Genomic DNA, 54276 nt, shown 5'->3' with positions numbered 1-54276 from the left:
AGCCGAACCTCGGGCGGATGTTCTCCACATAGTCGGCCACCGCCTCCACGGCCCACCCCATCACCGATGGCGACGTTGCGACGGCGGGGTGGCTGGCCTCGCTTGGCCTTGCCGTAGCGCACATGCAGCATCCCGTAGCGGCCGAACTCCGGCGCGGCCGGGTTGCTGCCACAGTCCACCACGTCGAGCTGGGAGGTCTCCGTCCGGCGCAGACCCCAGGCGTAAATGACCTTGAACAAGGTGGCGTCGCGGTAGGCGGCCAACGCGCCCTTGCGCTTGGCGCGTACGGCCCGGTCGACCTGGTCATCGGCGTAATCCAGGAACAGCTGCAACTCCTGGCGGGTGAACGGCCGCGCCTCGGGGCTGCCCTCGTAGCCGTTGAGGTGGGCGATGGTGTTCCACTCGTGACAGATTGGCACCGGGTGAACCCCAGGCCCGAACGCCACCTCGCACTCGGCCGCCCAACCGTAACGAGCGTCGGTGAGGTACTCGGTGAACAGCCGTAACTCGGTCTGGTAGTTGCGAATCGTGGACGGCGCCATACGATCCTCGCTGGTCAGCGACAGCGTCCACTCATCCACCTGGCCCGCCCGCCACTGCCAGGGATACTCATTGGTGAACTCCAGGAATCGGCGGATCAGCCGTTCACGCGGCCCGATCGTGCTCTCCCGCAGCCCGCGGCCGGTCTGCTGAGCACGCCAACCGCGCAGCATCGCATCGAACATCGCGTCCTCAGGCCGCAGCTGCACGACCCCGGACACCAGCTCCAGATGCGCGGCACCCGCCAGATCACTCCGTCCCACGGGCCCCTCCAACCCCCAGATTCACAACCGTCTAAAGGCGGGATCCTGCATCAGGCGGGAACCTCCCGCAAGCGGTTCAGGTCAAGCGGCATAGATCCCACCTCGCCCCACGCTCATCAGGCGACCTGCAGTTTCTCGCTCGTCTGATGCAATTCCCGAACCTTGCCGTAGGTGTCGATCGTCGTGGTGATCGAGGCATGCCCGAGGCATTCCTTCACCGTCTCCATTCCCGCGCCCCGGCGCAGCAGCCAGGTCGCGTAGGTGTGGCGCCACTGGTGGGGCTCGAAGTCGATCCCGCCTGCCATCGGTCAGGAACTCAACCGCCACATACCGACATCGCAAAGGATCACCGGCTTGCTACCCACCTGCGGAGATCCTCCTCGACCCCCTGGTACGCAAGGACGTTGTAGCTCATGGCTATCTCCTCTTGACCTGAGCAGGTTGAGCTCCCGAATGAGCGAACATACCCTCAGGGGGTATTACCGAGTCCGAAGTGTTCAGCCCGTGGGGTGAAACGGAAGTCCGATGTTCTCCCCCTGCATCAGCCTGTCGATTGACTGCTCCATCACCTTGCTGTCGTTCAGGCGCGGGAACGGCTCCCCGGCAGGGACGCCCACGCCCAGGAAACGGCAGAGCGGCTCCCACCCTTCCCGCACGTCGAACACCAGCAGCCGCTCAGGCGGCAGGCTCTCCTTCACCGTGGCCGTGTGCCGCTCGAACGCCGCGATGGTGTCCTTCTCGTCGGGGACCTCGCCGAAGGGCCGGTCGCTGCCCAACCCCTCCCGTTTCATGCGCTCAAGCAGCGGGCGGGTGGTCTCCATGCTCTCCACCAGACCGGCCATCTCCGGTGCCAGCTTCTCGGCCCGTAACCGCGCCGGGCCGTTGGCGATGAGCGTCCGCATGCTCGCAAACCAGGCGTGCGGGTCGCGTACCGTGAGGACCACCTTGGCCTCCGGGTACCTGGCCGCCAGCTCGCGCCAGAAGAACGAGGCCGGCCAGTCCACAGCGGAACGGAACCCCTCGAACACGTGATCCCAGTCCGGCACCGCGTCACTGGATGCCAGGGGCGCCCACCGCCGGGCGCGGTCGGGGTCGGACCCGACGTCGAACATATGGTGGCAGGGCCCGAACCCCAGCCGTTCCAGTGCCGCCTTCATCGAACTCGTACCGGTGCGCGGGAATCCCGCGCCGATCACGGTCAGCATGTCGCTCCTCCATGAGGTGTCGGCTTGCCCCCGATCATGGTGGTGCGATCATGGACCTGGCAATCCCTTCTATGATCGTCAGCCCCGAAATGTGACGTCTGGCTGCACCTGCGTGACCAAGGCCTGACGTTCCCGCTGCAAGCCAACGGGCACGTCACCGGCACCGAGGACGTCAGGCCAACCAGGCCAAGATCGGCTCCAACATCCGGCCGATGGCCCACCAGCCCGGCACCGGCGCCGTCCGGGAAGGCTGCGCGGTTGTGGCACTGGCGGCCGGCGTCTCGGCACTGACGCTGGAGCGCCGGCTGCCCGACGCCTGCCGGCTGACACCTCGCCCCCACCGGTCGCCCGCAGCAGAGGGGCGGGGGCGATAAGCGCCCGCCGGCCCCAGAACCCGTAACTCGTAGACGATCGGCATCCCCTTGGGATTGGCCTTCTTGATGAGCTGCGCGACCATCCGGCCTGGGCTCGCCGGGTCTTTCGCCATGACGTGAAGGATGCAAATCCCACGGTCGATTCGTGAAAACGAAGGGCTTGTTCCGGGGGCCGGAATGGCTCACAGCGGCGGCAGAGCCGTCGTGAAGAGGTCTTTACAGCGACAGGGCCGAGGTGTGACACTCGGGGAATCCCACGATGTAAGCGCTTCCACATCGTGGTGGGAGTGAGTGGAAGCGCTTACATTCCGAAGAGGTCCCGCGTGGCGAACAGTGACGAGAGCGCGACGATCTACCAGGTCGCGCAACGGGCCGGCGTGTCCATCGCCACCGTGTCCCGGGCGTTGCGCGGCACGGGGCCGGTCGCCGCCAAGACTCGGGAGCGGGTGCTGCGCGCCGTCGAGGAGCTGCGCTTCACCCCCAGCCGCCTGGGCGTCTCGCTGGCCTCCGGCCGCCACGCCGCCAACGGCATCGTCTTCCCCGACCTGTCGGGGCCGTACTTCGCGGAGGTGCTGCTCGGCTACGAGGAGGTCGCCTCCGAGCTGGGCCGGTCGGTGATCATCCTCTCCACCCGGGGCAGGGCCGCCGTGCCCGACCTGGTCCGCGACCTGTCCCGCCGGGTGGACGGCATGGTCATCTTCGGCCAGACGGTACGGGACGACGTGGTCGCCGAGATCGTCGACTCCGGCCTGCCGCTGGTGATGATCGCCCGTGACGCGGTCGCCGGCGCCGACGTGGTGGCCAGCGAGAACACCGTGTCGGCGGCCCGGCTGGCCGGCCACCTGCTCGGCCACGGCTACCGGCGCATCGCGCTGGCCGGAGGCCACGACAACGGCGACATCACCCAGCGGTGGACGTCCGTCGGCCAGGTCCTCAGCGAGCACGGTCTCACCCCGCCCGAGCCGTCCCCCTGCGAGTTCACCGTCGAGGGCGGGCACGCCCTCGGCCGCTACCTGCTTTCCGGCCCCCGGCCCGAGGCGATCGTCTGCGCCGACGACCAGGTGGCCCTCGGCGTGATCCTGGCCGCCGAGGAGCTCGGCCTGTCCGTGCCCGGTGACGTCGCGGTCACCGGGTGGGACGACATCATGGCCGCCCGGCACGCCCGTCCCGCGCTCACCACCGTCCGGCAGCCGATGCGGGACCTCGGCGCCCGCGCCGCCCGCGCCCTGGACGAGCTGATCACCGGCGCCCGGGACGCCCCACGCTCGCAAGTCACCCCCACCGAGCTCGTCATCAGAGCGAGCTGCGGTACGCACCCCCTGGAGGAAGCGTGAAGAGGTTCGTCATCGGAGTGGCCGCGGTGGGCCTGCTCGCCGCCGCGTGCGGCAGGAGCGCCGACGCCCCCGCGGAACAGGCCAAGGACGTCGACGTCAACAAGGCCACCGGCGAGGTCACCGTGTGGGCGATGGGCGCCGAGGGGGAGGCGCTCGGCGCGTTCGCCAAGGAGTTCGAGGCGGCCAACCCCGGCATCACCGTCAAGGTGACCCCGCTCGGCTGGGACGTCGCCCACGACAAGATCACCGCCGCCATCGCCGGAAACGCCACCCCCGACGTCTCGATGCTGGGCAGCACCTGGATGGGCGAGATGGCCAAGACCGGCGCCCTGGAACCGACCCCCGGCAACCTCATCGACAAGTCCGTGTTCTTCCCCGGCGCCTGGGGCACCGGCGAGGTCGGCGGCACCGCGTACGGCGTGCCCTGGTACGTGGAGACCCGCGCCTTCTACTACCGCACCGACCTGGCCGAGAAGGCCGGGGTCAAGCCTCCCGCCACCTGGGCGGAGACCACGGCCTTCGTCAAGGCGCTGAAGGACAAGGCAGGCGCCGAGCTCGGCGTGGAGCAGAACTTCAAGCAGGGCTCCTGGCAGGAGGTGGTCCCGCTGGTCTGGCAGGCGGGCGGCGACATCTCCGCCGCCGGCAAGTGGACGCTGGACACACCCGAGATGGTCAGCGCGCTCACCCACTACTCCTCCTTCTTCTCCGGCGGCCTGTCCGCCACCGACCAGCCGACCGGCGCGTTCCCGCAGACGTTCGTGAAGGGCGAGGTCGGGGCGTTCTACTCCGGGCCGTGGATGATCGCCGGGATGGAGAAGGAGGGCGGCGCGGGCTTCGCCGACAAGTTCGCCGTCGCGCCGTACCCGAAGGGCAGCGCCGGCGGGACCAGCGTCATCGGCGGAAGCAACATGGTGGTCTTCAAGAGCGCCAAGAGCCGGGATGCGGCCTGGAAGTTCCTCCAGTGGCTGACCGATCCGAAGGTGCAGGCGAACTGGTTCGGCAAGGTGAGCGCGCTGCCCAGCGTGCAGGCCGCCTGGCAGGAGCCCGCGCTCACCGCCGACCAGCGGGTGGGGGTCTTCGGCGAGCAGCTCAAGGACGCCAAATCGGCGCCGGCCGTGCCGACCTGGGAGCAGGTCGCGAAGGTGATGGAGACCGAGATCGAGAAGCTCGCGCTGGGCAAGCAGTCGGCCGCGGAGGCGGCCAAGGCGATGCAGGCGCAGGCGGAGGCGATCGGGACCGGGGCCTGATCATGGTGGCCACCGTGGCGGCTCGAACAGTAGGGGTGGCCACGCCGCGCCCGCTTCGCCGTACCGGGATCGCCTGGTTGTTCGTGGCGCCGTTCGTGGTGGTCTTCGCGGTGTTCTGGGCGGGGCCGCTGCTGGTGGGGCTCGGGATGAGCTTCACCGACATGCGCAGCACCGACGTGCGGGATCCGCTGGGCGTGGACCTGGTCGGCCTGCGGAACTACCTGCGGCTGTTCGACGACGAGCTGATGCGCAAGGCGGCGGTCAACACGCTGGTGTTCGTGGTCACCGCGCTGCCGCTGACGCTGGGTCTCGGCCTGGCGGCGGCGGTGGCGCTGAACTCCGGGATCGCGCGGCTGCCCGCGGTGTTCTTCCGGCTGGGGTACTACCTGCCCTACATCACCAGCATCATCGGCATCGCGGTGGCCTGGCGGTTCCTGCTCGATCCCGACGCGGGGCCGGTCAACCAGCTGCTGGCGGCGGTCGGCGTGGACGGGCCCTCGTGGCTGGCCGACGAGTCGCTGGCGCTGCCGGTGATCATCGTGATGACCGCCTGGCGGAGTTTCGGGTTCGACATGGTCATCCTGCTGGCCGCCCTGCAGGGCATTCCGAAGGAGCTGTACGAGGCCGCAGAGGTGGACGGCGCGGGGCGCTGGGAGCGGTTCCGGTGGGTCACCGTGCCGATGCTGCGACCGGCGTTGCTGTTCTGCACGGTGTACAGCTCGATCGGGTTCACCCAGTTCATGGAGGAGCCGCTGGTGATGACCCGGGGCGGCCCCGCGGGGGCGACCACGTCGGCGTCGCTGGCCATCTACAACCAGTTCGGGTCCGGAAATTTCGGTTATGCGGGAGCGGCGGCCACCGTGTTGTTCACCGTGATCGCGGCGCTGGCGTTCCTCCAGTTCCGGCTGGGGAGGTCGCGATGACGCGCCGGGTGTGGACCTACGCGGGCCTGGCCGTCGGCCTGGTGCTGGTCGCCTTCCCGTTCGGGTGGACGCTGCTCGCCTCGGTCAAGCCGGAGAGCGAGATCCGCCGCGACCCGCCGACGTTCCTGCCCGACCAGTGGACGTTCGGCAACTACGCGGGGCTCTTCGAGCGTACCCAGATGGATCAGGCGTTCCTCAACAGCACCGTGGTCGCGCTGGCGGCCGTGGCGGGCAACCTGCTCTTCTGCTCGATGGTCGGGTACGCCTTCGCCAAGTTGCCGTTCCGGGGCAGGAACGTGCTGTTCGGCCTGGTGCTGGTGCAGATGATGGTTCCGGCGATCGTGGTGATGATCCCGCAGTTCGTGCTGATCGCCAGGTTCGGGCTGGTCAACACGTTCCTGGGGATCATCCTGCCGACCGTCGTGACGCCGCTCGGGATCTTCCTGATGCGGCAGTTCATCGCCGACATCCCGGACGAACTCGTGCACGCCGCCCGGGTGGACGGCGCCCGGGAGTTCCGGATCTTCTTCCAGATCGTCCTGCCCCTCTGCAAGCCCGCGCTCGCCACGCTCGGCCTGATCACCTTCTTCACCTCGTGGAACGCGTTCATCTGGCCGGCCGTGGTGGCACAGAGCGAGGACATGTACACCCTGCCGGTCGCCCTGGCGATCTTCAACAACGCCCAGGCCACCCAGTACGGCCTGGTCATCGCGGGCGCCGTAGTGGTGGTCCTCCCCATCCTCGTGATCTTCCTCTTCCTGCAGCGCTACTTCGTGCAGGGCACCACATTCACCGGTCTGAAATAACGGGAAGTATCCATGCGAACTCGCTTATCGGCCGCTCTCGCGGCCTGCCTAGTCCTGCTCCCTGCCGCGCCCGCCGCCGCCTCCTCCGAGAAGAGAACCCTCGAAGGGTACGCACGGGACACCTGGCGCTCGATGACCGCGATGGTGGATCCCGCCACCGGCATCCCCGCCGACAAGATCGAGGGCACCCTCTCCCCCGCGACCCGGGCCAAGGTCACCTCCCCCACCAACATCGCCACCTACCTGTGGAGCACGGTCGCCGCCCGCGACATCGGGCTGATCCGCAGGTCCGAGGCGCTCACCCGGGTGACCCGGGTGATCCGCGCGGTCGAACGGCTGGAGCGGCACGCGCCCACCGGCCAGTTCTACAACTGGTACGACCCAAACACCCTCGCCCTGGTCCGCACCTGGCCGGAGAGCGGCTCGGTGGTCGAGCCGTTCGCCTCCAGCGTCGACAACGGCTGGCTCGCGGCGGCGCTGATGATGCTCCGCACGGCCGTGCCCGAGGTCGCCGCGCGGGCGAACGCGCTGGTCACTGGCATGGACTTCCGCTCTTACTACGACCCGGCCGCCCAGCCGGACACCGGCCTGCTGCGCGGCGGCTTCTGGCCCGCCCAGCCGTCGGGCTGCTCGGTGGCGAGCGACTACAACGGCTCCGGCACCACGGTCTACTCCACCTGCCACCACTACGGCGCGCTCACCGAGACCCGGATCACCTCCTACGTCGGCATCGCCCTCGGCCAGCTCCCCAAGAACCACTATTTCGGCATGTGGCGGACATTCCCGGATACGTGTGACTGGTCGTGGCCGGAGCAGAAACCGGTCGGGGTCTGGGAGACCCACCAGGGCGTGAACGTCTTCGAGGGCACGTACGGCTACCGCGGCCTGCGCCTGGTCCCCACCTGGGGCGGCAGCATGTTCGAGGCGCTCATGGTCCCGCAACTCGTCCCCGAGGACACCTGGGGCGCCCGCAGCTGGGGCCGCAACCACCCGATCTACGTGGCCGCCCAGCGCGCCCACGGCCTCGACGACGCCAAATACGGCTACTGGGGCTTCTCCCCCAGCAACAACCCGGCCGGCGGCTACCGCGAGTACGGCGTGGACGCCATCGGCATGGACACCGACGGCTACACCTCCGACCAGGAACGCACCTCCGTCGACTACGGCTTCGGCGACTGCCGCCCCGGCAAACCGGAACCCGCCTCCTACGGCGACGGCGTGGTCACCCCGCACGCCTCCTTCCTGGCCCTGCGCTACGCGCCCGCGCAGGCGCTGGACAACCTCGCCAAGATCAAAGCCGACTTCGACGCGTACGGACCCGGCGGCTTCTACGACGCGGTCGCGGTGCGCAGCGGGCAGGTGGCCAAGCAGTACCTGGCGCTCGACCAGGGGATGATCATGATTGCCCTCGGCAACGCGCTGAGCCGGGACGCGCTGCGCGGGTACTTCGCCACGCCGAAGGTCAAGGCCGTCCTGGCGCCGCTGCTCGCCGAGGAATCCTGGAACGTGTCCAACTAGTCACCTAGATCGGGGAGAAATATGAGCACGGCCGAGTCCGCACGACGCGACTGGCTGAACCGCATCTACCGGCCGTCCGGGGAGGTGGCGGGGCCCGCGTTGCCGGACCTCGCCGCCCCCTCGGGGGTGCGGGCCAGGTCGGGGCGCGGGCACGTCACGGTGAGCTGGGATCCGGTGCCGGGGGCGATCGGCTACCTGGTCGAGCGGGCGTCCGAGGCGGCGGGGCCGTACCGGTCCGTCGAGCAGCCGGACGTGGATGTGCCGGCCGTGCCGGGGACCCGGTTCGTGGACACCTTCGCGGCCGCCGCCTGGTACCGGGTGGCGGCGGTCGCGACGGTGGACGCGGCCGGGCCGTTCAGCTCCCCGGTGTCCGTCTCATCGGGGGCGGGCACCGGGGAGGTGTCGGTGGAGGTGGACGCGTCGCGGGTGATCGGCCCGGTCGGGCGCCCCTGGGCGTACATGATCGGGTCGGAGCACCTGTCCCACCTGCTGTCGGACGAGACGGTCGGCGGGCGGCCGATCGGCGCGGAGCTGTTCACGGCGCTGCGCGTCATGCGGGAGGAGCTAGGCGTGCGCACGGTCCGCGCGCACGCCATCCTCTGCGACGATCTCGGCGTCTACCGGGAGGTCGACGGCGAACCCGTGCACGACTTCCGCAAGGTGGACGAGGTCTACGACCGCATCATGGCCATCGGGCTGCGGCCGATCGTCGAGCTCTCCTTCATGCCCCGCGACCTGGCCGCCGATCCGGATAAAACCGTCTTCGGCTACCAGGCGATCATCTCCCCGCCGAAGGACTACGACCGCTGGGGCGACCTGGTCCGCGCCCTCGTCCGCCACCTCGCCGACCGGTACGGCCTGCAGGAGCTCATCGACAACTGGGCGTTCGAGGTATGGAACGAACCCAACCTGGAGGTCTTCTGGAGCGGCACTCCGGAGGAGTTCTTCCGCCTGTACGACGTCTCCGCCGCCGCCGTGAAGGACGTCCACCCGGAGCTCCGCGTCGGCGGCCCGTCCTCGGCCGCCGACGGCTGGGTCCAGGAACTCCTCGACCACGTGCACCGCTCGGGCGCGGCCCTCGACTTCCTCTCCACCCACACCTACGGCAACGCGCCGCTGGACTGGCGGCCCGCGCTGGCCCGGCACGGCAGGGCGGGCACTCCCATCTGGTGGACCGAGTGGGGCCCCACCCCCACCCACTTCCACGGCATCGGCGACGGCCCCTTCGGCGCGACCTTCCTGCTGCACGGCATGCGATCGGCGGCAGGGCGGCTGGCCGCGCTGGCCCACTGGGTGGCCTCTGACCACTTCGAGGAACTCGGCCGCCCGCCCGCCCTCTTCCACGGCGGCTTCGGCCTGCTCACGGTCGGCAACCTACGCAAACCCCGCTACTTCGCGCTGTCCCTGGCCAACCGGCTGGGCGAGCACGAACTCGCGCACACCCTCACCGGCGACCTGGGCGGCGTCGAGATCTGGCCCGCGCTCGCCGCCGACGGCACCATCGGACTCCTGATCTGGAACGGCACCCTCAACCAGTCCCAGGCGGGCGGCGACCCCGCCCTCACCCGGGATGTCACGCTGACCCTGACCAACCTGCCCGAAAACTCCTACACCTTCACCCACCACCGGATCGACCTGACACACTCCAACATCCAGTCCGCCTGGCCGAACGGCACACCATGGCCGGACACCCACCAGTGGGCGGCCCTCCACGAGGCCAACACACTCGACGAGTTCACCCCGCCACAAACCGTCGAAGGGGAAACGGTGACCCTCACCTTCCCCCTCCCGATGCCCGGCGTCTCCTACCTGGAGCTACGCGCCGAGCACCGCTCGCTGACCCGCTGACGCAGGCGCCCGGCCCGCTGGGAGGACCGGAGCCGCCCGCCTGATGGTCCCGGCCGGCCAGGCGTTGCTGTTGGCATCCCAGATCTGCAGGCGGGTGCCGCTGGCGGTGCTGCCGCCGGGAACGTCCAGGACGCGGCCCGACTGCGGGTTGCGGAGCTGGCCGGTGCCGAGGCTCTGCCACTGCTGGGCGCCGGATCCGTTGCAATCCCAGATCTGGATCGGGGTGCCGTTCGCGCTGACCGGACAGCCAGTTGCGGCCGGTCAGGCTCGCGAAGTAGTTGATCACGTCAGTACGCGTCACTCCCGGAGGAGCCGGAGGCGCCGCCACGGCCGGAGAGGCACCGCCGAGCGCCGCCGTGGCGGCCAGGACGATGGCCGATAAGGCCCTCAGGAATTCGGACGGGAAAGCGTCTGGACATGGGCCGGTGTCCCTTCGGTGGAGGACGGATACCGCCGAGTAACTGTAGCGTTTTAGTTCATCCTTGCGTCGGGACGCTAGAAGGGACCCGCGCCACTGTCAAGAGTCCTAACTGAAGATGGACGGGCTCGTGAGCGTCGCGCACGGAGGGTGAGATCCGGTGTTCACGCAGGTGAAGGCGACGGGTCCGCCGCGACGTTTTCAGGCGCGAGGTGGTGCCGTCGAACGGCGCGGGACCAGGCTGGGTGGTTGCCTGGCGTGGGACTCGTGTTCGACGCCGTTCATCACGTCGAACAGGGCGTTGGTGACCTCGGCGCCGAACGCGTGGATGTCGTGGCTCATCGCCGACAGCGCCGGGCGCGTGAGCTGGCACAACTGTGAGTCGTCCCAGGCCAGCAAGGACAGGTCCGCGGGAACCGACAGGCCGAACTCGTCCACGACGTTCAGCGCGGCGACCGCCATGAGGTCGTTGTCGAAGATGATCGCGGTGGGGCGTCTGGGCTCGAGCAGCAGCCGGCGGACTGCCCTGCTGCCCTGTCCGGCGGAGAAGTCGGCGACCTCGGTCTGGCCTTCGATGCCCAGTTCGCTCACGACTTCCTCGAACGCCGCGGTCCGGATCACCGAGTGACCGAGTTCGGCCAGGCCGGAGACGCGTCCGATGCGGCGATGGCCCAGCGCGGCCAGGTAGCGCACGGCCTCCCGGATCGCGGCGTCATCGTCGGTCCAGACGCAGGTGAACGGTCCGGCCAGTGACGGGTGCCCGACGGCGACCGCCGGCAATCCGATCTCGGCGAGCGCCGGAATGCGAGGATCATCGACTTTCAGGTCGACCAGGATGCTGCCGTTGACCCGTCCACCCTGCCACCACTCGCGGTGCACTTCGATCTCCTCGTCAGCCTCGATCACCCGCAGCAGCAACGAGCACCCGCGCTTGCCGAGCACGCTCTCGATCCCGGAGATGAACTCCATGTAGAACGGCTCGAGCCCGAGCAGCCGGGCCGGCCGCGCGATGGCGAGACCGACCGTGTGCACCGCGTGCCCGGACAGCGCGGCGGCGGCCAGATTCGGACGCCAGCCCAGGTCGCGGGCCGCTTTCAGGATGCGCTCCTTGGTGGCCGCCGACACGCCGGGCCGATCGTGCAACGCGATCGTCACCGCCGATGGCGACACCCCGGCCAGCGCGGCAACATCCTTGATCGTCGCCCTGCGATCCCTGCGGGCCGCACCCATCTCCGTCACAACGACCGCCTTCTGACACCAGAGCAGGGTCGCGTTCGGCCCCGATCGAGGTCAATGTACCCGCTCGCCGACTGCAAGGTGCGAGTAGATGCCCATCCCTGGCGTACGCTCCGGCCGACTCTCAGACCCGAACAGCCCGGCCAAGAGGCCCAGCCGTTCCCGAGCAAGTGCACTGTAACGATCTATGGACAGACCGAAATATCGAACTTATGGTGAGCCGGCGCGCCTGCGACCGCACGAAGGGAAGCCCATGCCTCACGACCCCATGACGACCTTTCCCGCGCACTTCCGCTGGGGAGTGGCGACCTCGGCATGCACGCCCCCGGACGCCGTGACCGCACCGCCGCCATGCACGCCGTCCACCACCTGCTGCTCGCCCACGGCACAGCCGTCGACCGCATGCGTAGCGCCGACGGCGACCAGCGTTTCGGCATCACCCTCAACCTGACCCCGGCGATCCCGCGGACCGAGGCCGACGTCGAGACCGCCCGCCGCGCCGACGGCTTCGGCATCCGCATGTACCTGGACCCGCCGCTGCGCGGCCACTACCCGTCCGACACCCTCGCCGACCTGGCCGACCTGGCCGACGAGGGCATCACGCTGCCAGTGGAACCGGGCGACCTGACCGCCATCGCCACACCGCTGGACGTGCTCGGCGTGAACTACTACTTCACCGAGACCGTACGGGCCGACGGCGCGGCCGTCCGGACCGGGCCGACGACCGCGCTCGGCTGGCCGGTCACGCCCCCGGGGCTGACCGACCTGCTGGTCCGCCTGCACCGCGGTCGGTTCGGCGAGTTGTGACCTGGCCGCCAACGACGCGCTCGCCACGACGAAGGAGCCGTGGGCCGCCGGGCAGGAGCTCAACGTCATCGACACCCTCCTGTTCGACATCGTCAAGAACGGCCTGTCGGAGGCCGACCCGAACACGACGAACTGGGAGAACTCCAAGAACCTGATCGCCACCGGCAAGATCGCCACGATGTGGCTCGGCTCGTGGGCGGTCGTGCAGATGCGGGACGCGGCCACGAAGGCGGGCGGCAACCCCGACGACATCGGCTTCATGCCGTTCCCGGCGCAGGTCGACGGCCATTTCTGCACCGCCGTCCGCCCCGACTACCAGTACGCGATCAATGTGCACAGCGAGAACAAACCGGCGGCGCGGGCGTGGATCGAGTGGTTCATCACCAAGTCCGGTGACGCGCAGAAGGCACTGTCGATCTCGTCGGTCAAGGGGGCTCCGCTGCCTAGCAGCCTGCAGCCCTTCCAGGACGCGGGCGTCAAGTTCGTCAGCCTGAGCTGGGCGAAGAACACGACGGTCCTGGACATCGACAAGGCGTCAGAGGTGGGTCTGGGCGCGCCCGACTACCGCCAGCGCGTGGTCGACGTCGCCCGCGGCGCGGCCGAGGGCGACCTGCCCGGCATCTTCGCCGACCTCAACAAGAAGTGGTCCGAGGCCCAGGCCACCATCGGCGGCTGACCTGCTCCGGGGCGACGCGACGGCACCGAAACGCCCGAGCGCCGCCCCGGGAATCGCAAGGAAAGAAGGAGCGCATGTCGGCATCTCATGTGGCGCGCCCCCGCCCCGTACGCCCACGGACGGAGGCGGAGCAGCGGCGACGCCCTGACCAGAGGCGGTGGTGGACGCCATGGGTCTACCTGGCGGTCCCGCTGGTGCTGCTGGTGGCCTTCACGCACGTCCCGGCCGTGAGCATGTTCGTCTACAGCCTGACGGACTGGGACGGCCTGAGCCCGACGCGGAACTTCGTGGGCGCCGGCAATGTTCAGCGTCAACGCGGCACAGCCGACACTCGAAGGCGCGCTGCGGACATGGCCTTAGTCCCGTCACCCACTCCAGAGAAGGAGAACGAGTAATGCACCAGTCCCAACCCCGAATCCGCCGCGCCCTTACCGTCTGCTTAGCCGCCCTCATGGCGGCGGCCACGCTCACCGCTCCGGCGCGGGCCTTCCCGGCGGCGTCCAAGCAGGACGTACTGAACTACCTGGCCTCCATCACCGGCCGCAACATCGTCAGCGGCCAGCACAACAAGGAACCTGCCAGCACGCCCGGTCAGTACACCCAGCAGGTCTACAACGTCACCGGCCAGTGGCCCGGCCTGTGGGGCGGCGACCTGATGTTCCGCGCCGTGGACGCCGCCAACCGCCAGCGCGTGGTCGACCAGGCCAAACAGGAGTGGGCCAACGGCTCACTGGTCGCCCTGACCTGGCACATGTGCACCCCGACCGGGCCGAGCACCTGCGAGTTCGACGGCGGCGTCAAGACGAGCATCTCGGCGACCCAGTTCAGCCAGATCATCCAGGACGGCACCGCGCTCAACACCACGTGGAAGCGGCGCCTTGACGAGGTCGTCCCCTACCTGCAGCAGCTCAAGGACGCGGGGGTGCCCGTGTTGTTCCGCCCGCTGCACGAGATGAACGAGTCGTGGAACTGGTGGGGCAACCGTCCCGGTCCCTCCGGCGGCGCCCGGCTTTATCAGATCACCCGCGATTACCTCGTCGGCAAGGGCCTGAGCAATCTGATCTGGGTGTGGAACGTGCAGGACAATCCGGCCGGCGGCTGGGCGAGCTACTATCCGGGCTCGTCGTACGTCGACGTCGTCAGCCTGGACGTCTGGTACAAGGGTTACCCCTCCGCCAGCGACTACCAGCAGATTCAGAACATCGCCGCAGGCAAGCCCATCGCGATCGCGGAGATGGGCAAGGTGCCCAACGCGTCCCTGCTGGACAGCCAGCCGCGCTGGACCTACTTCATGGTCTGGTCCGAGCAGCTGACCGGCAGCAACACCAACGCCGAGATCCAGGCCGGCTACTTCCACCCGCGTACGCTCAACCAGGGCGAAGTCAACCTGACGATGGGCCCGCAGCCGGTGCGTACGGGCCCGATCACCGGTGTGGGCGGTAAATGCGTCGACGTGGCGGGGGCGGGCACCGCGAACGGCACGGCCGTTGATCTCTATGACTGTAACGGTACAGCCGCGCAGCGCTGGACGGTTGGTACGGACGGTACGATCCGGGCGCTTGGCAAGTGTCTGGACGTGACCGGCCAGGGCACCGCGAACGGTACCCCGATCCAGATCTGGGATTGCAACGGATCCGGCGCCCAGCAGTGGCAGAGCCTCGGCACCGGCCAGCTGCGCAACCCGCAGTCGGGCCGCGTCCTGGACGTTCCCGGCGGCAGCACCGCCAACGGCACCCGCCTGCAGATCTGGGACGCCAACAGCAACGCCTGGCAGAGGTGGACCCTGCCCGCCTGACCGGCCGGGACCATTGCCCAACCGAAGCCCAGGTCATCACCATGATGACCTGGGCTTTTCGTGCTGCGAACCCGGATGAGGAGACGCCGGCGGCTGCGTGTTCCGCGGCTCATGCAGGCCGGTCGCCGAAGAACGCTCGCAGCTCCGCGGCGACGCGCTCCGCAGCACCACGGCGATTGACCGGCGCCTCGTGTCCCACGCCGCGCAACGTGACGCGCCGGGCGTCCGGCAGCGTCCGCTGCAGCGCGTCCAGGGCACGGCGCACGGGGGGCGGGGTCTTCTCGCCGTCCATCAGCAACACATCCGCGTGCAGCCCGGCGAAGCCCTCGCTTGATGCCGTCTCCCGGAACAGCCGCACGTCCAGCCGCTGGAGCGGGACGAGCGACTCCACGGTGGCCTCGCCCGCGGGCCGGGAACGCCTCCGCTCCATCCGCAGGTAAGCGTCGAGCATCGGCACCAGCAGCCAGCGGGGCATGACGTCGGTCCCCCGGCTGGCCCCCACCCCCTTGGTGAAGGTCGCCAACGCGGCGGCCAGCCTGCCCTGGTCCATCTCACGCTCGAACCTCGGGATCCACGAAAGGTCGAAGGTGCCGTACATGGAGACCGCCGGCTCGAACACCGCGACCTTCTGGATCGCCGGGAGCGTCAGCGCCGCCTGCAGCGCGATCAACCCGCCGGAACTGTGCCCCCACACGGCGTGCGCCCCCGTGCCGGTCAGCAACGCGTGGATGTCCTCACACTCCCTGGCCATGCAGTACTGCTCGCCGGGGGGACCGCTCAGGCCGCGTCCCCGCCGGTCGGGCACGTACACGGTGAAGGTGTCCGCGAGCGCCTCCGCCAGCTCCGTGTAGTGCTGAGCGGCAAGGTAGCCGCCACTGAGGAGGACCACACCGCGACCACGGCCGAACTGGTGGAACCCGATCGTCGTGCCGTCCGCCGAAGTCACGGCTCCGGTGGTGGCTGCGGTACTTCCCATGACAGCCCCTCCTCCCTTAGCAATGCTAAGCCCTTAGCAACGCTAAGGTGCCTTACAACTGCTAAGGTGTCAAGTCATGAACCAGAAAGGGCTTGCGCGGGACACGGTGGCCCGCGCCGCCCTGGACCTCCTCGACGAGGTCGGGCTGGACGGGCTGACGGTGCGTCGCCTGGCCACCGAGCTGGGGGTGAAGTCACCCGCGCTGTACTGGCACTTCCGCAGCAAGCAGGAGTTGCTCGACGAGATGTGCCGGCAACTGCTGGAGCCGGACATGGGCGGCCCGCGAACCGACGAGTCCTGGCAGGAGTGGCTCACCCGCCGCGCCCACCAGTACCGCCGGATGCTGCTGTCCCACCGCGACGGCGCCCGCCTGGTCGCCGGCTCCCACCCGGGCATGACCGTCGGCCGCAAGTTCGAGGCCGAACTGAAGCTCCTGACCGGCTACGGCTTCACCCCGGCACAGGGCCTCGACGCGATCAGCACGCTGAGCTTCTACACCACCGGCTTCGTGCTGCAGGAGCAGGCATCCCTGGCCCGCCAGTCCGAGGTCACCCCCGAGCACCTCGCCACCCTGGCCGCGGAGGCCCCCACCACGATGGCCGCGGTCACGGCCATCGGCACCCCCACCAGCGACCGCGCCTTCACCCACGGCCTGCGCCTGATCATCGACGGCATCACCGCCGCACTGGACGCCTCCCGCCCGTCTCCCACCGGCCAATAGAACCCGTCCTGCCGCCGGGGTCGATAATCGAGCTGACCGATGATTGGCGGGCTGATGAGCGAACCCGTGCGTATGGCGCTTATCGGGTGTGGTCGGATTGCGCAGGTGGCGCATTTGCCGGCTTTGGAGAAGGCCGACGGAGTGGAGTTGGTGAGCGTCTGCGATCCCAGTGCCGAGGTGGCGCGGGGTGTGGCGCGGCGCTACGACCTGGCCATGGCCGGTACGGATCCGGCGGACATCTGGGGCGATGACTCGGTGGAGGCGGTGATCGTGGCGGCGCCTGACCGGTTCCACTACGCGCTCGCGGCCGACGCCCTGAAGGCCGGCAAGCACGTCCTGGTCGAGAAGCCGCTCGCCTCCTCCGTACGGGAGGCGGAGGCTCTGGTCGAACTCGTGGCGCGAACGGGGCTGAAGCTTCAGGTCGGCGCGATGAAGCGGCACGACCAGGGTCTGCAGTTCGCGCGACGATTCCTCGCGGAGCGGCTGGGTGAAGCCCGCACGTTCAACGCCTGGTATCGAATCGGCGACCTGCGCCCGGGTATCGAGGCCACCCTGTTCCCGCACGTCTACGCCGACGCCGCGGCTGGTCAGCACGAAGCCGGCTTCAAGGCCGACCGCGGTCGTTACCTGCTGGCCACGCACGGTGCCCATATCTTCGACACCGTCCGGTTCCTCCTCGGTGAGGTGGCCTCCGTGGTGGCCAGGCATCGTGCGGACGGCCGCGACCAGGCGTGGCAGATCCTCATGACGACGGCGACCGGCGCGATCGGCACCGTGTCGATCACGGTTGACGTTCCTGGTCTGCCCGCCGAGGGCGTTGAGGTGTTCGGGGCGACCGGCTGGCTTCGAGCCGACATTCCTTTCCCGTTCCACCGGCAGGCCTCGGCCGTGCACGCGTACGCCGACGGTGAGGTGATCGCTCCGGTACGCACCGACGGTGACGCGTACGAGCGTCAGATCGAAGCCTTCGCCCGAAGCATCCGTGCGGACGGCCTGCCCGTTCCCGACGCCGGTGACGGTCTGGCAGCGCTTCGCCTGATCGAGGGCACCGTCAAAGCGGTCGAGACCGGCGGTGAGGTGCGGCTGTGACCTGCTCCGCCGAGGCCAAGCTCCCCTGACCACGACGGCTGACGCGGCGGGAGGCCGTGCAGCGGTTGGTGTGATTTCGCTTACCTTCTGACCGATCGGACAGAGTCTGTCCGATCGGTCAGTTACGTTGGGCCCATGACCTCGATGCGCGCGGAGATCCTGGAGTCGGCGGCCCGCCTGTTCGCCGCCCACGGCTTCCGGGGCACGTCCCTCCAGGACATCGCGTCGGACGTGGGCTGCTCCAAGGCCTCGCTGCTCTACCACTTCACCAGCAAAGACGCGATCTTGAGCGAGCTGTTCGCGCCGGTCGGGCGGGACCTGGAGGCCATCCAGGGGAAACTCGCCCCACTCGACGGGGAGCAGGCCGCGCGGGAGGCCGTCGCCGGGCTGGTGGAACTCGCGCTGCGTTTCCGCCGCCAGGTCAAAATCCTGCTCGTGGACGTCGACGACCTGCTCTGCCACCCCGAACTGCCCGACGTCGACAGCGCCACCGAGAGCCTGGTGGACGCCCTGGTCGGCCGTGCCCCCGGGCAGGAGTGCCGGGTGGCGGGCTGGATGGCCCTGGTCGGCATCTTCCTGACCTGCGCTCGTGGCGTCGACGTCTCCGACGAGGTCTTGCGTGTGGAACTGACCCGTGGCGCGCTGCGCACCCTCGGCCGCCCAACCGACTGATCACTGGGAGAGACCCTACTCATGGCGACCCTGCTGTACCGGCTCGGCCGGTTCTCCTTCCGCAACCGGGGGCGAGTCGCCGCCGTCTGGTTGTTACTGCTCGCGCTCGTAGGCGTGGCCGCCGTCCTGTTCCTCGGCCCGTCCAGTGACAAGTTCTCCATGCCGGGCACCGAGTCCCAGCGTGCCCTCGACTCGCTCGAGCGGGAGTTCCCGCAGGCCAGCGGTGCCGTCGGCACCATCGTGATCGCCGCCCCCGAAGGCGGGAAGCTGGACCCGGCGGTTGTCGCGCCGGTGGTGCGGGAAGCCGCCGCGGTACCCGGCGTGGTGGCCGCGATCGACCCCTTCCGGGCCCGCGCCCTCTCCCCCGACGGCCGGTACGCGCTGGTCCAGGTCCAGTTCAAGGACAACGTCGACGACATCACCGACGCGCAGCGCGAGGCGTACCTGAAGGCCGGGGCCGCCGCCACCGGCATCCAGGTGGAGCACGGCGGTGAGGTGCTGCGGGCCGCGCCGGAGGTCGGCGGGTCCGAGGCGATCGGCGTGCTGATCGCCGCGATCGTGCTGATCGTCACCTTCGGGTCGCTGGTCGCGGCCGGGATGACGTTGCTCAACGCGCTGGTCGGCGTCGGGGTCGGCATGGCCGGCCTGTACGCGCTCAGCGGCGTCGTCGAGCTGACCTCGGTGACCCCGGTGCTCGCGCTGATGCTGGGCCTGGCCGTGGGCATCGACTACTCGTTGTTCATCACCTCGCGCTACCGCCAGTTCCTGGCCGACGGATTGGAGCGGGAGGAAGCCGCCGGGCGGGCCACCGGCACCGCCGGGTCCGCCGTGGTGTTCGCCGGGGCGACCGTGGTGATCGCGCTGGCCGGGTTGTTCGTCGCCGGCATCCCGTTCCTGACCGTCATGGGCCTGGCCGCCGCCGGGACCGTCGCCGTCGCGGTGCTCGTGGCGGTGACGCTGCTGCCGGCGATCCTCGCGTACGCCGGGCCGCGTGTCCTGCCACGCAAGCAGCGCGACGGGCAGGCCGTCGCCAGGGAGGGCTTCGGTTACACGTGGGGGCGGCTGGTCAGCCGTCTGCGGGTGCCGATCCTGCTGGTCGGCATCGTCGGCCTCGGGGTGCTCGCGCTGCCCGTACAGGATCTGCGGCTGGCGCTGCCCGACGCGGGCACGGCCGCGCCCGGCACTCCGGGGCGCGCCGCCTACGACCTCACCAGCGAGGGTTTCGGCGAGGGCTTCAACGCGCGGCTGATCGCCGTCGTCTCGGCCAAGGACGCCGCCGCCGTGAACGCCGCCGCCGGGCAGGCGGCCGGGCTGATCCAGCAGGTGCCGGGCGTGCTGGCGGTCGCGCCGCCGCAGCCCAACGCGACCGGCACGACCGCCCTGCTGGCGATCATCCCCAAGGAGGGGCCGACCGCCGCCTCGACCGAGGACGCGGTGCACGCCATCCGGGACAAGGTCGCCACCATCGCGGGCGCGGAGATCTCCGTCACCGGCGCGACCGCCGTCGGCATCGACGTGTCGGACAAGCTGGCCGAGGCGATGCCCGTCTACCTGCTGCTCGTCGTCGGGCTGTCGGTCTTGCTGCTGATGCTGGTCTTCCGGTCGATCCTGGTGCCGCTGAAGGCGGCGCTCGGCTTCCTGCTGACCATCGGGTCGACGTTCGGCATCACCGTGGCGATCTTCCAGCAGGGCCACCTGGCCGGGTTGTTCGGCGTCGAGGTGCCGGGGCCGCTGGTCAGCTTCCTGCCGATCCTGCTCATCGGCATCCTGTTCGGCCTGGCCATGGACTACGAGGTGTTCCTCGTCTCGCGCATGCGCGAGGACTTCGTGCACGGCGACACCGCCCGGCAGGCCACGATCAACGGCATGGGGCACAACGCCCGGGTGGTCACCGCCGCCGCGCTCATCATGACCTCGGTGTTCGGCGGTTTCGTCTTCATGGACGACCCGATCATCAAATCGATGGGCTTCGCCCTGGCGCTCGGCGTGCTGATCGACGCGTTCGTGGTGCGCATGACGCTGGTCCCGGCCGTGATGGCGATGCTCGGCAGAGCGGCCTGGTGGTTGCCGAAGGTCCTGGACCGGGTGCTGCCCGACCTCGACGTCGAGGGCGAGCGGCTCAGCCGCCACCTCGCCGCGTCGAGCCCACTCGTGCCGGAGCGCATCGGCTAACGGATCGAGGGCTGATCCAGGCCAGTGAGGCACCCCGCACCGAGGGCTGCCCCACTGGCCTGGTCTCTGTTAACGCGCACCTTTGACCGCATCTGGGGCGCGGCAGGGCGTTGACCTGTTTGATCAACCGAGCGGGTTGTCGCAGTCGCCCACCTCGAACCACGCCGCCATGTGGAAGTCCGGGAACGCCCGGAAGAGTTGCTGGTAGACCCAGCCGATCTCGTCGTGTCCCTGTGCGATGCCCGACGGCGACACGTAGACGGCGTCCGGGCTGTAGCGGCTGAACACCTCCGGCAGGGCGTGCGCGTTGACGGCGTCGGCCAGCCGGTGTTCGAGGTCCCAATACATTGACACGGCCATCTCCAAGTGAGTGGAGCGTCAGAGCCTGATCTTCTGACCTGCGCGAATGGATTGGAGCGCGTTTGACCGCTTCGCTACCCCAAGCTAGCCTGACTCTCGTCAAGTGATTTATCAGATATCACACAGTGATAATAGATTCTTTGGGAGGGGCGGCGCGATGACGCGTTGGGAAACTGCCAATGCCAAGACCGACACGCGGGCTCCTGTCCCGCAGAAAGGAAACCGAGCATCAAGCACCGACATTCACTGGTTGCCCGTATCACCCTGTTCACCGGAATCGTGGCCGCTGTGCTGTCAGCGGTGCTGGCCCTCGTGCTCATGGTCGCCGCCCATCGCTTCGCCACCCATGAGCGCCTCACGCATCTCCACTTGACGGCCCAGCGTGCGGCGATTCTGGTCGAGGCGGGCAGGGCGGACATCCTGGGTTTGCTGCGGCAGATGGAACCGGTTGAGAGTATTCAAATCACTGACCAGCGCGGGCACGTTATCGACACCACCGCAGAGCTTCAGGGCAAGCCTGCCATGGCGAGGCTCACCCTGAACGGCGCGGGCACCAAGGAAGGGGTGGTGTGCGGCGGTGTCTTCGAGGAGGGCCGCTGCCACCTGGTGGTCGCCCAGCAGGCGCACCGGCACCAAGGTGACTGGATCGTCTATACCTCCGCACCCGCGCTTGCCGCGTGGGTGGCGCCCGAGGTGGCCGCCACGATCGGCGGCTGCGCGATCATGGTGATCGCGATGGCCACGGTGCTGGGTAACCGGATCGTCACCGCGTCCCTGCGGCCGGTGTCGGCCATCCGCACAGAGCTGGATGCGATCAACGCCTCCTGCCCCGGCCGCCGGGTGCCGCTGATGCCGTGCAGCAATGAGATCCATGACCTGGCTCAGAGCATCAACCACACGTTGACCCGGCTTCAGGGGGCGATGGACGAACAGCGACGTCTCGCCTCCGACGCCGCTCACGACCTGAAAAGCCCGATCGCCGGTATCCGGGCCGAGATGGAGGACGCCCTGCTCGCACCTCAGGAGACCAGCGTGCCCGCCGTAGGCGGCGCGATCCTGCCCAGCCTGGACCGGCTGGAGGCGATCATCGCCGATCTACTGCTCATCGCCCGCATGGATCAGGGCACGCGACTCGTCCGTAAACCGGTGGATCTGGCGCACCTGGTGAGGGGCGAATGCCGGGCCCACCACCAGATGACTCACCGGCTCGTCTGCCACTTCGAATTCGGCGTGGTCGTGCTGGGCGACCCGGTACGCCTGTGCCGGATGTTCACCAACCTCCTCGACAACGCCGACCGTCACGCACACAGCACGGTCACGGTCAGCGTGCGGCGCGACGTAGCCGACGACGGCGACCGCGCCCGGTTCCCGCGCGGCATGGCGGTGCTGGAGGTGACCGACGACGGCCCCGGTATCGATCCCGACAAGCGAGAGCTGGTGTTCCAGCGGTTCGCCCGGCTCGACCCCGCAGGCAGCACAGGCACCGGTCTGGGGTTGGCGATCGCCCGTCAGATCGCCGAGGCCAAGGGCGGCACCCTGCGCATCGAAGACAGCCCTGCGGGTGCCCGTTTCGTCGTGCGTCTGCCCCTCTGCTTCATCGCCTGTCTCCCAAAGCCTGCGGATTAACAGCCGCGTAGCCGGGGTCCAGGGCGTGAGAGAGGTCCGCCGCCGCCTTACGCACGAGGTCGATGACGAGCTCCCGGCGTTCGTCGTCCATGCGAAAGGCAAGGCAGGGAACCCCCAACGTGGCGACCACCTTGCCTTCTTCGAAGACCGCGGCCGATGCGGCCCACACACCCTCGTCTATTTCCTCGTTGCTGGTCGACCAGCCGCGCTCGATGTCACGTTCCATCTCACGCAAGAACTTCGCACGCCCGTGCACGGGAGGTTGCGCGCCCGACTCGAGCGCCGCATCGACGTAGCGTTCCCGCTCCGCCGGCGTCATCGCGCCAAGCAGAAGACGGACGCTGGCACCCCGCAGCAGAGGCAGGCGTTGCCCCGGCTCGGCCGACAATCGGAACCGAGTCGGAGTTTCGACCAGGTGGACGCACACCGGGTAGCCACCGACCATGCGCCCGAGCACGACGGCTTCACCGGTGTGCTCGGCGAGCCACCGCATGTACGGTTCGGCGAGTTCGATGATCGGCGTGGCCTGCCGTGCCGCCCGGCCGAGGGCGGTCACCCGCATGGTGAGGTGGTACCGACCGCGATGACCTTCCTCGATCAGTCCCATGTCACGCAACATTGCGACGTAACGATGCACCGACGGCACCGGGATCGCGAGCCGTTCGGCCAGTTCGCGGGCAGATGCCGTCGGGGTTTGCTCAGTGAAGGAGAACAGCATCTCCAACGCCCGGCGAGCACTATCCGCTCCGGACTTCGCGCTTGTCACCCCTGCGTCCTCATCCTCAGTTCGTGGATTCGCTCGCCACGAATCCGCTTGATTTGGTCCAAACTTCTGATCTATCCCGTGCTGTGACCGGCTCGTTGACGCCGCCGGCAGCACCTCCTGCACCTTCTCTACAACAAGTATCACTATATAAATTCACAATATCGCTGAGTGATACAAGAAGTACACGCGCTTCCACACCACGGCATTGTGCTCGCCGACAAGGCAGGCGCTGTTGACCGGTCGCAATCATCACTCGGCCGGGATGGGCGCCATCACTGAGCTGGCCACCGCGTCGCCGGGCTACACCGGCATCCGTCCCAACAGCGTGGCGACCATCGCGCGCATCCTGAAGTACAACGGCTATAGCACCGCGGCGTTCGGCAAGATGCACCAGACGCCCGTCTGGGAGACCAGCCCGTCAGGGCCGTTCGACCGGTGGCCGTTCGGCGACGGGTTCGAGAAGTTCTACGGCTTCGTGGGCGGCGAGACCAACCAATGGGAACCTGGGGCACAGGCGACGCGGCCCTTCGACGAGGACGTCTGGGAGCTCTACAACACCGGCGCTGATTGGACGCAAGCCCGCGATCTTGCCCAGCAACTCCCCGACAAGGGGCGTACCAACTCCAGGCGCTGGCGACGAAACGGGCCGCCGGGCGCCAGCGCCTGCTGCCGGTCACCGCTGGCGGTACGACGAATCGTCGTACCCGTGGAGCAGGATGGGCGGCATGACGGAGGACTGGAGCACTGACTTCGCCGAGTTCGTGCGAGCGGAGTTACCCACCGAAACCGCGGAGCGGCTGATTGGGCTGTTACGACCCGCCATCGGGCTGTCGGCCGCTGAGGACGGGGAGATCGTGGTCGGGCGGCTCGGGGGCGCCGCAAAGCTGCCGACCGGTATGGCGTGGCCGCTTCGCGCAGGCGGTTGGCCGATGTCGTTCGTGGCCGAACTCGACTGCGGGAAGCTGTCAGGCTACGAGGTGGACATCGCGCTGCCGGACACCGGCACGCTGCTGTTCTTCGTCTCGGCCGAGGTTTCCCAATCCCAGGTGATCCACGTGCCGCCGGGGACCACGGTCGCCGAGCTACCCGCACCCGACCGCGCCGAGGTGTACGCCGAATTGCCGCTCGCCGCGTCCACCGAGCCGAGCTGGCCGGCTCGGAACCATCCCGCTCTGGTAGACCTCTTCGGAAGCCTCGACGAAGCGGAGGAGGCGGTGTGGGACCGTGTGCTGGACGAAGACGCCGGCGAGACCTTCGCCGAGGAGCTCCTGATGTACGAAGGTGCATGGGATAGCGGGCCGCCTCACCAGGTGGGCGGGTACTCCGACGCCCTCCATACCCCGGTAGAGGCCGCGGCGGCGCATGACGCCGGCACCGGCTGGTACGGCGATCCGGCCTTCCAGGAAGAGGCGCGCCAGTGGGTAACACTGCTACAAGTGGCTGAGGAGACCAGGGCCCGGATGATCTGGGGTGACGGCGCGTACTTGATCTGGGGCATCCGCAAGGACCACCTGGCCGCACGCGACTTCTCCAAGGTTTATGTCCACATCCAGGGCCACTGACCGAGTCGCGCTGATGAATTCCCAGCCGCCTCCTACGCCTGGAGGGGACCTGGGTCTTCTCGACGTCGCCCAAGACCCATCAGAACGCGGCCTCTACGGGGGGACGGTGCTGGTTCACTGGCACTGGTGACCTCGCGTTATCAACCATCGCGTATTCGATCTGGCGAGGGCTGCCAGCTTCACCGAACGTAGCCGTCGATGGGGGCAGTGTGGCTGCGGCTTGGCCGTGGTCATTTCGCATCCAACGCGAAGTCACCGGATGTAGAGCTCCTGCTCGGCGGCGGAGCGCCCGGTGCCCACGACCGTCCACTGCTGGATCGCGCGCAGCACCCAGTCCGCGTCACCGGCCATCGAGGCGATGATCGTCGTGTAGTAGGCCCAGGCCGTGACCGCGTACGGGTCGTCGGGGCCGTTCCACCCGTCGATCACGCCCTGCGCCGTCCGGAGGTCGCCGTGGAGTGCCGTCGCCACGGCCAGCCAGCCAGGCCACTCCCCTGAGACGGCACGCCTGATCGGGGTCTCGCTGTGCGGGGAGACGACCCCTTCGAGAAGGGAGAGGTCGCTCTCCTTGAAGCACCGGTACGCCTCGCCGATGTTGCCGATGTCCCAGTGATGCAGGCCCCAGCCTGGCGGCCGTACACGCGGACGACCGGATCGGAGGACGCCTCCCCCTGCTCGTATAGGCGGCGGACCAGGCGGGAGCGGTCCCACTCCAGGAAGGCGTAGGCGCCGAACAGGCGGGCGAAGAGCAGACCGGCGGCGTCCGCACGAGATTCAGGGCGCGGTCGGCTCGCCAACTGGTGCCATGCGACATGTGTCTGGGGTTGACTCGTCAGCTAATGCTGGTAGCTTTTAGCTAACGTCGTTAGCGAGGCGCTGACGAGACCCCCTGGAGGTAGTCATGACCGAGTTCCTGAACGTCGACGGTGGGACCATCGCTTATGAGGTGACCGGCCTCACCGGCCCGCTGGTTGTACTCGCCCACGGCATGGGTGACAGCCGCGAGGCCTACCGGTTCCTCGCCCCCGCCCTGGTCGAGGCCGGATATCGGGTCGCCGCAGTTGACCTGCGCGGCCACGGTGAGTCCAGTGTCGGGTGGGCCTCCTACACCCGGACCGCTATCGCCGGTGACCTGATCGCTCTGGTGCGACACCTCGGTGGGCCGGCGGTGCTCGTCGGGCACTCCATCTCCGGCGGTGCGGTCACGATCGCGGCGGCCAAGGCGTCGGAACTGGTCACCGCGCTGGTCGAGCTCGCGCCCTTCACGCGGAAGCAGCAGATTCGGCTCGGTGACATGCGGGTGGCCGCCTATCGCCGCGGGGCGACCTATCTCATGGGCACCACCATCTTGGGCAGCACCCGGCAGTGGGCCAAGTACCTGGATGTCGCCTATCCCGGCGCCAAGCCGGCCGACTGGGATGTGCGCCTGAAGCAGATCACCGCGATGCTGCAGGAGCCGGGCCGGATGAAGGTCCTGCAGGCGATGGGCAAGATCTCGCCCGTCGACGCCGGTGAACAGCTGGGCAACGTCACCTGCCCCACTCTCATCGTGCAGGGCAGTCTCGATCCCGACTGGGCCTCACCGCGAGCCGAGGGCGAGGCGATCGTCGCCGACCTGCCGGCCGGCTTGGGGCGGCTGGAGATGATCGACGGCGCTGGTCACTACCCGCATGTCCAATACCCTCAGCAGACCCTCGCCGCGATCCTCCGCTTCCTGGGCGGCGTCCGTGCCTAGGGCTGGATTGAACGCGGCCATGATCGTCGCAGCCGGCGCCGCGCTCGCCGACGAGATCGGCTTCGCCGACCTGACCATGGGCCAGGTGGCCGAGCGGGTCGGGGTGCGCACCCCGTCGCTGTACAAGCACATCGCCAGCCAGGCCGAGCTCAACCGGCAGATCGTGGCGCTCACCCTCGCCGAGGCCGCCGACGCGATCGGCGCAGCCACCCAGGGCCGCGCCGGACGTGACGCCCTGACCGCCGCGGCCGGTGCGCTACGTCAGTTCGTCCTCGCCCACCCCGGCCGTTACGCGGCCACCATCGGCATCATCCCGACCGGTCCAGACGACCCGATCACGGTCGCCGAGAGGCGGGGACTCGGCCCCTTCGAGGCGGTACTGCGCGGATACGACATCCCCCCGCAAGAGATCCCCCACGCGCTGCGCGCGCTGCGCAGCATCTTCCACGGCTTCGCCACCTTGCAGGCCGCCGGCGGATTCCAGTGGTCGGCCGACATCGACGAAAGCTTCGAGTGGCTCATCGACTTCGTCGACCACGGCCTGCGCTCCACATCAGACCCCGGCCCCGCCGATCACCCGTAGGCCACCCGGGCCGAACCCTCCGTAGTCAGAAGGGGAAACACCACCATGAAGCCCATCCTCACCTCCGTCATCGACATCGAAGCCACCCCGCAAGAGGTGTGGGATGTCCTCACCGACTTCGCCGCCTACGGTGAGTGGAGCAACTTCTCCTCAGCCGAGGGAAGCGCCCAGGTGGGAAGCAGGCTCACCGTGCGCATGCCGGGCATGAGCTTCAGGCCCACCGTTACCGTCGCGGACCCTGGCCGGGAATTGCAATGGGTCGGCACACTCGGCGTCAAGCAGCTGTTCCATGGCCAGCACTCCTTCATCCTTTCTCCCAACCCCGACGGCACCACGCGCTTGACCAACCGTGAGGAATTCTCCGGCCTCTTGGTCACCGTGATCGCTCCCTTACTCAGGACGCCCAAGAACGACGGGTACGCCGCGTTCAACAAAGGCCTCGAACAGCGGGTGGAAGGTCGCACCGAGCCCCCGAACACGTGACGACACCCGAGGCCGCCCGGCTCCGGCTGGGCCTCGACAAGGGCGGCCCTTGGCTCCGGGCCCACTTGGCCCCTGACAGCACCGACTACCTGGTGCCCGACCCGGCCGACTACTACTGGCCGGACCCGAGCGGAAATATCCGCTGGTGGCAGTGCACGGCGCTGCTGCAGATGTTTGACGGTGAGCAGGTCACCGGCATGGTCGCCGTACTGCCTGCAACCTTCACCGCACTCCCCTCCACCCTCCCAAGATGGCAGCAACGGCGGCTGGTCCACCTCGCCCGGGCCACCGAACGCGACACCTATCTGTGGAGGCGCGACCACAAGACCGAATGCAGCCCACAACGCTGCGGTTACACACCCGAGTCCAACAGCCCGTCCAGCGCCCCAGCTCGCGACCGGTGACATGGGGCCACAGACCGGCGCCAACAGCGAACTTGAAGACCATCGCAGACAGTGGCGGATGATCTTCGATTAACGCCGGGCCGGTCGGACGCGGAGTGATTCGAGCAGGGCCAGGAGCCTGCGCCGTACCGAATCGCCCGAGTACGAGTTGGCCCTGCTCGACCACACCCATCCGACGCTGCCCGAGGCGTACCGGCGACCGGTCCAGGGCTGCTGCTGAACGTCGAGGTTGAGGACGTGGACGCGGAATGGGGCCGACGGTGGTCCGCGGGGGCCTGCCGGCCGAACTCGACCTGTGCAGCGAGGACTTCGGGCAGCGGCACTTCATCGTGGCCGACCCGAACGGCGTCCTGATCGACGTGATCACCCCGATCGCCCCGACCGTCGCCTACGCCGAGCAGTACGCCGGTTCATGACGGTCGTCTCCTGAGTTGGCGGTCTCCGGGCAGAACTTGACCTCGGGGTAGCGCGATGACGGCGTGTCCAGGAGGGGCTCCCGCTGCGATTTCAGGTGCTGGTCGAGGAAGGCCACCACGTACGTGCGGGTGAGCTCGACCGAGCGCGCCGCGGGCAGGAGGCCGGGAACAGGCTTGATGCCGAGGGCGCCCGCCAGCAGCGGGCCGTCGGTGAAGGACTGGTGGTCCGCGCCCGACAGCACGAGCCAGCGCTTCCACCCGGTCAGCAGCTTCCAGTCGCGGTCCCACGAATTGTCGCGGCCCCCGGGGGTGTGCTGCGGCGAGCCGATGAACATGAACGGCCGGGAGAACCCGCTCTTGGGAATCCGGGCGTAGGTGGTGCCGTCCATGTCGATTCCGGCGCGCACCCGGGAGTCTGTCAGCATGGCCGCCATGGCGCTGGCCCCGCCGATCGACTGGCCCGCCATCGCGATCCTGGACCGGTCGATCAGGTCAGAGCCATCCCACTTCGACGTCAGCTGGTCGAGCACGAAGGAGACGTCGGCTGCCCGGCCCTGGACCACCCCCGTGCCGAAGCCCGGATCGGTGTCGCTGTCACACGCCAGGCACTCCGCGACCCGCCCGTCGGCGAAGGTCGTGGCGTAGCTCTCGTAGGGATGATCGATCCCGGCCACGACGTATCCCCGGCTGGCCAGATCCTCGGCCAGGGACGTAAGCGTGCTCACCGGCTTGGTGAAGCCAGGCGAGAGCACCACCAGCGGAAGCCTCCGCCCCGCCGGTTCGGCGTCTTGCACGGCGTTCGTTCGTGTCTTGCTCAGCGTGTCGTACGGCACGCCCGCGACCCTCAAGCCTTTCAGGGTGAGCTCCGATTCCTTCGGCGTCATGTACGGCGCGCGCCGCCCGTCCCGCTGCTCGGTCGGATACCACAGGGTGACCTTGAGCTCCCTGGCTTCGACGTCGAGGTTCCAGGGGTCAGGGCGGGAGGTGTCCTTCAGATACAGCGCGGTGGAGCCGACCGGATGGGGGCCGGTGGGCGCGGGCAGGATGGCGGGCCCGGCCGGCGTGGCTGACGCGTTGGGAGCGGACCGGGTGGCGTGGGGGCGGAGCAGGCGGACGCGGCGAGGACGGCCAGTCCCGCGGCGACGGCCAGGAGCTGTCTCATCGAGAGGTCCATTCACTTCTGCAGCAAGGTCAGGGCCTTGGCCAGCGCGGGATCGCGCCCGGCGGCCGCGTCCTGCGGAGTCAGGGGCACGTAGTGGTCGGGCGGCACACCGACCTGGTCGATCACCTCGCGATTGGGCCCCAGGTGGTGCCTGGCGGGGAAGCCCAGGAGGGTGTTGTTGCCGAGCAGGTACGACTGCGCCGGGCCGGAGATGACCCCGGCGGTCCTGGTGCCGACCAGCTGGCCGATGCGCAGGTCCTTGACCGCCGCGCTGACGTGCTCGCACGCCGAGGCGCAACCCTGGTCGACGAGCACGACCAGCGGTAGATGGAGCAGTTCGACGGTGTCGTCGGTCCGGGAGGTCGAGCATCTTCCGTCCGCGGCGCATTGGTAGGCGGTGACCTTGCCGTGGACGAACGCGCTCAGCAGCCGGGTGGCCTCCACGGGGCTGCCGCCGCCGTTGCCGCGCAGGTCCAGCACGACGCCGGCCAGGGCGCGGCCGGTGCGCAGCCTGGAGATCGCCCTGAGGACCCTGTTCGCGGAGTCGGGAGTGAATCCGGCCAGCCGTACATAGGCGATGTCGTCGTCCAGTAACTTCGACCGCACCACCTGCAGAGCGGCCAGATCCCGCTGGTAGAGGCCGGGCTTGAGCGTCACGGTCCAGCGGCGGCCGCTGGCCTGCCGCAGGAGCCGCAGCTGGACAGGACGCGCTTCCGGGTATCGCGGATAGAGGGCGGCGATCGCGGGAGTGGGCGTCCCGTCGATGAAGGGCGCCGATCCGTTGATCGACTCGATGACGTCGCCGGGGCGGAGCCCGGCCGCCTGTGCCGCGTCGCCCTCCACGGTGGTGACGAACAGCGGGGCGAGCGCGACGCCGGGGTTGCCGTCCACCTGCGGGCCGTCCACGTTCGCCTGGAACCCCAGGCCGTAGCCGTCACCGTCGTAGTAGTCGGGCGGACGCTGGACATCGTGCATCCAGCGGGCGTGGTTGTCGCCGAGGGCGGCCACGATGGCTTCGAGGGTGACGACGGCCAGCTTGTCACGGAGGTCGGGGACCTGATCGGTGATCTTCCGGTAGGCGGTCTCGAAGGCGGCCCAGTCGGCTTTCCGGTCACCGGTCAGCGCCGGCATGCTCGCGTCGGGCACGTCGCGTCCGTTGCGGTTGAGCTCCTGTGTCAAGGCGATGAATCCGGCGGTCAGCAGTGATCGGGCGTCCAGCGTCGGGCCGCTGTAGTAGTTGCCGAGGATGCAGAAGTACGCCTGCTCGATGACGTCGATTGTGGTGGCCGTCTCCGCTTCGGGGGGCGCCTGGGGTGGTGCGCAGGCCGTTGCGCCCGCCGTGCTCGCCTGGCTGCGCGGCGGTGTGGGTGCCGTGCAGGCCGCCGCCAGGAGGAGGGCGAGCCCGGCGGCCGCGGTCCTGGTGACGGTCATGACAGGCGTCTCCGGATCCACCAGAAGGAGAACCACGTGAGGCCGAGGGTGAGCAGGGCGTAGATCCCGGTCTCGATCCACTGGAAGGGCCAGAAGCGCTCCAGGGGGTGGTAGGTCGCCTGCTGCCGGTAGCCGAGCCGGTTGATCTCGACCCAGCACGCGTCCACGTTCGGTGGTCCCCCCTGCGGTGCGCAGGGTCCCGATGTCGAGGAGACGGGGATGGGCGCCACTTCGCCGCCGGCGGCGATCGTACGTCCGGACGGATCGACCAGGTCGCTGGACAGGACCCAGGCGCCCGCCTGGCCCGGAACGGCCGGCTGCATGGAAACATGCACAGTTCCGCCTCCGTTCCTGTCTATGCCGATGCCGTCCACGTTCGCCTGGCCGAGCTCGAAGGTCGAGGTGACCGGGGGCATCAGGTGGGGACGGACCAGCAGCGGCATGGCGAGCTGGATCGCGACGAAGGCGGCCAGGGTGAGGGCCATGGCGGGCAGCGTGCGGCGCACCAGCATGCCTACGGTCACGCCGAGGACGAAGGCGAAGGCCGCGTACCCTATCGGGGCGATGCCGCGCGCACCGAACACCAGCGGAGCCATCTGGGCGAGCTCCGGGAGGGCCGACTTGTCCAGGGGGTCGGACCACCAGGTCACCGCCAGGCCGCACAGGCAGGCGGCGGCCATGGCCGCCAGGCCGACGAGCCCGAGCTTGGCCGCCAGCCAGCGGCCGCGGGTGATGCTCTGGTTCCACACCAGCAGGTGCGTGCCCGCCTCCAGCTCGCGGGTGATCAACGGTGCCCCCCAGAAAAGCCCGACGAGAGCGGGCAGGGCCAGTACGAGGAAGCTGACGGCGATGAAGGGGAGCTGGTACTCGCCGAAGAAGCGGTCGAAGAATTGGGTGCAGGTGTCGTCCAGGGTGCAGTTGGCGATCCCGGCCGCGTAGCGGGAGGCCAGGCCCGGGCCGGTCAGGGCCAGCACGGCAGTGAGAGCGGCGAGCGTGGCGGCCATCAGCGCGGCGGCGGCGCGGAACTGGCGCCAGGTCAGCCAGATCATCGCTGCACGTCCAGGGCGGCCCGCCGGTTCTCGGCGGCGTGCTTGTCCATGTAGGCCAGGACGAGGTCTTCCAGGCTGAGCTGGGTGACCGTCCAGGCAGGGTCGTGGATCGGGGCGTCGGTGCGGATCACGTACGTGCTCTGCCGGTCGGTGTGGCGCTGGAAGACCACGTGCTGGTCGGCGGGAAGCCGGTCGGGATCGCGGCGTGGGCCGGTGAGCCGGTGATGGGTGGCCAGCAGCTTGTCGGTCTCCCCGGCGACCTGCACGCGGGAGTCGACGAGCACGATCAGGAAGTCGCAGACCCGTTCCAGGTCCGAGACCAGGTGGGAGGAGAGCACCACGCTGAACTCGTGCTCGACGGTGGCCTCCATCAGCCCCCGCAGGAACTCGCGGCGGGCCAGCGGGTCGAGCGAGGCCACCGGCTCGTCCAGGATCAGCAGCTCGGGACGCTTGGCCAGGCCCAGGGTCAGGGCGAGCTGGGCGCGCTCGCCGCCCGACAGCTTGCCCGCCCGGTGCGAGGGGACGAGGTCGAGCTGGGCGATACGCTCCCGCGCCATGCCGTCGTCCCAGCGGGGGTTGAGCCGCGCGCCCAACCGGAGGTGATCGGCGACGGTCAGTCCCGCGTAGACGGGGGTGTCCTGGGCGACGAACCCGACCCTGGCCAGTTGGTCGGGCGTGCTCCCGGGCCGGCCGCCGAGCACGGTGATGTCACCCGCCGTCGGTTCGAGCTGACCGCAGGCCAGCTTCAGCAGGGTCGTCTTGCCGGCTCCGTTGGGTCCCACCAACCCCACGACGTGGCCCGCCGGGATGTCGATGGTGCAGTCGCGCAGCGCCCAGCGCTTGCCGTACCTCTTGCCCAGTGCCTGGGCCTCTAGGACAGAAGTCACGCTATGTCCTCCTGAGCGATGGTCCGAAAGGTGGTCTTGAAGAGGGCCTCGATGCTTTCGTCGTCGAGGCCGGCCCGGCGGGCCTTGGCCAGCCAGCGCTCCAGTTCCAGCCGCAGCGGGCCGTGCGCGGCCAGCGAGGTGTTGGTGAGCGTCGCCGTCACGAACGTCCCCACCCCGGGCCGGGCGGCGACCAGGCCCTCGTGCTCGAGTTCCCGGTAGGCCCTCAGGACGGTGTTGGCGTTGATCGCCAATTGCGCCACGGCCTCCTTGACGGTCGGCAGCTGGTCGCCCTCGCGCAGCAGGCCGAGCCGGAGCGCGTGCCGTACCTGCTGGACCAGCTGCTGGTACGGCGAGAGGCCGGACTTGGCATCCAGGTAGAACTCGATCACCGTTTCTCCATTTATCTAGCGTCCTAGTACTTTAGACCATCGCATGTAAGGAGAAGGTTAGAGAACACCCGGCGGGAAGGGCGATCAGGATCGCCGCGAAATCACGTCACGAAAGGGTGATCGGCCTGCGTCGGGGGTCGACGACAACAGCCCCTATGGCGGCGGCTTCTGGACCATCGACCCCACGGCCTGGATCGCGGTGAAGCCCAAGTACGTGCTCAGCTTGCGGAGCATCCAGGACATGCTCGGCACCTGATCAAACGCAAAGCCAGCCCGCGGCTTCTTGTCAGTACTGATTCATCTTGGCGTCCAGGGCGAGACCCGCGTCGATCATTCTCGCGGGGACGCCCTTGATGCCCATCTGGTCCTTGGCGATGCGTCCGAGCGTGGGCAGGCTCTTGCGGTCCGGCCAGGTCTCGGGCTTCCACAGCGATGAGCGGAGGAACGCCTTCGCGCAGTGCATGTACAGTTCCCCGACCTCGATGAGGATCGCCAGCCGCGGCCGCTTGCCCCGGACCGCCAGGTCGTCGAAGAACGGCGCGTCCGACACGAGCGTCGCGCGCCCGTTCACGCGCAGCGTCTCGTTCATCCCCGGCACGATGAACAGCAGCCCGGCGTGGGGGTTGCGCAGGATGTTGCGGAGGCTGTCGAGTCGCTGGTTGCCGGGCCGGTCGGCGAGCACCAGCCGGTGGTCGTCGAGGACCAGCACCGATCCGGCGGGATCCCCCCGGGGCGAGACGTCGCAGGTTCCGTCCGTGTTCGAGGTCGCCAGCAGCACGAACGGCGAGTGCGCGATGATCGTGCGCGCGTGTTCGTCGATCCGGGCGATGTCCTTGTCCCAGATGGCCTGCGGCGGCTCTTTCACGATCTCCCGGAGCTCGGCCTCGCTGCCCACCGTACGCATCTCAGAGGGATCCATCGTCCAAATATAAGGTAAGCCTAACCTGACTGTCTGCCCCCGGTTCCAAGGAAGTGCCCTCGTGCCCCACGACCGCGCCGGCTGTGGTCGGGGCCCGTCGCGCGATTGAGTTGGCGACAGGGACCACCGCCGCCGGAAAACCGTTTGAGCCTTCCTTCCGCGTTCCCGTAGGTTGCCTGCGGCCCCGTCGCCGTGAGGACAGAGGACAAACCGCGTGACCCCGCCTGCTCTTTAGACCTGACACCTTCTTCCGCTCACCTTCAAGCCGGCCCTCAGGTCGGCTCTGCCGGGCTGCCCGTGTGCGCCCGGTCATGCAGCGTTTGAGGCCGCGCGCAATCGGCCTCGTGTCAGGTCTAGCGAGATCATGTCTTCACAACCTCATACTGTGCTGCCCTGGGTCGTTCGTCGGACCAGGCTGCCTCTGCTGTCGTCGCGGTGCGTGGACTGCCGGTCGGAGTCGGCCACCACCGGCGAGGGCAGGTTCCGCGTCAACGCCAACGGCAAGCTGCTGGACGTGTGGCTGCTGGTCCGCTGCGCGTCCTGCGATCGGACGAGCAAGCTCACCGTGCACGAGCGAGCGCCGGTCAGATCCTTCGATCCGGCCGAGCTCGACGGCTACCACACCAGCGATCCGGAGCTGGTGGCGTCCACGCTGCTGGATCCGCTACTCGCCCGGCGCAACCGCTTCACCCTGGACTGGGAGGGGGCCTGGCGGCTGGACATCCCGTCGGCATGGCTCGACGAGGCGTGGCCGGTCCAGGTGGAGGTCGTCTTCGAGGACCCGGTGCCGGTACGCCCGGAGCGGCTCATCGCGCAGGGGCTCGGCCTCAGCAGGAACGAGGTGTTGCGCCGGATCAAGTGCGACATTCCGCTGCGCCGTACGACGAGCGCCGGGTTCACCTTTACCGTGATGGCCGGAGACGTCCACTTGAACTGAGCCGTCAGGCGTCGAAGCGCTGGCGGGCGGTCTCGATGTGGCCGAAGTACTGGTGGGTCCAGCCGCAGATGAGATCAACCGTCGCGCGCAGGGCCTGGCCCGGCTCGGTGAGGGTGTACTCGACCCGCGGCGGCACAGTGGGATGCACCTTCCGCTCGGCCAGGCCGTTGCGCTCCAGCATGCGCAGGTTCTGGGTGAGCATCTTGTGGCTGATGCCCTCGACCTCGTCGCGCAGTTCGCTGAAGCGGAGAGTGCGCTCACCGAGAGCCTCGATGATAAGCAGCGCCCACTTGTTGGCGACATCCGAGAAGATCTCCCGCGCCAGGGAGTCCGCGCGCCTCAGGTCCGCTTCGTCAGCCGTGCCTGCGAACTGCTTGGTCACCATGAGGTTCCCCAGTCTCTAAAAAGTGCGTTCTTCCACGTCAGCGAACACTCTCCTATGGTTTCTGAGTAACCACAAGAGAGCATAGGCGCCCTCCGGCGCCTCGATCACATGACCGATCAGGAGATCTCGTGGCTGTTTTGCTCATCAACCCTGACAGGCAGGTCCAAGTCCCGCTCTACCACCACGTCGCGGTGGCGAGGGGGAGCAGACAGGTCCACATCGCGGGACAGGTCGCCTGGGACGAGAGCGGCGAGCTCGTGGCACCGGGCGACCTCGCCGGGCAGGTCACCCAGGTCTACCGCAACGTCGCCAAAGCGCTGGACGCGGCCGGAGCGACGTTCCACGACGTCGTCCGCGTCACGTGGTACGCCGCAGGCTGGAAGAGAGAGATGTACGACGCCTTCAACGCAGGCATCGAACAGGCGGCCCGCGAGTTCGACATCGCCACGCCACCGGCCGCGCTGATCGGGGTGGAGGTGCTTTTCGAGCCCGGCATCCTCATCGAGGCCGAAGTCACCGCGATCATCGATTGAAGCGGTCACACCAGTAGCGGGGGTATCCGATGCCCGTCTTGGTGCAGGCCGCCTACCACGCCGGGATACGCCCAGCTTGTTGGCCCCGTCCGTACGACCGGCCCCAAAGTAACTCGCTGTAATCATGCTCACGGATTGTCCTTCCAGGGGCCGTTCGGGCTTCTTTCATAAGCGACCGCCTATGAAACTTCTGGCATGCGCCTGAGGCACGGCCACTCCGCTTGACCTGTACGAAACCGTATCGTACCGTTACGGGATGCAGCAGGACTCCCCACCCCGTTCCCGCATGTCGCCCGAGCGTCTCGCCGAGTTGTTCGAGGCCGTACGTGCGTTGCTGTTGGAAGCCGGCTACGAACGGTTCACCTTTGATGCGGTGGCGGCCCGTGCTCGAACGAGCAAGGCGACGCTGTACAGGCATTGGGGGGGCAGCAAGGCCGACCTGGTCATGGCCGCCCTCACATATCAAGGTCCGGCCCTGCCTGACTACGCTGCGGCGACCTCGCTCGACGAGGTATTCGCGCAGATGGCTCGCGACGGCGCGTCGGCCAGCGACCTGCGCCTGGGATTCATGCTGCTGCACGCGGCAGCGACCGACCCTGACCTAGGCACCGCGCTGCGCAGGGAGATCATCGCGCCGATCGTGGACGCGCTGGCCGCCGGTTTCGAGGCTGCCGCCGACCGTGGCGAGGTCGTGCGCGACTCGCCACTGTTCCGGCGGCTGGCCCACCTGATCCTCGCCGACCTCGCCTTCTCCCCCCTGATCAGCGGCCGGGAGGAGAACACGGCGTCTCGGCAAGAGCTGTTCCGGACGATCGTCCGGCCGGCGCTCACCTTCACCGATCACAGCAACGACTAGGGTTGTCATGAAACTTCTTGTGTACGGCGCCGGGGTTGTCGGCAGCCTGTTCGCCGCCCGCCTGCATGAGGCCGGGCACGACGTCTCGCTCCTCGCACGGGGCGAGCGCCTGGCCTCCCTGCGGCGGCATGGCGTGCAGCTCGCCGAGGCGGACGGCCCGGCTGTCAAGCGGGTACCGATGCCGGTGGTCGAGCACCCGCCCGGCGGGTATGACCTGATCGCCGTCTTCGTCCGCACCCATCAAGTCGACGCGGTGCTGGAGTCACTCGCCGGTGTCGAAGGCGACGTGCTGTTCATGCTCAACTGGGCGGCCGGTGCGCAGCCGCTGGCCGCGGTGATAGGCCACGAGCGGGTGCTGCTCGGCTTCCCCACGGCCGCCGGCACGATGGACGGCGACGTGGTGCGCTACCGCGCGACCAACTTCATGACCCGCCGGGTCGCGCTGCCGATCGGCGAACCCGACGGCCGTACCACCCCGCGACTGGAAGGGATCGTGGAGGCGTTCCGCGCCGCCGGGATCAACGCCAAGGCCGAGCCGCGGATGGATGCCTGGCTCAAGACGCACGCCGCGTTCGCGGTGCCACTCGGGCAGGCGGTGCTGGCGGCGGGCGGCCCGGCGGCGCTGGCCGACGATTCGGACGCGGTCCGCGGCATGCTCCACCTCATGCGGCAGAACCTGGCCGCCATGCCGACGCCGCCGGTTCCTCGCGGGTTCGCCGCGTTGCGGACTCTGCCGGAAGGGCTGCTCGTGGCCGTGCTGCGGCGCTTCCTGCGGAGCCCGACGGCCGCACACAGCGGACTCAGCAACGCCTCGCCCGCGGAGGCGGCCGAACTCGAGCGGCTGGCCGAACAGATGCGTGCCTATGCGAGGGTCCGGTAGGCGACAGGCGGCTGCGCCTGCTCGGCCGGACTCGACGGGTGCTCACGAGTTCTGGAAGATCGTCTCCCGGTGCGGCACGGTAGTGTACTACAGCGGCCACGCAGGAGGTATGTACGGAACGGCCGCGGAGCGCACGGTGTCGCCGGCCGGTGACGGAGCCGGGCAGAAGCGGTCCCGCGCCGGCAGTGACCCGGTGGCAAGGAAGGTGTTCGTCGCCTCGTCGGCGCAGCTGCCCAGTCCGAACACGCCGTGGCCGCCCTGGTCGACGGTGATCATGGCGGCCCGCCGTCCGAGCGCGGCGCGCAGGCCGCGTGCGCTGCGCAGGGACGTGGCCGGATCGCGGGTGTTCTGCAGGATCAGCACATTGCGCGGCCCGTTGCCGGTGACCGTCACCGGCGGCTCCACCGGCCGGGTCGGCCACGCCGCGCACGGCCAGAGGTTCGACGGCATGCCCGCCGTCACGGGCCACGCCTGCCGATCGGCCGCGACCTGCCGGGCGTGCAACGCCACGTCGCGCGGCCAATCGACGTCATCGCAGACCACGGCGTAGAGAGCGGCGATGCGGTTGTCCGCCGGTACGTCCGCCGTCCCGGCTCGGTCGCCGGCCGTGACGCCCCCGGCGGAGCCCAGCCGGGCCAGGCGCGCCACGGCGGCGGCGTCCACGGCTGATCCCGTGGAGACGGCCTCCGCCACTTCCTGCCAGAATTCGGCCAGGCTCGGCAGGGCGAAGTCGAAGTAGAGCAACCATCGGGTGATCTCGCGCAGCGCGTTGCCGTCGAGTTCCGGGTCGCCCGGGTTCGGCAGGGGCCGCTCGTCGAGGGCCGCGGTCAGCCGGTCGTAGGTACGCCGCACCTCATCCGGTGTCGCGCCGAGGTGGTAGACGGCGTCCCGCTCGGCTGCGAAGGCGAGGAAGTCGGGCAGGCGCAGCGCGACCGCCTCGTTCCAGGTCCGAAACATGTCCCGCCACACCAGGCCCGGATCGACGGCGCTGTCCAGCACGACCCGGTCGCTGCGGCCGGGGAACAGCGAGAGGTAGACGGCTCCCAGGTAGGTGCCGTAGGAGGTGCCGTAGTAGGAGAGTTTCGGCTCCCCGAGCGCGGCTCGGATGCGGTCCATGTCCCGGGCGGTGTTGGCCGTGGTGATGAACCGAAGCACATCGCCGGAGTGCTCGGCGCATGCGGCGGCGGTGGTTCGCGCGAAGGTGACATTGCGCTGGATGCCGCCGTCCGGCGCCGGGTAGGGCAGCACATGCGACCGGGGGGTCGCGGGGTCGATCCCGCAGGTGACCGGGGTGCTGTGGCCGATTCCTCGCGGATCGAACCCGATCAGGTCGTACTGGTCCAGGACCTCCGGCGGCAGCACGGTCGCCAGCGCGCTGGGCAGGTCGAGTCCTTGATCGCCCGGACCGCCGGGGTTGGACAGCAGGATCCCGCGGCGCGTCCCGGGCTGCGCGGTCGCGATGCGGGAGATCGTGATCTCGATGGTCCGCCCGCGTGGGGCACGGTAGTTCAGCGGCACCTTCAAGGTCGCGCACTGCTGGCGTGGGTCGCGCTCGATGCCAGGTTGCGGCGGCATCGTGCACTCGCCCCAGACCGGGGCCGCCGTCCCGGCTTCGGCGACCGCCGGCTCGGGCGTGCCGGCCAGGGTACGCGGGCCGGCCGGCGCCGGCGCGCCCGCCGCCACGGTGGCCATCGTGACCGCACCGACGATGAGCACTGTCCGACCTAATCGCACGGATACCTCCGGGTAGAAGTACGGATGTTTTTCGATTTACTGGGAAGAGGGAATTTGTGACACGGACGGCTTTCCTTTACCTCGCGCAGGGAAACGAGGTCTTAAGCCCTCGCCCACGACCGGTGATGCCACGGCGGGTGGGTTGCGCGCCCTCTGTGTAAGAGATGAGCCTTGGGTTCCCTGAGGTCTCTGTGGCCTCACTACCCACTGAACCTGCACCTGCTGCTTGGGTGGCCGACATCGGTGTCCTCGATCCCGGAACCGTCAAGCGTGGCACGATTCGCGACTATGTCTCTGGTCGGCTCGTGCTGGCTACGCCCGAGGCGCTTCATTGATCGTCGAGAAATAGCTCTTCGATCTTCAGGTTGAACAGCTTGGCGAGACGGAAGGCGAATGGAAGGCTCGGGTCGAACTTCCCTGTTTCGATCGCGTTGATCGTCTGCCTTGACACGCCGACACGCTGCGCCAGGTCAGCCTGCGTCCAGGCGCGTTCGGCCCGAAGTTCCTTGATGCGGTTCTTCATCGGTATCTGATCTTGCCGACGACGAAGGCGATCGAGTAGACGACTCCCAGGAGCACGGGGAAGAGTGCGATATTGACGTCGTAGGCGATGAGGCCGGCGGCGTCCGCGACGACGTAGGCGAATCCGCCGACCCACCCCACTCCGAGGGTGACCTCCAGCGCATCCTGTAAGAATTTCCGTTGCAACTCATCGAGTCCTCGGAGAAAGCGCGCGAAGGCGACGATCCATCCGATGCCGACGACAACATTGGCGGCAACTGCGGTCCAGCTCGCCACCGGTTGCTGCGAATCCCAAAGGAGTCCGGGACCGAACCTGGCCAAGGCAAGGGTCGCCACCCAGGCGAGTGTCCAGAGTACAAGTCGAACGGTTGTCTTGATCGAGTCCCCATAGGCCCCGGTCGCGTTGTGTGCTTGCACGAGTAGCCCTTCCTGCGGCGAGAAGTCAAGTACACTTGACACGATAGAAGCCGCCCGCCGTGATGTCAAGCACACTTGACATGGGCCGAGCCGACCCCGTTTTGGACTGGGCGGACGGTCGTGGTGTGCGTTCTCGCCCCCGCCGCGCTCTGCCCCGGCGGCCTACGAGGCATTGGCGTCTGCGAGAGTTTGTGACGACGCCGATGGAGACGTTGACCCCGGCGGCGATGGTGCGGATGGAGTCTCCGCGTTCGCGGCGGCGAGGATCACGGCGCGTTCGTCGTCGTCGACCACGGGGCGCCGGCCGCCCTACGTCTGCGGGCTGCTTCCAGACCATTCCTGGTCTTGCGGGTGATGTCGCGGCGGCGGTCTAAGAAACAACCCCTGAGTCCCCAGCCGTCTCTACCGCCCCGGTTGCCGCTGTTGTGGCCTGGGACCTGGGACTTACTGGCTTCTCCGGTTCGATCACGTTGAATCGCCCGGCTCACCCTCGACGACATCGTCCACGACGCCGACGACCAGGTCCTCATCCGCCTGGGCGAACCGCCGACCCCGGTCCCCGCCCCCCTTCTCCGACCTGCTGCTGCGAGCCAAAGCCGATCGCACCAACATGAACACGGCCACCAACGCCGACGCCCGCTGGCTCTTCCCCGGACGCCGGGCCGGGCAGCCGCTCCACCACCGCAGCCTCGCCGACCTGGTCCGAAAACTCGGCGTTCCCGGCACAGCCGCCCGCACCGCCGCCCTCCGGCAACTGGTGCTCCAAGCCTCGGCCCCCGTCATCGCCCGCGCACTCGGCTTCCACGACAAGACCACCACCCGGATCTCCTCCGAAGCAGGCGGAACATGGAGCCGCTACGCCCCAAACGATCACGCCGAGTGAACAGAAACAGAGACCGAGGCAGGAATTCAGATCACTCGATCATCGACTTCTACCAGCCTCGAAGGCCCTTCTGCAACTGATCGGTACGGCCGGTGAACGGCACCACCTGGTAGCCGGCCCGCAGCGGCAGCGAGGGCTGACTCGCCACCTCGGCCGCCTCCAACTCCCGGGCATGCAGCGGGAAGTCCTCGATCCGGTAAGCCGGCTTCCAGTGGTAGACGTTCAGCACCCCACCGGTGACCGCGTTGACCGTCCCGCCCGGGAAGGCGATGTTGACCTGGCCGTCGCCGTCGCTGCCCAGCGACGCGGCGCGTCGCCTCACGGCGTCCCAGAATCGGCCGCGCGGGCCCTCACGATCACTGGTTCAGGCCGCCGTCGACGGTAGCATGTTCCGCATCGATCGCTGCAGAAGGGTTAGACTGCGGGGGTGGAGACCAGGCAGCGCCGCCCAATCGGCCGACCGCGGGGATTCGACGCCGACGAGGCACTCGAGCGCGCCCTGCTGGTGTTCTGGGAGCAGGGCTACGAGGGGGCCAGTCTGGCCAACCTGACCGACGCGATGGGCATCTCCACCACCAGCATGTACGCTACCTTCGGCAACAAGGAGGAGCTCTTCCGCAAGGCCCTGGAGCGCTACACCGAGGGCCCGAGCGCCTACCTGGCTCGAGCCCTGGACGAGCCGACCGCCCTCGGCGTCGTCACCGCGATCTTCGCCGGCACCGTCCGAACCACCACCCGCCCGACCGGCCCCAACGGGTGCCTGTGCGTCCAGGGCGCCCTGGCCACCGGCGACTCCAGCCGTGGAGCCCGCGACCTCCTCGTCGCGTGGCGCGACAGCGGCTACTCCTGCATCCGAGAACGGTTCGAACGAGCCGTCGATGACGGCGACCTGCCGCCGGAGACCAACCCGGCACTGCTCGCCCGCTACGTCACCGCCTTGGCCTACGGCATCGCCGTGCAAGCCGCCAGCGGCGTCGGCCGCGACGAACTCCAGGACATGGCCGACGCCGCCCTGCGCAACTGGCCACCCTGCTGAGAACCGCAGTCACCCGTCTCCATCCCCACGGGTCCACACCCTTCCGAAGTGATCGATGCGGAACGTGCTACGGTTGACTTCCGCATCGATCGATGCGGAAGTCGGCGTAGGTCGACCAGGGCCACGAGCAGCAGCCCTTGGGTGTCGACGGCGATGTGGCGTGGCGGAGGCCAACGCCTCTTACCGCCACCCGGTGTCGGGCTGTCGTCGAGGCTCCGCGTCAGGGCAGGGCGAGGACGCAGAACTCGTGGCCCTCCGGGTCGGCCAGGCACGTCCACGGAACGTCGCCCTGGCCGAGGTCGAGGTCGGTGGCGCCGAGGGCCCGCAGCCGGGCCACCTCCGCTGCTTTGTCGTCACCGGGGTACGGCAGCAGGTCAAGATGGACGCGGTCTGGCACGGTCTTCACGCCGGGCGTGCGGAGGAACTCCAGATACGGGCCGACACCCTTGGCGGAGCGCAACACCGCATGATCGTCAGTCACCTCGTGCAGGGTCCAGTCCATCGCCTCACCCCAGAACCGGGCCATGGCCCGCGGATCCGCACAGTCGACCACCACCGCGGCGATCGGCCCGGTGTCCCGGTAGACCTCCCGAGGCTCCAGCACGCAGAACTCGTTGCCCTCGGGGTCGGCGAGGACCGTCCACGGCACTTTGCCCTGGCCCACGTCGGCGGGCGTCGCACCGAGAACCTTCAGGCACGCGACCAACTCCGCCTGGTGGGCCGCGGAGGTGGTGGCGAGATCGAGGTGCACCCGGTTCTTCGTTGTCGTCTTGGGCTCCGGGACGGGAACAACGTCGACGCAGACGGCGACCGGGTCCGGCCAAACAAGGCCGCCGACGGGTCCGACGTAGGTGGTCACGCCGGGGCTGTAAGCACTCCAGCCGAGCGCCTCCGCCCAGAACCGGCCGACCGCCGAGGCATCAAGAGCCTTGATGTTCACCTGAACAGGTCGCAATGCCATGCCGGCGATCCTATGCGCCCGCTCTGCACCGACATCCGCAGGTACCGTCGGGCGGTAGGGCCTTGATCAGGCCCGGCTGGGGCGGGATGCCGGTCATCATCCAGTCCATCTCGTGGTTCGGCCCGGCCACGAACCCGTCCAGGGACATGGTGAAGTGCCAGAGCACCTTGCCGTTCGCGGTCTGCGGTTCGATGTCGTTCACTGCTGTCTCCTCTACCGGCTGATTGCCTCGTGCGGTATTGAGACGGCATCAACCGCGGAACCTCATCGGTCCAGGGTGGGTGGGAGGTTGAACGACGGGAACAGGGCCGGCTCGATGTCCCCGGTGCCGATCCCGCACACCAGGCGCAGGGTCAGCGCCACCCGGGGGCCTCCCGGGCCAGCGCGGGATGGCAACAGGTGAAGATGAGCCGCAGCCGGTCATCCGGGATCACCGCGTCGTCCGACTCATCCATGTCGACCTCGTCCGGTTCTGCGAGCAGCGGCATCTTCGCCCGGAACACCTGGTCCCGGCGTAGCACGTCCAGCGCTTTGCGTTTGGCGGTGGTGGTGAGCCAGGCACCGGGCTTGCGGGGCACGCCGTCGCGCGCCGTCGCGGCGAGCACGAAGACCCACTCGCGACGGTGCGCGTCCGCTATGGCGCGTTCGACCGCGGGCACACCGCTTCGTGACCGACTGCGCCGCTTTGACAGGTACGGGTCGGCCGGGTCACCGTGTCGGTATGACATCCCCGCACGCCGCGCGGATCCTGACACCGGCGATCACCACTCCGGACACCCAGCAAACCGTGTCGTTCCTCGGCGAGCTTTACCACCTGCGCGTCACCGGCCACGACACTGGCGGTGAGTTCGCGGTCATCGAGACCCGGGGCAGTCGCGGGCATGGCAGCCCGATGCACGTCCACCGGGTTGCCAGCGAGACCTTCGTGGTGCTCGACGGGGAGTTGCGGGTGGTGGTGGACGGCCAGGAGCACCGGGCCGGCGCCGGCTGCGCCGCCGTGCTACCCGCCGGGCGGCCACATGGGTTCGTGGTGACCAGCGACTCCGCCCGGTACCTGACGCTGCACCACGGCCCGGGCTTCGCCGACTTCGTGATCGACGCTGGCGACGCGGTCGGTGCGACACCAGACCCGGCCCTGCTGAGCGAGATCGCGGCGCGGCACGGGATCGATATCGTCGGGCCACCCCCGGTGCCGTGAGGGCGTTGCGCGTCGGGCCTTTCAGGTGGGGAGGAATGCGCTACGGGGTGAGTACGATCTTTCCGGCGACGGTGCCGGATTCGGCCAGTCGCACGGCGTCGGAGACGCGGGTAAGCGGCAGTTGGGCGGCGATCTGGGCGGTGACGTCCCCGCGCTGGAGGGCTGTGAAGACCTGGGTGAGGTCGGCGCGTAGCCGGGCCCGGAACCGGTTCTTGGCCAGAGAGCGCCCGGCCCAGATGTTGAAGAAGTAGGCGCGGCGGCGGTTGGGCAGCGCGTTCCACAGCCAGACCCGGCCGAGCAGCTTGAGTACGGGCCACTGCTTGGACCCCTCGTCATCCCTGGTGGAGGCGCTGCCGTAGGAGACGAGCGTGCCCCCGGGCGCGAGCAGGCGCCAGGAGTCGACGACGCTGCGGCCGCCGACGTGGTCGAAGACGGCGGCCACCCCGCCGGGGGCAAGTTCGCGGACGCGTGCGGGGATGTCCTCGGTGCGGTAGTCGACCGGGATGACGCCGCGCTCGCGCAAGGCGTCGTGGTGGCGCGCGGACGCTGTGCCGATCACCTGCACGCCCGCGGCCTGCGCCAGCTGGACCAGGACCGAGCCCACGCCGCCGTTGGCGCCGTGCACCAGGATGGTCTGCCCGGCGCGGACCCGTGCCTTGCGGTGCAGCATCTGCCAGGCGGTGATGCCATTGAGCACCATGGTCTCCGCCTCCGCCGGGCCGATCCCGTGGGGAACCTCCACCACGTCGGCCGCGTCGACGAGTACGTGGCTGGCCCAGCCGCCGACCTTGACCAGCGCGGCCACCCGGGTGCCGGCCAGGCCGGGCTCGACACCCGCACCGGTCGCCAGCACCGTGCCGACCAGGTCGTAGCCGGGCACGAACGGGAACGCCGGCTGGTCGTAGTAACGGCCGCGGCGCATCTGCTGTTCGGCGAAGGAGACCCCGGTCGCCTCCATCCGGATCAGGACCTGGCCAGGGCCGGGGGCGGGGACGGCTCCGTGCCGGATCTCCAGGCCTTCCGGCTCCACCTTGCCCGGCAGGACGACCTCGACGAGTCCCTCGGCGTTCATGACGACCTCCACTGCGCTGTGCGTTGAGTTATGTACTTTCGCGTTCGTTAGAAGTTGTAACCCGTAGAGGTGGAGAGTGTCAATAAGTTTCGTGATAGCCTCTAACTAAATCTTGAAGATGTAGCCGCGCAGGTGCGGGAAGGTGGCAGGCCATGGCGGAAACAGACACCACGTCCCCGCGCGAGCGCTACCGCACTCAGGTGCGTACGGAGATCAAGGAACGCGCATGGGAGCAGATCGCCACGGCGGGGGCGTCCGCGCTCTCCCTCAACGCGATCGCCAAGCAGATGGGCATGAGCGGACCCGCGCTCTACCGGTACTTCGCCAGCCGTGACGAACTGATCACCGAGCTCATCAGGGACGCGTACCGAAGTCTGGCCGACACCTTCCGCGCAGCCTCGGGGCCCGGCCCGGACCACACCGCGCTGGCTCACGCACTGCGTGAATGGGCGCTTGACGACCCCCAGCGGTACTTCCTCATCTATGGCACACCCGTTCCCGGCTACCACGCGCCCGACGACGTCACCGCGATCGCGTCCGAGATCATGACGACCTTGCTCGACGCCTGCGCCGCGCTGCCCGCCGACGGCCCCGCGACGCCGTTCGACGCGCACCTCGAAGGCCACCGGCAGTGGGCGGGCGGCCACCCCGCCCCGCCCGCCGCCCTCCGCCGGGCCCTCACCTTCTGGACCCGGCTGCACGGTGTCCTGTCCCTGGAGCTCGCCGGCCACTTCACCGGGATGAGATTCGACCCCGCGCTGCTCTTCACCGCCGAATTGGACGACCTGCCGGCGCGCTGACCGGTCGGACAGCAAGGCACGACGTCACCGGGCGCGAAGATCTCGTCTCCTCACGGTCGTCAGGGTTGCGGCTCAGCGCAGTTCCTGGATGCGGATCAGGTTGCCCGCGGGATCGCGGACGGCGCAGTCGCGAACCCCGTACGGCTGCTCGGTCGGCTCCTGGACGACCTCGGCGTCGCCGGCCCGCAGTCGCGCGAAGGTGCCGTCGAGGTCGGCGGTGGACAGGACGATGCCGGCGTAGGTGCCCTTGGCCATCATCTCGATGATGGTGCGGCGCTCGTCGTCGGTGACGCCGGGGTCGGTGACCGGCGGCTGCAGGACGATGGACGTGCCCGGCTGGTCGGCGGGGCCGACCATGATCCAGCGCATCCCGTCGTATCCGACATCGCTGCGGACCTCGAAGCCGAGGGTGTCGCGGTAGAAGGCCAGGGACGCGTCCGGGTCGTCGTGCGGGAGGAAGCTCGCGTGAATGGTGATGTCCATGGCGGTCACGCTAGGTGCGGCTCGGCAGGCGGCGCTTCTCGATTCCTGACCGGTCTGGTCACCTGTCTCGCGACGACGGTGATCCTTTCTGAACGTTGCAGGAGAGAACACGACCTGAAATTGTCAGCAAACTAAGCGCCTGACGGGCATTTCAGCTTGATTTCCGGCGTGCCGGACTCTGGACGTCCGCAATCGTCGTTTTAGGCGAAAGTCCCCGGTCACGGTTTCGGACTGACTGAAATGTCCTGATATTGACCGTCGTCCAGGAAGGTGGCTGGATTCGCGGTGGATGAATGTCGGACGCGTAGAAAGGGACCTCGATGTTCGCTGGGAAATTAGTGCGACGGGCGCTGGCGCTCGGTTCGGCGCTGGTCACAACCGGCGCGGCGATCGTCGCCTTCCAACAGCCGGCCGCCGCCGTCAACGTCACGCTGCAGGCCACGGTTGACTGCACCTCATCCAACTATTCGGGGAACACCAGCGACTGGTACCCCAACACCCTGGCGGTCGTCACCTCACCGCCCTCCACGTCCACGCCGGTGCCCAACGGCAGCCTGGTCTCGAATCCGGCCAACCACTCGTTCCAGTTCTCTCAGGCGTTGCCGAGCGGAGCCACGTCGGTGACGATCAACGCCAAGTGCAGCAGCGGCCACCAGTACGACCTCTACGGCGTGTCGAACGGCAGCGCCGGCATCCCCGCCGGGTACACGACCGTCACCGCCAGCTGGGCCTGCGCCGCCTGGCAGGTCTACCCCGGGCCGTATGTCACCAACTGCTCCCTGCAGTCGGTCTCGTACAGCTGACCACCCGGTACGGAGCCGCGCGGAGCTCTCCATCGTGATGTTGGTCGGGTCGCCTTGCGAGCCGACCAACTGATGCTTACCGAGGCCGGATGTTGTGGTTGCGGGCGAACAGATTGCCAGGGTCGTACTGGCGCTTGACCGCCGCGAGCCGCTTGTAGGTCTGCGTTGGATAGATCGCGGCGACGTCATCCTCGGTGGCGGAAGCGAGAAAGTTGGCGTAGACGCCGTTGACGTGAGGTGCGAGTCTCGCCCAGATCGTTTCCAGAGCGGGCCCAGCGGCCTCGACGACCGGCTGCGGACCCGCGATGGTGGTCACGAACATCAACTCCGCTTGGCGATGTGCGTAGGCGGTGGCATCGTGCGGGACGCGGGATACCGCGCCGCCGACGCTGCGAACGGCGATGAACGGCGACCCCTCCGATGCCCCGACCTCGGCAAGGATCTGAAGGACCTCGGGCACCGATTCCTTGTCGGCGAACGCGCTTCGGGTGACCAGGTGGATGCCCGGCGGCGGGGTGGCGCCGTCCACGAGCGTGTCGGCGTAGGGTTTCCGCGCGATATCGTAGTCGATCACTGTGCCGAGCCGGCGGATCGGGTCGATGGCCTGGGCCGCGAGGTCCGGGTCATCGCCGTCGAAGGCGACGTGGATCTCGACCGGCGCTTCGGGCCCTCCGGCGAAGGGATTGGCGAAGCTCGCGACGGAGGTGAGCTCTTCGGGGGCGGTGCGGAGGTAGTCCGCCCAACCCTGGAGCACCGTGGCCGCCGCCGACGCCGGGAAGGCGATCTTGCCGTAGAAGACGTCTGTCGTCGGGTGTGCCGCGAACTCGAAGGCGGTCACGATCCCGAAATTGCCGCCGCCACCGCGAATCGCCCAAAACAGCTCCGGGTTCTCCGCCGCGCTCGCATGCACGACCTCTCCGTTGGCGGTGACCACCTCGGCGGCGACCACGTTGTCCAACGCGAGGCCGTACTTCCTGACCTTCCAGCCGATGCCACCGGTCAACGTCAGCCCACCGACACCGACGCCCTTGGTGTCACCTGAGGAGATCGCGAGTCCATTCGGGGCCAGGACGGCCGCGACCTGTCCCCAGGTGGCGCCGCCGCCGATTCGTACGTGGTGGCGTTTCTTGTCGATGATCTCGACGTTCGCGAGCTTGCTGAGGTCGATCACGACGCCGTCGTCGTTGGTGCCGAAGCCCGGAAAACCGTGGCCGCCGCCTCGTACGGACAGCACAAGACCTGCGCCGGCAGCGAATCTGACCCCTGCTTGCACGTCCCCGACGCTCTTGGGCCGCAGAACATAGGCCGGACTACCCGAAGCCAATATCGAGCGACTGGCCGATGCGTACTCCGTTGCTCCCGGTTCGATGATGTCGCCGCCGAAGTCGCGGCGAAGGGTTTCAAGCGCTGAGCTCATGACGTTCCTCACTCGTGGTGCCGCGTGGATCACCAGCGCGGCGTCCTGACGAGCAAGAGATCCCGGCGACCCGATTCTTGTGACAGCGCGGTTGTGTGACGTGCGTCACGTCACAAAGCGGTGGGGACCGGCGTCATATGCATGGCACGGTCGAGAACGAACAGGCAGGAACCAGCGATGAGCGAACGCAGCGAGCAGCCGACGGACACAGCTCGTGGCGGCCGCATGGACTCCGCTGTGGACTCGGCCACCGAGGCGTTCCTCGCCCACCGCAACCTGCTGTTCACGGTCGCCTACGAGATGCTCAGCTCGGCCGCCGACGCCGAGGACGTCCTGCAGGAAGCCTGGTTGCTGTGGGCGGGCGTCGACCTCGACACGGTGCGGGATCAGCGTGCCTACCTGGTCCGGATCACCACCCGCCAGGCGCTGAAACGGCTGCGTACGCTCGGCCGGCGCAAGGAATCCTACGTCGGCCCCTGGTTGCCCGAGCCGCTGCTGACCGTGCCCGACGTGGCCGAGGACGTCGAGCTGGCCGACAGCGTCTCGATGGCGATGCTGCTGGTGCTGGAGACGCTCACCCCTACCGAGCGGGCGGTGTTCGTGCTGCGCGAGGTATTCGATCTGGCTTACGACGAGATCGCCGAAGCCGTCGACAAGAGCCCGGCCGCGGTCCGTCAGATCATCCACCGGGCACGGGCACACGTCGCCGCGCGCCGACCCCGCGGGGTCGTTTCTCCCGTCGAGGCCCGCGGCGCGCTCAAGGCGTTCCAGTGGGCTGTCGAAACGGGTGATCTGCAACGCTTGCTCGACATCCTCGCGCCGGACGTCGTCCTCCTGGCAGACGGCGGCGGGCTCAAGCCGGCCGCGCTGGCGCCCGTCGTGGGGGCCGACCAGGTGGCTCGCGTGCTGCGCCGGGTCTCTCCCGCGGTGTCGCTGCAGCCGGCACAGGTCAACGGCCACCCGGCACTGATCTTCCGGCTCAACGGCGACATCGACACCGTCGTGACGGTGCGCATCGACCACGGGCTCATCACCGGGCTCTACGCCGTACGCAATCCTGAGAAGCTGTCGCATATGGAGCGGGAGACCACCGTGAGCCGCTGAGCCCGGGGTTCTGCCAACAAGTGGAAAGGGGAGCACCCGCTCTTTCCACTCTTAACGTATAGCGCACCGGGGGGCTTGCGGCAAGACCCGGGTGATGCCGCAGAATCGCTGGCCGAGGCCAGAACCTGCGGAAATGGGGGATGCGAAGTGCGGGTGTTGTTGGCGACGTACGGGTCGCGCGGGGACGTCGAACCGATGGTAGGACTCGCGGTGCGGTTGCGGCCGCCCGGCGTCCGCGTGAACCACGCGGGATCGTCGAGCCGGGAAAGTGCCTCGTCCGCCTCGGATCGGAGCTGATGTCGTGGAACCCCTGACTACCAGCGCGTTCGACCTTCCCGACCGCCTCTCCCCCAAAGCCGGCCCGGCGCTGATCGCCGGCGATGAGCAGCACTTCGCGGCCATCGCGGAGAGCCTCGAGCAGTCGATCACCGACCTGTCCGACCGCCTCGATGCCGAGCGCAAGGCGCCCGGCGGCAAAGGGCGGCAGGCGCTGGACCGGGACCTGGAGGTCCACCGGCTGACCGCTCGCCTGCGCGCCCTGCGTCGCTTCGGTCTGGACCTGTGCCTCGGACACATGGTCAGCGCGGACGATGCCGAACCCGTGTACGTCGGACGACTCGGCCTCACCGACAGCGCGGGCCGCCGGCTGCTGCTCGACTGGCGCTCCCCCGCGGCCGAGCCGTTCTTCGGAGCCACCCACGCCAACCCGATGGGCCTGGCAAGCCGCCGCAGGTATCGCTGGACCCGCGGCCGGATCAGCGACTACTGGGACGAGGTGTTCACCCCGGACGGGCTGGTCGGGCACGCCGCGCTCGACGACCAGTCCGCCTTCATCGCCAGCCTGGGCGGCAACCGATCGGCACGGATGCGCGACGTGCTCGGCACCATCCAGGCCGACCAGGACGCCATCATCCGCGCGGGCTCCCGCGGCGCTCTCGTCGTCGACGGCGGTCCGGGCACGGGCAAGACCGTCGTCGCGCTGCACCGCTCCGCCTACCTGCTCTACTCCGACCCTCGCCTCGGTCACCGCCGGGGCGGCGTGCTGTTCGTCGGTCCGCACCAGCCGTACCTGGCCTACGTCGCCGACGTACTCCCCAGCCTCGGCGAGGAGGGCGTGCAGACCTGCACGCTGCGGGACCTCGTCGCCGAGGGAGCCGCGGCGGCGATCGAGACCGACCCGAACGTGGCCCACCTGAAGTCGTCCGCGGACCTGGTGAAGGCGATCGAGCCGGCCGTCAGGTTCTACGAGAACCCGCCTGCCAAGGGGATGACGGTCACGACCCCCTGGTCCGACATCTGGCTGAGCGCCGACGATTGGGCCGAGGCGTTCGACGCACCAGAACCCGGTACGCCGCACAACGAGGCGCGCGACCAGATCTGGGAGGAACTGCTTACGATCCTGATGGACAAGCACGACGGCGAGGCGTCGGCTGACCTGCTCCGCAAATCGCTGCTGCGGGACAGGGAGTTGCTCACGACTTTCAACCGGGCGTGGCCGCTGATCGAAGCGGCCGACCTCGTCGGAGATCTGTGGTCGGTGCCCGCCTACCTGCGGATGTGCGCTCCCTGGCTCAGCCCGGACGACGTTCGGGCGCTGCAGCGCGAGGATGCCCAGGCTTGGACGGTGTCCGACCTGCCGCTCCTGGACGCGGCACGGCAGCGGCTCGGCGACCCCGAGGCGTCGCGACGCAAGCGCCGGCACGACACTGCGGTCGCCGCCGAGCGCGAGCACCGGGCCAGGGTCACCGAGATCCTTATCGAGGCCGATGACGACGGTGAGGGTCTGGTGACGATGCTGCGCGGACAGGACCTGCAGGACACCCTGATCGACGGGACCGCACCGCCCGGCGCCGACCCGGACCTGCTCGCCGGCCCGTTCGCGCACATCGTCGTGGACGAGGCTCAGGAACTGACCGACGCGGAGTGGCAGATGTTGCTGATCCGCTGCCCGTCCCGGAGCTTCACCATCGTCGGGGACCGTGCCCAGGCCAGGCACGGGTTCACGGAGTCGTGGCAGGAACGGCTCGAGCGGATCGGGTTCGACCGGATCAACCTGGCCTCCCTGAGCATCAACTACCGGACGCCGGAACAGATCATGGCGGAAGCCGAGCCGGTCATCCGGGCCGTGCTCCCGGACGCGAACGTGCCGACCTCCATCCGCACCGGCGACGTCCCCGTCGTACACGGATCCGCTTCGGATCTGGGCTCGATCCTCGACACCTGGCTCTCCACGCATGCCGACGGGACCGCCTGCGTCATCGGCGATCCCGCGTTCCAGGCGACGTCCCGCGTCCGGTCCCTGACTCCGGAGCTGTCGAAGGGGCTCGAGTTCGACCTGGTCGTTCTCATCGACCCAGAGGCGTTCGGCGAGGGCATCGAAGGAGCGGTCGACCGCTATGTCGCGATGACCCGAGCGACCCAGCAACTCGTCATCCTCACGAGCAGCTGACGCCCGTTTAAGAAAATTAAGATCAACTTCTTGAAAGTTAAGGATAAGCCAGGTATAACTTAAATATGACAGATTCGACGATGGACTGGCAGGAACTCACGAACCTGACCCGGGGCCAGCCGTTCGCCGTTCAGCGGGTGCGCCTGGCAGGCAGCGGCGTCGCGATCGAGGGCGAGTTCGAGCTACCGCAACTGGCCCAGCTCAACGTCGAGGATCAGGTCTTCGTCACGGCGTTCGTGCGGTGCCACGGTTCCATCAAGGAGATGGAGCGGATCTTCGGCGTGAGCTACCCGACGATCAAAGCGCGGCTGAACCGGATCACGCAGATGCTCGACTTCGTCGAGACCGATCCGGCGCCGTCGCGGGCCGACGTCATCGATCGGTTGCGGCGCGGTGAGATCACCGCACAGCAGGCATTGTCCGAATTGGAGGGTCGGACGTGATGCCGCAGTTGGTGACCATACGGGTCAAACGCCGAGATGGTCGTCGCATCCGGATCTGGGTCCCGGTGCTCCCGGTGGTGCTCGTGTTCTCACCGGTCGTGGTCCTGGCCGTACTGGGGGTGGCCGTGGCCTGCGTCGTGTACCGCATCGATGTGGTGCGGGCACTCGGCACCGGTTGGCGCATCATCTCCGCGTTGCCCGGCACCCGGGTCGACATCGAGTACGACCGTGCTGTGCTCGTAGCTATCCGATAGGAGAGGTTCCGATGAACGAACAGCGCAAGGACATCCTCGACATGCTGGCCGAGGGCAAGATCACCGCAGAGGAGGCGGAGCAGCTCATCGCCGCGCTCGAACGGGACCAGCCGCCGGCGGCTCTCACCGCCCGCCCGAAGGGCAAGGCGAAGTACCTGCGGGTGAAGGTGCACACCCTCGAGGCCGGCGAGCCGGGGCGAGTCGACTTGCGGGTGCCGCTGCAGCTGCTGCGGGCCGGCGTACGGCTGGCGGCCCTGATCCCGCCGCAGGCACTGGAGCGGGCCAACGCCGAACTGAACAAGTCGGGCGTGCCGTTCGACCTGACACAGCTCAAGCCCGAACAGCTCGAAGCGCTCGTGGAGCACCTCGACGAGATGACCATGGAGGTCGACCAGCCCGATACCACAGTGCGAATCTTCTGCGAGTAGACGCCGTCCAGCGGGACGGACCCCCGAGCGGTCGCGACCATCTCCCCCAACGTGACCACGCCCGGCCGCGCCACGTGCGCGCTGATCAGGAACTCCGCCGCCTGATGAAACAGCGGCGACGGCATGTCATGCTCCATCGCCTGGAGGTGATCACCGGGTCATTGGAGGACAAGAGGCGCTGGCGGCAGTACAAGGCGCGGGTCAGACGGCTTCCCGAGAACTATCGCACGGCGGTCGAAGCGCTGGAGCGGTACCTGATGCATTTCGGGCCGGGGGACGGCGCCGACGC

General features: G+C 68.7%; 62 protein-coding genes and 3 pseudogenes (1 of these 65 only partly in view). 37 read left to right on the top strand and 28 right to left on the bottom strand.

Annotation, left to right across the window (positions count from 1 at the left end):
• The 4 genes from ABGB08_RS37570 to ABGB08_RS37555 form a co-directional block, all read right to left on the bottom strand.
• Window positions 1-803, bottom strand: the 5' portion of a protein-coding gene (locus ABGB08_RS37570) for a hypothetical protein (RefSeq protein ID WP_347600733.1). The gene continues 187 nt to the left of window position 1, outside the view; only the first 803 of its 990 coding nucleotides appear in the window; its start codon is at window positions 801-803; the stop codon falls past the left edge of the window.
• Between the two features lie 116 nt (window positions 804-919).
• On the bottom strand, window positions 920-1108 hold the full coding sequence (locus ABGB08_RS37565; protein WP_347600731.1) for a tyrosine-type recombinase/integrase: 189 nt from the start codon (window positions 1106-1108) through the stop codon (window positions 920-922).
• Between the two features lie 192 nt (window positions 1109-1300).
• A complete protein-coding gene (locus tag ABGB08_RS37560) occupies window positions 1301-2008 on the bottom strand; it encodes a sulfotransferase family protein (protein ID WP_347600730.1) in 708 nt (235 codons plus the stop codon).
• A 172-nt stretch (window positions 2009-2180) separates the two neighbouring features.
• A complete protein-coding gene (locus ABGB08_RS37555; protein WP_347600729.1) occupies window positions 2181-2495 on the bottom strand; it encodes a hypothetical protein in 315 nt (104 codons plus the stop codon).
• 210 nt (window positions 2496-2705) lie between these two features.
• Here ABGB08_RS37555 and ABGB08_RS37550 point away from each other — a divergent pair, with 210 nt between their 5' ends.
• Genes ABGB08_RS37550 through ABGB08_RS37525 form a run of 6 tightly spaced genes read left to right on the top strand, consistent with a single transcriptional unit; the run spans window position 2706 to window position 10058 of the window.
• Entirely contained in the window at window positions 2706-3716 is a 1011-nt protein-coding gene (locus ABGB08_RS37550; protein ID WP_347600728.1) for a LacI family DNA-binding transcriptional regulator, read from the top strand.
• Window positions 3713-4963, top strand: coding sequence for a sugar ABC transporter substrate-binding protein (locus tag ABGB08_RS37545; protein ID WP_347600727.1), 1251 nt, complete (start codon window positions 3713-3715; stop codon window positions 4961-4963). Before ABGB08_RS37550 ends, ABGB08_RS37545 begins: the two co-directional genes overlap by 4 nt.
• A 14-nt stretch (window positions 4964-4977) precedes the next feature.
• On the top strand, window positions 4978-5886 hold the full coding sequence (locus ABGB08_RS37540; RefSeq protein ID WP_347600726.1) for a sugar ABC transporter permease: 909 nt from the start codon (window positions 4978-4980) through the stop codon (window positions 5884-5886).
• Entirely contained in the window at window positions 5883-6692 is an 810-nt protein-coding gene (locus tag ABGB08_RS37535; protein WP_347600725.1) for a carbohydrate ABC transporter permease, read from the top strand. Before ABGB08_RS37540 ends, ABGB08_RS37535 begins: the two co-directional genes overlap by 4 nt.
• A 12-nt stretch (window positions 6693-6704) precedes the next feature.
• Window positions 6705-8210 (top strand): glucoamylase family protein, encoded by a 1506-nt coding sequence (locus tag ABGB08_RS37530; protein ID WP_347600723.1) that lies wholly within the window; start codon window positions 6705-6707, stop codon window positions 8208-8210.
• Between the two features lie 21 nt (window positions 8211-8231).
• Window positions 8232-10058, top strand: coding sequence for a glycosyl hydrolase (locus ABGB08_RS37525; protein WP_347600721.1), 1827 nt, complete (start codon window positions 8232-8234; stop codon window positions 10056-10058).
• On the opposite strand, the pseudogene ABGB08_RS37520 reads toward ABGB08_RS37525, so the two are convergent.
• Both ABGB08_RS37520 and ABGB08_RS37515 read right to left on the bottom strand, forming a co-directional pair.
• Window positions 10026-10283, bottom strand: a pseudogene (locus tag ABGB08_RS37520) (RICIN domain-containing protein); the annotation flags it as partial. The gene ABGB08_RS37525 and the pseudogene ABGB08_RS37520 overlap by 33 nt on opposite strands.
• A 394-nt stretch (window positions 10284-10677) precedes the next feature.
• Window positions 10678-11706, bottom strand: a complete 1029-nt coding sequence (locus ABGB08_RS37515; protein ID WP_347600783.1) for a LacI family DNA-binding transcriptional regulator — start codon at window positions 11704-11706, stop codon at window positions 10678-10680.
• A 321-nt stretch (window positions 11707-12027) separates the two neighbouring features.
• Here ABGB08_RS37515 and ABGB08_RS37510 point away from each other — a divergent pair, with 321 nt between their 5' ends.
• The 4 genes from ABGB08_RS37510 to ABGB08_RS37495 all read left to right on the top strand — a co-directional run bounded on the left by ABGB08_RS37510 (window position 12028) and on the right by ABGB08_RS37495 (window position 14990).
• Window positions 12028-12519 (top strand): family 1 glycosylhydrolase, encoded by a 492-nt coding sequence (locus ABGB08_RS37510; RefSeq protein ID WP_347600719.1) that lies wholly within the window; start codon window positions 12028-12030, stop codon window positions 12517-12519.
• A 1-nt stretch (window position 12520) separates the two neighbouring features.
• Window positions 12521-13195 carry an extracellular solute-binding protein gene (locus ABGB08_RS37505; RefSeq protein ID WP_347600781.1) on the top strand — a complete coding sequence of 225 codons (675 nt, stop codon included), beginning with the start codon at window positions 12521-12523 and terminating at the stop codon, window positions 13193-13195.
• Window positions 13196-13269: 74 nt separating this feature from the next.
• A complete protein-coding gene (locus ABGB08_RS37500) occupies window positions 13270-13590 on the top strand; it encodes a hypothetical protein (RefSeq protein WP_347600717.1) in 321 nt (106 codons plus the stop codon).
• Window positions 13590-14990: a glycosyl hydrolase gene (locus tag ABGB08_RS37495; RefSeq protein WP_347600715.1), complete on the top strand. Its 1401-nt coding sequence runs from the start codon at window positions 13590-13592 to the stop codon at window positions 14988-14990. The genes ABGB08_RS37500 and ABGB08_RS37495 overlap by 1 nt, the downstream gene beginning before the upstream one ends.
• A 109-nt stretch (window positions 14991-15099) precedes the next feature.
• Here the strand turns inward: ABGB08_RS37495 and ABGB08_RS37490 are convergent, their stop codons facing one another.
• A complete protein-coding gene (locus tag ABGB08_RS37490; RefSeq protein WP_347600713.1) occupies window positions 15100-15966 on the bottom strand; it encodes an alpha/beta fold hydrolase in 867 nt (288 codons plus the stop codon).
• A 76-nt stretch (window positions 15967-16042) separates the two neighbouring features.
• Here ABGB08_RS37490 and ABGB08_RS37485 point away from each other — a divergent pair, with 76 nt between their 5' ends.
• From ABGB08_RS37485 to ABGB08_RS37470, 4 genes are all read left to right on the top strand, one after another.
• Window positions 16043-16687, top strand: a complete 645-nt coding sequence (locus ABGB08_RS37485) for a TetR/AcrR family transcriptional regulator C-terminal domain-containing protein (RefSeq protein WP_347600711.1) — start codon at window positions 16043-16045, stop codon at window positions 16685-16687.
• A gap of 39 nt (window positions 16688-16726) precedes the next feature.
• Entirely contained in the window at window positions 16727-17776 is a 1050-nt protein-coding gene (locus tag ABGB08_RS37480) for a Gfo/Idh/MocA family oxidoreductase (protein ID WP_347600709.1), read from the top strand.
• A 135-nt stretch (window positions 17777-17911) separates the two neighbouring features.
• Window positions 17912-18448 carry a helix-turn-helix domain-containing protein gene (locus tag ABGB08_RS37475; RefSeq protein ID WP_347600707.1) on the top strand — a complete coding sequence of 179 codons (537 nt, stop codon included), beginning with the start codon at window positions 17912-17914 and terminating at the stop codon, window positions 18446-18448.
• 21 nt (window positions 18449-18469) lie between these two features.
• Entirely contained in the window at window positions 18470-20620 is a 2151-nt protein-coding gene (locus ABGB08_RS37470) for an MMPL family transporter (protein ID WP_347600705.1), read from the top strand.
• Between the two features lie 123 nt (window positions 20621-20743).
• Here ABGB08_RS37470 and ABGB08_RS37465 read toward each other — a convergent pair whose 3' ends face one another.
• The gene (locus ABGB08_RS37465) at window positions 20744-20968 is read right to left on the bottom strand and encodes a nuclear transport factor 2 family protein (RefSeq protein ID WP_347600779.1); all 225 of its coding nucleotides are present in this window, start codon (window positions 20966-20968) and stop codon (window positions 20744-20746) included.
• Between the two features lie 291 nt (window positions 20969-21259).
• Here ABGB08_RS37465 and ABGB08_RS37460 point away from each other — a divergent pair, with 291 nt between their 5' ends.
• Window positions 21260-22606 carry a HAMP domain-containing sensor histidine kinase gene (locus tag ABGB08_RS37460; RefSeq protein ID WP_347600703.1) on the top strand — a complete coding sequence of 449 codons (1347 nt, stop codon included), beginning with the start codon at window positions 21260-21262 and terminating at the stop codon, window positions 22604-22606.
• Here the strand turns inward: ABGB08_RS37460 and ABGB08_RS37455 are convergent.
• Entirely contained in the window at window positions 22575-23372 is a 798-nt protein-coding gene (locus ABGB08_RS37455) for an IclR family transcriptional regulator (protein ID WP_347600701.1), read from the bottom strand. The two genes, ABGB08_RS37460 and ABGB08_RS37455, sit on opposite strands and share 32 nt — an antisense overlap.
• Before the next feature lie 193 nt (window positions 23373-23565).
• Here ABGB08_RS37455 and ABGB08_RS37450 point away from each other — a divergent pair.
• A pseudogene (locus ABGB08_RS37450) lies at window positions 23566-24120 on the top strand (sulfatase-like hydrolase/transferase); the annotation flags it as partial.
• Window positions 24098-24934 (top strand): YwqG family protein, encoded by an 837-nt coding sequence (locus ABGB08_RS37445; RefSeq protein ID WP_347600699.1) that lies wholly within the window; start codon window positions 24098-24100, stop codon window positions 24932-24934. The pseudogene ABGB08_RS37450 and the gene ABGB08_RS37445, both read left to right, overlap by 23 nt.
• A 252-nt stretch (window positions 24935-25186) precedes the next feature.
• Here the strand turns inward: ABGB08_RS37445 and ABGB08_RS37440 are convergent, their stop codons facing one another.
• Window positions 25187-25645: a hypothetical protein gene (locus tag ABGB08_RS37440; protein WP_347600697.1), complete on the bottom strand. Its 459-nt coding sequence runs from the start codon at window positions 25643-25645 to the stop codon at window positions 25187-25189.
• A gap of 190 nt (window positions 25646-25835) precedes the next feature.
• Here ABGB08_RS37440 and ABGB08_RS37435 point away from each other — a divergent pair, with 190 nt between their 5' ends.
• The 5 genes and pseudogenes from ABGB08_RS37435 to ABGB08_RS37415 all read left to right on the top strand — a co-directional run.
• Window positions 25836-26669, top strand: coding sequence for an alpha/beta hydrolase (locus ABGB08_RS37435; protein WP_347600695.1), 834 nt, complete (start codon window positions 25836-25838; stop codon window positions 26667-26669).
• Between the two features lie 19 nt (window positions 26670-26688).
• The gene (locus tag ABGB08_RS37430) at window positions 26689-27252 is read left to right on the top strand and encodes a TetR/AcrR family transcriptional regulator (RefSeq protein WP_347600693.1); all 564 of its coding nucleotides are present in this window, start codon (window positions 26689-26691) and stop codon (window positions 27250-27252) included.
• 45 nt (window positions 27253-27297) lie between these two features.
• Complete coding sequence (locus ABGB08_RS37425; RefSeq protein ID WP_347600691.1) at window positions 27298-27735, top strand: SRPBCC domain-containing protein; 438 nt, start codon at window positions 27298-27300, stop codon at window positions 27733-27735.
• The gene (locus ABGB08_RS37420; RefSeq protein WP_347600689.1) at window positions 27732-28139 is read left to right on the top strand and encodes a hypothetical protein; all 408 of its coding nucleotides are present in this window, start codon (window positions 27732-27734) and stop codon (window positions 28137-28139) included. The genes ABGB08_RS37425 and ABGB08_RS37420 overlap by 4 nt, the downstream gene beginning before the upstream one ends.
• A gap of 115 nt (window positions 28140-28254) precedes the next feature.
• Window positions 28255-28555, top strand: a pseudogene (locus ABGB08_RS37415) (glyoxalase/bleomycin resistance/extradiol dioxygenase family protein); the annotation flags it as partial.
• Here the strand turns inward: ABGB08_RS37415 and ABGB08_RS37410 are convergent.
• The 6 genes from ABGB08_RS37410 to ABGB08_RS37385 form a co-directional block, all read right to left on the bottom strand.
• On the bottom strand, window positions 28528-29733 hold the full coding sequence (locus ABGB08_RS37410) for an alpha/beta hydrolase (protein ID WP_347600687.1): 1206 nt from the start codon (window positions 29731-29733) through the stop codon (window positions 28528-28530). The pseudogene ABGB08_RS37415 and the gene ABGB08_RS37410 sit on opposite strands and share 28 nt — an antisense overlap.
• A complete protein-coding gene (locus tag ABGB08_RS37405; protein WP_347600685.1) occupies window positions 29730-31148 on the bottom strand; it encodes a S41 family peptidase in 1419 nt (472 codons plus the stop codon). Before ABGB08_RS37405 ends, ABGB08_RS37410 begins: the two co-directional genes overlap by 4 nt.
• Complete coding sequence (locus ABGB08_RS37400) at window positions 31145-32197, bottom strand: ABC transporter permease (RefSeq protein WP_347600683.1); 1053 nt, start codon at window positions 32195-32197, stop codon at window positions 31145-31147. Before ABGB08_RS37400 ends, ABGB08_RS37405 begins: the two co-directional genes overlap by 4 nt.
• On the bottom strand, window positions 32194-33084 hold the full coding sequence (locus ABGB08_RS37395; protein WP_347600681.1) for an ABC transporter ATP-binding protein: 891 nt from the start codon (window positions 33082-33084) through the stop codon (window positions 32194-32196). Before ABGB08_RS37395 ends, ABGB08_RS37400 begins: the two co-directional genes overlap by 4 nt.
• On the bottom strand, window positions 33081-33473 hold the full coding sequence (locus ABGB08_RS37390; RefSeq protein WP_155359875.1) for a GntR family transcriptional regulator: 393 nt from the start codon (window positions 33471-33473) through the stop codon (window positions 33081-33083). Before ABGB08_RS37390 ends, ABGB08_RS37395 begins: the two co-directional genes overlap by 4 nt.
• Window positions 33474-33759: 286 nt before the next feature.
• A complete protein-coding gene (locus ABGB08_RS37385; RefSeq protein ID WP_347600679.1) occupies window positions 33760-34392 on the bottom strand; it encodes a pyridoxamine 5'-phosphate oxidase family protein in 633 nt (210 codons plus the stop codon).
• Window positions 34393-34777: 385 nt separating this feature from the next.
• On the opposite strand from ABGB08_RS37385, the gene ABGB08_RS37380 reads away from it, so the two are divergent.
• Window positions 34778-35329: a DUF1062 domain-containing protein gene (locus ABGB08_RS37380; protein ID WP_347600677.1), complete on the top strand. Its 552-nt coding sequence runs from the start codon at window positions 34778-34780 to the stop codon at window positions 35327-35329.
• 4 nt (window positions 35330-35333) lie between these two features.
• Here the strand turns inward: ABGB08_RS37380 and ABGB08_RS37375 are convergent, their stop codons facing one another.
• Window positions 35334-35714: a helix-turn-helix domain-containing protein gene (locus tag ABGB08_RS37375; protein WP_347600675.1), complete on the bottom strand. Its 381-nt coding sequence runs from the start codon at window positions 35712-35714 to the stop codon at window positions 35334-35336.
• A 128-nt stretch (window positions 35715-35842) separates the two neighbouring features.
• Here ABGB08_RS37375 and ABGB08_RS37370 point away from each other — a divergent pair, with 128 nt between their 5' ends.
• The 3 genes from ABGB08_RS37370 to ABGB08_RS37360 all read left to right on the top strand — a co-directional run bounded on the left by ABGB08_RS37370 (window position 35843) and on the right by ABGB08_RS37360 (window position 37983).
• Window positions 35843-36247: a RidA family protein gene (locus tag ABGB08_RS37370; protein ID WP_347600673.1), complete on the top strand. Its 405-nt coding sequence runs from the start codon at window positions 35843-35845 to the stop codon at window positions 36245-36247.
• A gap of 286 nt (window positions 36248-36533) precedes the next feature.
• Window positions 36534-37103, top strand: coding sequence for a helix-turn-helix domain-containing protein (locus ABGB08_RS37365; RefSeq protein ID WP_347600671.1), 570 nt, complete (start codon window positions 36534-36536; stop codon window positions 37101-37103).
• A gap of 7 nt (window positions 37104-37110) precedes the next feature.
• Window positions 37111-37983, top strand: coding sequence for a 2-dehydropantoate 2-reductase N-terminal domain-containing protein (locus ABGB08_RS37360; protein WP_347600669.1), 873 nt, complete (start codon window positions 37111-37113; stop codon window positions 37981-37983).
• Between the two features lie 87 nt (window positions 37984-38070).
• Here ABGB08_RS37360 and ABGB08_RS37355 read toward each other — a convergent pair whose 3' ends face one another.
• The 4 genes from ABGB08_RS37355 to ABGB08_RS37340 all read right to left on the bottom strand — a co-directional run bounded on the left by ABGB08_RS37355 (window position 38071) and on the right by ABGB08_RS37340 (window position 41268).
• Window positions 38071-39699 carry an alpha/beta hydrolase gene (locus ABGB08_RS37355; RefSeq protein WP_347600667.1) on the bottom strand — a complete coding sequence of 543 codons (1629 nt, stop codon included), beginning with the start codon at window positions 39697-39699 and terminating at the stop codon, window positions 38071-38073.
• Window positions 39700-40045: 346 nt separating this feature from the next.
• The gene (locus tag ABGB08_RS37350) at window positions 40046-40240 is read right to left on the bottom strand and encodes a helix-turn-helix transcriptional regulator (protein ID WP_347600665.1); all 195 of its coding nucleotides are present in this window, start codon (window positions 40238-40240) and stop codon (window positions 40046-40048) included.
• Window positions 40237-40575 (bottom strand): hypothetical protein, encoded by a 339-nt coding sequence (locus ABGB08_RS37345; RefSeq protein ID WP_347600663.1) that lies wholly within the window; start codon window positions 40573-40575, stop codon window positions 40237-40239. The genes ABGB08_RS37350 and ABGB08_RS37345 overlap by 4 nt, the downstream gene beginning before the upstream one ends.
• Window positions 40576-41121: 546 nt before the next feature.
• Window positions 41122-41268: a hypothetical protein gene (locus ABGB08_RS37340; protein ID WP_347600661.1), complete on the bottom strand. Its 147-nt coding sequence runs from the start codon at window positions 41266-41268 to the stop codon at window positions 41122-41124.
• Here ABGB08_RS37340 and ABGB08_RS37335 point away from each other — a divergent pair.
• On the top strand, window positions 41267-41539 hold the full coding sequence (locus ABGB08_RS37335; RefSeq protein WP_347600659.1) for a hypothetical protein: 273 nt from the start codon (window positions 41267-41269) through the stop codon (window positions 41537-41539). The two genes, ABGB08_RS37340 and ABGB08_RS37335, sit on opposite strands and share 2 nt — an antisense overlap.
• A 49-nt stretch (window positions 41540-41588) precedes the next feature.
• Here ABGB08_RS37335 and ABGB08_RS37330 read toward each other — a convergent pair whose 3' ends face one another.
• Entirely contained in the window at window positions 41589-41861 is a 273-nt protein-coding gene (locus ABGB08_RS37330; RefSeq protein WP_347600657.1) for a hypothetical protein, read from the bottom strand.
• A 105-nt stretch (window positions 41862-41966) separates the two neighbouring features.
• Here ABGB08_RS37330 and ABGB08_RS37325 point away from each other — a divergent pair, with 105 nt between their 5' ends.
• Window positions 41967-42575: a TetR/AcrR family transcriptional regulator gene (locus ABGB08_RS37325; RefSeq protein ID WP_347600655.1), complete on the top strand. Its 609-nt coding sequence runs from the start codon at window positions 41967-41969 to the stop codon at window positions 42573-42575.
• A gap of 220 nt (window positions 42576-42795) precedes the next feature.
• On the opposite strand, the gene ABGB08_RS37320 is transcribed toward ABGB08_RS37325, so the two are convergent.
• The 3 genes from ABGB08_RS37320 to ABGB08_RS37310 form a co-directional block, all read right to left on the bottom strand.
• Complete coding sequence (locus tag ABGB08_RS37320) at window positions 42796-43536, bottom strand: VOC family protein (protein WP_347600653.1); 741 nt, start codon at window positions 43534-43536, stop codon at window positions 42796-42798.
• A 10-nt stretch (window positions 43537-43546) separates the two neighbouring features.
• Window positions 43547-43738, bottom strand: coding sequence for a hypothetical protein (locus ABGB08_RS37315; protein WP_347600651.1), 192 nt, complete (start codon window positions 43736-43738; stop codon window positions 43547-43549).
• Between the two features lie 151 nt (window positions 43739-43889).
• Window positions 43890-44195, bottom strand: coding sequence for a hypothetical protein (locus ABGB08_RS37310; protein WP_347600649.1), 306 nt, complete (start codon window positions 44193-44195; stop codon window positions 43890-43892).
• A 62-nt stretch (window positions 44196-44257) separates the two neighbouring features.
• Here ABGB08_RS37310 and ABGB08_RS37305 point away from each other — a divergent pair, with 62 nt between their 5' ends.
• Window positions 44258-44734, top strand: a complete 477-nt coding sequence (locus ABGB08_RS37305; RefSeq protein ID WP_347600647.1) for a cupin domain-containing protein — start codon at window positions 44258-44260, stop codon at window positions 44732-44734.
• Between the two features lie 40 nt (window positions 44735-44774).
• Here the strand turns inward: ABGB08_RS37305 and ABGB08_RS37300 are convergent, their stop codons facing one another.
• Entirely contained in the window at window positions 44775-45806 is a 1032-nt protein-coding gene (locus ABGB08_RS37300; protein WP_347600645.1) for a medium chain dehydrogenase/reductase family protein, read from the bottom strand.
• A 152-nt stretch (window positions 45807-45958) separates the two neighbouring features.
• On the opposite strand from ABGB08_RS37300, the gene ABGB08_RS37295 reads away from it, so the two are divergent.
• Entirely contained in the window at window positions 45959-46606 is a 648-nt protein-coding gene (locus tag ABGB08_RS37295) for a TetR/AcrR family transcriptional regulator (RefSeq protein WP_347600643.1), read from the top strand.
• A 72-nt stretch (window positions 46607-46678) separates the two neighbouring features.
• Here ABGB08_RS37295 and ABGB08_RS37290 read toward each other — a convergent pair whose 3' ends face one another.
• Window positions 46679-47089, bottom strand: a complete 411-nt coding sequence (locus tag ABGB08_RS37290; RefSeq protein WP_347600641.1) for a VOC family protein — start codon at window positions 47087-47089, stop codon at window positions 46679-46681.
• A gap of 338 nt (window positions 47090-47427) precedes the next feature.
• Here ABGB08_RS37290 and ABGB08_RS37285 point away from each other — a divergent pair, with 338 nt between their 5' ends.
• Window positions 47428-47892: a hypothetical protein gene (locus ABGB08_RS37285; protein ID WP_347600639.1), complete on the top strand. Its 465-nt coding sequence runs from the start codon at window positions 47428-47430 to the stop codon at window positions 47890-47892.
• A gap of 76 nt (window positions 47893-47968) precedes the next feature.
• Here ABGB08_RS37285 and ABGB08_RS37280 read toward each other — a convergent pair whose 3' ends face one another.
• Window positions 47969-49309 carry an FAD-binding oxidoreductase gene (locus ABGB08_RS37280; protein ID WP_347600637.1) on the bottom strand — a complete coding sequence of 447 codons (1341 nt, stop codon included), beginning with the start codon at window positions 49307-49309 and terminating at the stop codon, window positions 47969-47971.
• Between the two features lie 225 nt (window positions 49310-49534).
• On the opposite strand from ABGB08_RS37280, the gene ABGB08_RS37275 reads away from it, so the two are divergent.
• The 6 genes from ABGB08_RS37275 to ABGB08_RS37250 form a co-directional block, all read left to right on the top strand.
• Complete coding sequence (locus tag ABGB08_RS37275) at window positions 49535-50413, top strand: RNA polymerase sigma-70 factor (protein WP_347600777.1); 879 nt, start codon at window positions 49535-49537, stop codon at window positions 50411-50413.
• Between the two features lie 301 nt (window positions 50414-50714).
• Window positions 50715-52862: an RNA polymerase recycling motor ATPase HelR gene (gene helR / locus ABGB08_RS37270; protein ID WP_347600635.1), complete on the top strand. Its 2148-nt coding sequence runs from the start codon at window positions 50715-50717 to the stop codon at window positions 52860-52862.
• A gap of 80 nt (window positions 52863-52942) precedes the next feature.
• Entirely contained in the window at window positions 52943-53305 is a 363-nt protein-coding gene (locus ABGB08_RS37265) for a DUF2089 domain-containing protein (protein WP_347600633.1), read from the top strand.
• An 11-nt stretch (window positions 53306-53316) separates the two neighbouring features.
• Entirely contained in the window at window positions 53317-53559 is a 243-nt protein-coding gene (locus tag ABGB08_RS37260; RefSeq protein ID WP_347600631.1) for a hypothetical protein, read from the top strand.
• Between the two features lie 11 nt (window positions 53560-53570).
• Entirely contained in the window at window positions 53571-53987 is a 417-nt protein-coding gene (locus ABGB08_RS37255) for a hypothetical protein (protein ID WP_347600629.1), read from the top strand.
• Between the two features lie 104 nt (window positions 53988-54091).
• Window positions 54092-54276: DUF1048 domain-containing protein (locus ABGB08_RS37250; RefSeq protein WP_347600627.1), on the top strand; the 185-nt coding region annotated here is incomplete at its 3' end.

Source organism: Acrocarpospora sp. B8E8 (assembly GCF_039871605.1).
GTDB classification, from domain to species: Bacteria; Actinomycetota; Actinomycetes; order Streptosporangiales; family Streptosporangiaceae; genus Acrocarpospora; species Acrocarpospora macrocephala.
This window is presented reverse-complemented; position numbering and strand designations above follow the sequence as displayed.

Coding starts and splice junctions, on each gene's coding strand:
- ABGB08_RS37565 (WP_347600731.1), bottom strand. CDS start 1,108: ATGGCAGGCGGGATCGACTTCGAGCCCCACCAGTGGCGCCACACCTAC.
- ABGB08_RS37560 (WP_347600730.1), bottom strand. CDS start 2,008: ATGCTGACCGTGATCGGCGCGGGATTCCCGCGCACCGGTACGAGTTCG.
- ABGB08_RS37555 (WP_347600729.1), bottom strand. CDS start 2,495: ATGGCGAAAGACCCGGCGAGCCCAGGCCGGATGGTCGCGCAGCTCATC.
- ABGB08_RS37535 (WP_347600725.1), top strand. CDS start 5,883: ATGACGCGCCGGGTGTGGACCTACGCGGGCCTGGCCGTCGGCCTGGTG.
- ABGB08_RS37530 (WP_347600723.1), top strand. CDS start 6,705: ATGCGAACTCGCTTATCGGCCGCTCTCGCGGCCTGCCTAGTCCTGCTC.
- ABGB08_RS37525 (WP_347600721.1), top strand. CDS start 8,232: ATGAGCACGGCCGAGTCCGCACGACGCGACTGGCTGAACCGCATCTAC.
- ABGB08_RS37515 (WP_347600783.1), bottom strand. CDS start 11,706: ATGGGTGCGGCCCGCAGGGATCGCAGGGCGACGATCAAGGATGTTGCC.
- ABGB08_RS37510 (WP_347600719.1), top strand. CDS start 12,028: ATGCACGCCCCCGGACGCCGTGACCGCACCGCCGCCATGCACGCCGTC.
- ABGB08_RS37500 (WP_347600717.1), top strand. CDS start 13,270: ATGTCGGCATCTCATGTGGCGCGCCCCCGCCCCGTACGCCCACGGACG.
- ABGB08_RS37495 (WP_347600715.1), top strand. CDS start 13,590: ATGCACCAGTCCCAACCCCGAATCCGCCGCGCCCTTACCGTCTGCTTA.
- ABGB08_RS37490 (WP_347600713.1), bottom strand. CDS start 15,966: ATGGGAAGTACCGCAGCCACCACCGGAGCCGTGACTTCGGCGGACGGC.
- ABGB08_RS37485 (WP_347600711.1), top strand. CDS start 16,043: ATGAACCAGAAAGGGCTTGCGCGGGACACGGTGGCCCGCGCCGCCCTG.
- ABGB08_RS37480 (WP_347600709.1), top strand. CDS start 16,727: ATGATTGGCGGGCTGATGAGCGAACCCGTGCGTATGGCGCTTATCGGG.
- ABGB08_RS37475 (WP_347600707.1), top strand. CDS start 17,912: ATGACCTCGATGCGCGCGGAGATCCTGGAGTCGGCGGCCCGCCTGTTC.
- ABGB08_RS37470 (WP_347600705.1), top strand. CDS start 18,470: ATGGCGACCCTGCTGTACCGGCTCGGCCGGTTCTCCTTCCGCAACCGG.
- ABGB08_RS37465 (WP_347600779.1), bottom strand. CDS start 20,968: ATGTATTGGGACCTCGAACACCGGCTGGCCGACGCCGTCAACGCGCAC.
- ABGB08_RS37445 (WP_347600699.1), top strand. CDS start 24,098: ATGACGGAGGACTGGAGCACTGACTTCGCCGAGTTCGTGCGAGCGGAG.
- ABGB08_RS37435 (WP_347600695.1), top strand. CDS start 25,836: ATGACCGAGTTCCTGAACGTCGACGGTGGGACCATCGCTTATGAGGTG.
- ABGB08_RS37430 (WP_347600693.1), top strand. CDS start 26,689: ATGATCGTCGCAGCCGGCGCCGCGCTCGCCGACGAGATCGGCTTCGCC.
- ABGB08_RS37425 (WP_347600691.1), top strand. CDS start 27,298: ATGAAGCCCATCCTCACCTCCGTCATCGACATCGAAGCCACCCCGCAA.
- ABGB08_RS37405 (WP_347600685.1), bottom strand. CDS start 31,148: ATGACCGTCACCAGGACCGCGGCCGCCGGGCTCGCCCTCCTCCTGGCG.
- ABGB08_RS37400 (WP_347600683.1), bottom strand. CDS start 32,197: ATGATCTGGCTGACCTGGCGCCAGTTCCGCGCCGCCGCCGCGCTGATG.
- ABGB08_RS37385 (WP_347600679.1), bottom strand. CDS start 34,392: ATGGATCCCTCTGAGATGCGTACGGTGGGCAGCGAGGCCGAGCTCCGG.
- ABGB08_RS37375 (WP_347600675.1), bottom strand. CDS start 35,714: ATGGTGACCAAGCAGTTCGCAGGCACGGCTGACGAAGCGGACCTGAGG.
- ABGB08_RS37365 (WP_347600671.1), top strand. CDS start 36,534: ATGTCGCCCGAGCGTCTCGCCGAGTTGTTCGAGGCCGTACGTGCGTTG.
- ABGB08_RS37360 (WP_347600669.1), top strand. CDS start 37,111: ATGAAACTTCTTGTGTACGGCGCCGGGGTTGTCGGCAGCCTGTTCGCC.
- ABGB08_RS37350 (WP_347600665.1), bottom strand. CDS start 40,240: ATGAAGAACCGCATCAAGGAACTTCGGGCCGAACGCGCCTGGACGCAG.
- ABGB08_RS37335 (WP_347600659.1), top strand. CDS start 41,267: ATGAACACGGCCACCAACGCCGACGCCCGCTGGCTCTTCCCCGGACGC.
- ABGB08_RS37340 (WP_347600661.1), bottom strand. CDS start 41,268: ATGTTGGTGCGATCGGCTTTGGCTCGCAGCAGCAGGTCGGAGAAGGGG.
- ABGB08_RS37320 (WP_347600653.1), bottom strand. CDS start 43,536: ATGGCATTGCGACCTGTTCAGGTGAACATCAAGGCTCTTGATGCCTCG.
- ABGB08_RS37305 (WP_347600647.1), top strand. CDS start 44,258: ATGACATCCCCGCACGCCGCGCGGATCCTGACACCGGCGATCACCACT.
- ABGB08_RS37300 (WP_347600645.1), bottom strand. CDS start 45,806: ATGAACGCCGAGGGACTCGTCGAGGTCGTCCTGCCGGGCAAGGTGGAG.
- ABGB08_RS37295 (WP_347600643.1), top strand. CDS start 45,959: ATGGCGGAAACAGACACCACGTCCCCGCGCGAGCGCTACCGCACTCAG.
- ABGB08_RS37290 (WP_347600641.1), bottom strand. CDS start 47,089: ATGGACATCACCATTCACGCGAGCTTCCTCCCGCACGACGACCCGGAC.
- ABGB08_RS37280 (WP_347600637.1), bottom strand. CDS start 49,309: ATGAGCTCAGCGCTTGAAACCCTTCGCCGCGACTTCGGCGGCGACATC.
- ABGB08_RS37275 (WP_347600777.1), top strand. CDS start 49,535: ATGGACTCCGCTGTGGACTCGGCCACCGAGGCGTTCCTCGCCCACCGC.
- ABGB08_RS37265 (WP_347600633.1), top strand. CDS start 52,943: ATGGACTGGCAGGAACTCACGAACCTGACCCGGGGCCAGCCGTTCGCC.
- ABGB08_RS37255 (WP_347600629.1), top strand. CDS start 53,571: ATGAACGAACAGCGCAAGGACATCCTCGACATGCTGGCCGAGGGCAAG.